Raw genomic sequence first — 57671 nt, 5'->3', positions numbered from 1 at the left:
AGCCGCCGGTGGTCGGCACGAGGCCGCCGCCGTCGGCGGCCTCGGCGACGAGCTCGAAGGCAAGCGTCGAGATCAGCACCCCGGCACCGAACGCCATGATGGCCATGACGACCAGCCGGGGCACTTTCACGAACCACGCGATACCCGCGCCGACGAACAGAGCGCCGCCGCCGATCAGGCCACTGAGTGCTGCGAGCCAGACGTCCACGCGGTAAGCCTACGGATGCCGTGCGCGCCCGGCGCCGCATCCGTTCGCGTGTCAGCTCCCGCCGGAGAGGATGCCGATCAAGCCCGAGACGACGAGGTAGACACCGACTCCCGCGACGACGACCCAGATCGTGATGCGCGCGGGCGTGATCTTGTTCTTGTCATCGCCCGAACCGCCGCCGAAGAAGCTCATCCGCACAGGATATCCGGACGGGGGATCACCGGGTCAGGAGCGCCCGCCCGCCTCGGCGCTCGATGCCGCTCTCTGGGCGCGTTCTCGTGCCTCGCGGCGGGCGAACCACCGCGCGATCGGAACGTCGGTGGATGAGTGAGCGATGATCGAGAACGAGATCGCCACGACGATGATGTGGAACAGGTGCGCGGAGTCCGGATGACCCCCTCCAGAACCAGGAGTCCGTAGAGCACTGACGCGAATCCCTTGGGGCCGAACCAAGCGGCTGTGGCTCGTTCCTCCCAGGGCAGCTTGCTCCCGAGTAGGGCAGTCTCCACGGCCACCGGCCGGGCGACCACGAGGGTGAGTACCGCGAAGAGGTATCCCCAGCCGTTGACGTCGGCAAGCAGGGCCGGCGAGATCAGCGCGCCGAAGACGAACAGAGCGAGGAGCTTCACGAGTTCTGCCGCGTAGTCGCCGAACTCGATGAACGCGTCGCGGACCTCGGGCATCGCGGTGGCGATCGTGATGCCGGCGGAGAACGCCGCGAGGTAGAGGTTCGCGCCGGTGAGCGAGCTCACGCCGAAGATGATGCACGCGATCGCTACCGGGGTCAGCGCCGCATACAGCGGTGTCGCCCGCAGGAAGTGGATCCGAATCAGCAGATTAACCAGCAGCGGAACGGCGACACCGAGCGCGATTCCGCCGATGAGCTCCAGCGTGAGGGCCCCATAGTCGGTGTTCGTCCCGTCCACGATCGCGAGGAACACCAGCACCGCAGGCAGAGCGAGCCCGTCGTTGAGCCCAGACTCGACGCTCAGGAGGTGGCGGATCCGCCACGGGATCTCCTCCCGTCCGACGATCGCGGAGGACAGAACAGGATCTGTCGGTGCGAGGACGGCGGCGATGAGGAGAGCTTCGATCCACGGCACGCCCAGCAGCAGGAGTCCCAGGACGGCGGTGATGATGAAGGTGAGTGGCATCCCGAGCAGCAGCGCGCGCCCCGGCAGGCGCCACGCGGTGCGCAGGTCCCGCAACGCAATGCGTTGTCCGTCCGTGAACAGCACGATGAACAGGGCCAGCTGCGCGATCTGGCTGACGGCGGGATCCCCGGCCGCCAACGGGATGGCGCCGAGCATCCCCTCGCCGAGCAGAAACCCCGCGATCAGGAACAGCACGGCTGTCGAGAGCACCGTCCGGTGTGCGATCCCAGAGATGAGGATGGCAAGCAGCAGCACAACCCCGAACGCGATGACCATCCCTCTATCGTGGTGGCAGAACGCCGGTTCCGCCACGGTGACGGGCTGGTCGTAGGCTCGAACCATGACCGCGCACCTTCCGGCCCGCAGCCGCCTCGTCCACGACGCGATTCGCGCAGCGGGCATTCCCGGCGACATCGTCGTGCTCCCGGATGCCGCCTCCACCGCGGCGCTGGCCGCGCAGGCGTTGGGGATCGAGGTCGGGGCGATCGCCAACAGTCTCGTTTTCTGGTCCGATGGCGAACCGCTGCTCGTGATGACCAGCGGAGCGCACCGTGTCGACACCGCCGCGTTGGCCGGGCGACTGGGGCGAACCTCGATCACCCGCGCGACGCCGGAACAGGTGCGGCAAGCGACGGGTCAGGCGATCGGTGGCGTCGCCCCACCGGGCATCCGGCGCCGCTCGTGACGATCATCGATGAAGACCTCGCCGCCTTCCCGGAGATCTGGGCCGCGGCAGGAACTCCCCACACCGTCTTTCCCCTGACCTTTCCTCAACTGATCGATCTGACGGGCGGAACCGTCATCAGCGTCGTCTGATCCGCCCCGCCGGTCCCGGCGGACTCATCCGAAGATGGCGTGCGCGATCGTGTAGATGGTCAGGCCGGCCAGGGCTCCGACGATTGTGCCGTTCAACCGGATGTACTGCAGATCACGCCCGACCATGAGCTCGATCTTCTCCGTGGTTTCGGCAGGATCCCAGCGCTCGACGGTGTCGGTGATGAGCGACGCGATGTCGTGCCGGTAGCGGTCGACGAGGAAGACCGCCGCATCGGTGACCCACGAGTCCACCCGGCGCTGCAGCTCCGGATCTCGAGCCAGACGCGCCCCGACATCGCGGAGGGCGTCGTCGATTCGGGTTCGCAGGCCACTGCGCGGGTCGTTCAGTGCGACGAGGAGTCCTGACTTGGCGGTTCCCCAGGCCTGTGTGGCGAGTTCGCGCACGCGGGGACTGTCGAAGACGGCGAGCTTGGCATCCTCGAACCGGCCGATCGTCTGCGGGTCGTGCTGCATGCTCTCCGACAAGCGCGTGAGGTAGCCAGTGATCGCCGTGCGGGCCGGATGCTCCGGATTCTCGCGGACCGCTCGCACGAAGGTGACGGCCTCGGAGTAGACGGTCTCGTCCACAAGACGCGCCGCGATGCTCGGCACCCAGGAGGGGAGGCGCCCCGAAACGAGTCCCGTGAACGCATCCCGGTTGTGAGTAAGCCACTCGTCGATGTTCTCGGCGGCCAGGTCCACCGCTGTGCGGTGAGCGTCGGCATCGACGATGCGGCCGAGCCATTCGCCGATCGCGGGAGACCACTCCGGCACGATCAGGTGCTCGCGCGCGAGGGCGGTGATGACCTCCTGGGCATCGTCGTCGCTGAGTGCCCGAAGGATGCCGGACCCCATCGCCGCCGCTTCGGATCCGATGCGCTCGGCGTGATCGGGTTCGCTCAGCCATGCGCCCAGGCGCGAGGCGATCGAGGTCGACTCGAGCTTGGTGCGCACGACGTCCGAGGCGAGGAAATTCGTCTCGACGAACTCACCCAGCGACTGCCCGATCTCGTCCTTGCGGCGCGGAATGATCGCGGTGTGGGGGATCGGGATCCCCATCGGATGCCGAAACAGCGCGGTCACCGCGAACCAGTCCGCGAGCGCACCGACCATCCCACCTTCTGCCGCCGCGCGAAGGTATGCCAGCGCGGGCACCTGCTGTTGGCCGACGAAGCCGACGAGGAACAGGGCTGCCATCACGAGCAGAGCTCCCAGCGCAACCGACTTCATCTGGCGCAGCCCGCGCCGCCGTACCTGGTCGGCGGGGCTGAGCGACTGCGTCGGCGTGCGTGCCATGCCCACATCCTCACACGGCGCCGGGACGGGTGACCTCAGGTGGCCATCTGCTCCAGTGGGAATCGCAGCGTCGCGGCAACCGGAGAGCCCTCGACCATCTCGTCGTGGCGCGCGGCGCGAACCGTTCCTCCGGTGCGCAGAACTCGCGCAGCGATCTCGTCGACGAGCACCGTCGACTCCGCGCCCGGCGCGGTGGCCCGCTCGACGCGGCCGCGATCGTCGATCGTGCCCTCCGCGCTGGAGTCCATGTCGAAGAGCAACTCGTCGATGGCGGCGTTTGCCGCTGCAACCGCGACGTCGTCGAGACTGTCGGTCGCCAGTCCCTGGGCGCGGAGCGTTCCGAAACGCTCACGCCATGCTGCGAGGAGGCCCTCTTCATAGTCATCGAGGATGCTGCGCGCCTTCTCCTCGAGCGCCTCATCGTCCAGCGAATCCGGATGCGCGTCGATTCCGGACTCGAGCAGGGTCGGATGCGTGTTCACCGTGCGTAGGTGGGGTCGAGGTCCGTTGCCGCACAGAGGATGACGGGAACGTCGCGCGGAACGATTCGCGCGACCTCGTCCTGCACGACGCGGCAATACCGCTCTCGCTCCAACCTGTCGCCCGTCGCACCCTGCGGCCGCGGGAAGTCAGCCTGTCCGCCGTTGTCGGCTTCCGTGAGGATCAGCTGATGATCGCTCGGCAGCGGGAGGTCGTGTTCGGTGAGTCCGTGATCGGCGCCGAATTCGGTCAGCCGCGCGCCGCCGCGGGAGATCTGAACGATGAACGCGCGCCGCGGGAAGGTCACGGCCCGAAGAAGCGGCCCCGTGTCGAATCGGTCCGAGACCGTTGCTCGTGCGGTGAGCCGGTTGGCCAGGCGGAAGGCGTGGATGCGTTCGGGCGAGGCCAGAAGCACGACAGAGCGCGACTGGTGTGTCCAGAAATCGTCATCGTCGAGGACCGCCCGAAGTCGCGCGAGGGCTTGCTCGCGCTCGGGTCGGTCGATGCCGGCATCCTGTGCCTGCCGGTCGGCGTCGTCGATGAGGCCGCGGAGCTGGATGCGGATGCGCTCGTGGTCGGCCGGCACCGGAGAGGACGGGAGTGAGATCGTGATGCTCGGGATGCCGCGCATCTCGACGAGCTCGAGAAGGTGGTCGGTCTGGGGAATGTCTGCGGGCAACATGAGGGCGACGATACGTCGGGAGCGCGGAGCGCGCGACGCCCTTGCGTCACGACGCTGGACTCGCTAGAGCTCGGCTGCCGGCTGAGCCGTCAGCTCTCGACCGGACCCAGCCAGGCCGTTGCGACGGTCGAGTGAGCCGATTCCGGGTCGGACGGGTGGAACATCCCCGCCAGCACGTCGCGGTAGAGGCGGCTGAGCTCGCTGCCGGCGAAGTAGCTTGACCCGCCCGCGACGAGGATCGCATCATCCACGACGGCCTTGGCCATCGTGACCGCGCGATGCTTCACGCCCGACAGCAGCGAGAACCACCGCGGCCCGTGATCGACGAGGGTGTCGACGTCTCGACTGAGCGTCTCCAGCTGCGGTGGGAGGGCATCGTAGGCCAGGGCCATGTCGGCGATCCGCCAGCGGATGTCGGGGTCCTGACTGTAGGTGAGTCCGGTCTTCTTCGATCGTCGCGTGCCGACGGTGGCGACAGCGACATCCAGAGCGCGGCGGGCGATACCCGTGTACACGGATGCCAGCAGGATCTCGAAGACGCTGAAGATGCCGAACACGATCGGGTCGGGGTTCGGGCCCGGGGGGATGCGACGCACGACGCGATCGGCGGCGGCAACCGCGCCGCGCAGGTGCGTCGTTCGCGACTGTGTCGCCCGCATGCCGAGCGTGTTCCAGTCATCGCGGGTGGCGATCCGTCCCGCGTTTTCCTCGGAGCGCGGCACGAACGCATACACCATCCGCGGCCCGTCGGGTGAGGTGGTGTCCAGCCCGTGCAGCCCGAGTTGCGTCCAGACGGGCGCGAGGGAGGTGAAGATCTTCGTGCCGGTGAAGGCATACGAGCCGTCGGCGCGGGGCGCAGCATCCGTGTCGCTGCCGAACAGCACGAGATCGTTGCCCGCTTCGCTGATGCCGAAGGCGAAGATCTCGCCTGCCACGGCTCCCTCGAGCACGAAGCGCAGGTCATCGACTCCCCGGTCGGCGAGCGCCTTCGCCACGCCGGTCCAGACCAGGTGCATGTTGATCGCGAGCGCCGTCGCCGGTGCTGCGGTGGCCAGTCGCTGCTGCAACAGCGACACCTCCGCAAGTCCCAGGCCCGCCCCTCCGAGCTCGGTCGGGGCGAACAGCGCGAGATAACCGGCATCCGTCAGGTCTGCAAGGTCGTCGTGCGGGAACGTGTTGTCGCTGTCGTGCTGCGCCGCGCGCTCCCGGAACCGGTCGAGAAGAGTGTCGGGCAGCACGGATGCCGGGTCGAAGGGGGTCGCGTTGGTCGTCATGCCAGGGCCTCCCACAGCTGACGCATCGTCTCGTCGGGGGCGTCGCGGTGCGGTGAATGCCCGGCCCCCTCGACAACGGACATCGTGATGGACGGGCGCGTCAGCAGCTGCTCCACGATGTCGCCGCGGAACAGCGCGTACACCGCAGGATCGCCGGCAATGACATGGATGGGCACGTCGAGCGACAACGCTGGAAGCCGCACGTCCCATTCCTGATTCTGCTCACTGGTCTGTTCGACCGCCCAGCGGCTGACCTCATGGATGCTCCGCACCTTGAGCTCGATATCCAGCGGATGCCACGACGGATGCTCGGCGCGTACCGCGGCTGCTGTCGGGTCGTCGAACTGTCGCTGCTGGCTCTCGCGCACCCCCTCTCGGTCCTCCTCGTCGAGCTGGATCGCGGGATCGATGAGGACGAGTCGGCGAGTCCAGTCGGGGGCGGATGCCGCGGCGACGACTGCTGTCGTGCCGCCCAGCGAGTGACCGATCACGAGATCCCACGGCGCCTCGTCCCGAGGGTGGCAGGCCGCGAGATCGGTAGCGTACGCGCCGATCGTGTAGTCGAGGGTTCGCGGTGCGCTCCCATGCCCGCGGAGGTCGACAGCCTGGGCGAACCACCCGTGGCCGCTCAGCTCGACGCCGAAGCGCCACATGAGGGCGCCGGTGGATCCGAGGCCGTGCACGAGGAGTGCGCGCCGGGGTGATGACGGGTCACCCCAGCCCTGGCGAGGCAGGTCGACGGGAGTGGTCATGGTCTCGGCATCCTTTCAGCGGGTGCGCGGTCCGTACGTGCCCACGGGAATGTTCGTGCCATCCGGCGCCCGCAGCCCCACGCCGACTGTTCGAGCCAGCGCGATGTTCAGCAGCCACCCCATGCCGCACCAGAACAGCGGCAGCCCGATCTCCCGCATCGCCCAGAGGTAAGCCATCGACCCGCCGAGGAAGAAGAGGAGCGCCGGAATCCACGCCTGATGCAGCCCGTTGTAGAACGCGACGCGCTCGGGACGCATGATGCCCCGTTCGCCACCGAAAGCGCCGATGAGCGAGACCTCCGGCAAGAGCGCGAACACGATGATGATTCCTGCGGTGACCCAGCCGTGGCCGATGCTCTCGAAGACGGTGACGATCAGCAGGGCGATCGCGACGAGGGTCCAGGCAAGCCGCGTGTACGTCACAGACTCATCGTAGGCCGACCCGATGCGGGCGACGCGGGCTCAGGTGATCGTCGGGACCGGCTCGGTATCGGGGATGGGGCTCGGATCCCGATGACGAAGGTCGGGGAAGCCGCGGACGAACACGATGGCCACGGCTGCGCCGAAGACGGCGAACAGCGCGGCGGCCAGATACGCACCCTGCGGCCCCACACCGTCGACGAGGAAGCCCGCCACAGCGGATCCGGCGGCGGCGCCGATGAGCTGACCCGTGCCGATCCATCCGTAGGCCTCGGCGGTCTCGCTGAACTTCACGCTTGCCGAGGTCATGGCGAAGATCACCGCGAGCGCGGGCGCGACGCCGAGGCCCGCGAGGACGAGAGTTCCGCCCAGCCACCAGACGTTCAGCGAAACCATCGTCAGGCTTAGTCCGACCGCAACGATCAGCATCCGTCGGGCCATCGCCCACGGCCCGATGGGGATGTGTCCGAACGAGAGTCCGCCGACAAGGCTGCCGATCGCGAAGACGGCAAGCACGAGCCCCGCCTCGATGCCGTCATGTCCGAAGGTCGCGACCACACCCACCTCGACAGCGGCGCACGCTCCGATGACGAGGAAGCCCACGATGGTCGCCAGCAGCACGGCCGGCTTGCCGAGAACCTTTCCGAAGCTGCGCCGACTGCGTGGGATTCGTACCCGGCCAACTTCGGGGAGAGGATGAACCAGGCTCCGCCACCCAGCAGCACGACGACGATGAGCGCGAGAGCCTGCACCGTACCGATCTGTGTCGCGACGAAGGTGATGAGGACGGGCGCGACGACCCAGATGATCTCCTGCAGCGAGGCATCCAGGGAGTACAGCGGCGTCACTTGACGCGAGTTCACCATCTTGGGGTAGATGGTGCGAACCGCCGATTGCACCGGCGGTGTGGACAGACCAGCGATGAGCCCCAGCACCATATAGGCCGGGAGGGGGAGGCTGAAGGCGGCGATGCCCGCGATCGCGGCGGCGCAGATGACCAGCGTGACGGTCAGCACGCGCCGCATGCCCCACAGACCCATCCATCTGCTGGTGATCGGACCCGCGACCGCCTGCCCGACCGAGGTCGCCGCCAGCACCAGTCCTGCAGACCCGTAGGAGCCGGTGACCTGCTCGATGTGCAGCAGGATCGCGAGGCTTGTCATTCCGTTCGGGAACCGTGCCGTCAACTGTGCAGCGATGATGCGCGCGACCCCCGGAGTGCGCAGCAGTTCTCCATAACCCGCCACCCTCCTACGGTAGTCGTGGCGGGGCTGGTTCAGCGATATCGGCGCGGGCACGGAGCCTGTCGCGGAGAGTCCGCCGTCGCGGCATCCGGTCGACGCGCCGCGACACGCCGCGACACGCCGGAGGCGCTATCCACAGGCGAATTCGATGTCGGTGGATCGCCGTAGCCTCGCGCTGTGGAGAGATGACGGATGCGGGGCCACGGAGCCGCATGATTTCAGGCTTCTCCCAGCTTTTGCGAGGTGCTCGATCTGTGGATGAAACGGTGGACAAATCGCGTTGTATCTGAGGAGAGCGGTGGAAAACTACACGAATGTAACTACTACCCCTTGTGGTGCTATCTGATGTCGGCACCCATATGTAGTATTGGACTCCCGGCGGGGGAGCTGCCGGTCGGACGAAGAATTTTGAGGGGACAACGGATCTAACATGGCGATCACGGTTTACACCAAGCCGGCATGCGTGCAGTGCACCGCTACCTACCGCGCGCTGGACTCCAAGGGCATCGACTACAACGTTCTCGACCTGTCGCAGGACCCGGCGGCCCTCGAGCAGGTCAAGGCCCTGGGGTACCTGCAGGCCCCCGTCGTCATCACTGACGAGGACCACTGGTCGGGCTTCCGTCCCGACAAGATCGACGAGCTCGCTTCGCGTCTCGCCTGAGCCATGAGCACGGCGATCGCGACAGAGACGCCGTTGCTCGTGTACTTCTCGAGCGTTTCGCAGAACACGGCGCGCTTCATCGAGAAGTTGGGACTGCGCGCTCAGTCCATCCCCCTCTTCGCGTCCGAGCCGATGCTCGTTGTCGATGAGCCCTTCGTCCTCGTCACCCCCACCTACGGGGGAGGGCAGGGCCGGGGTGAGGAACGAGGCGCGGTCCCCAAGCAAGTCATCCGGTTCCTCAACGTCGAGCAGAACCGATCCCTGATCCGCGGCGTTATCGCCGCGGGAAACACCAACTTCGGCGACGCGTTCTGCGCCGCCGGAGACATCATCAGCCGCAAGTGTCACGTGCCGCACTTGTACAGGCTCGAACTGTTCGGCACGTCAGAAGACGTCACCCGCGTGAGTGAAGGATTGGAACGATGGTGGAAGCTGCAGTGACAGAGACGGCATTCAAGAGTGAGCCCCGGTTCGAGGGCCTCGACTATCACGCGCTCAATGCGATGCTGAACCTCTACGGGCCGGACGGGAAGATCCAGTTCGACGCTGACAAGCGTGCCGCCCGCGAGTACTTCCTGCAGCACGTCAACCAGAACACGGTCTTCTTCCACTCGCTCAAGGAGAAGCTGGACTACCTGGTCGACAAGCAGTACTACGAGCCCGCGGTGTTGGAGCAGTACTCGTTCGAGTTCATCTCCTCGCTGCACGACCACGCGTTCGAGAAGAAGTTCCGTTTTGAGACGTTCCTCGGCGCGTTCAAGTACTACACGAGCTACACGCTCAAGACTTTCGACGGGAAGCGCTACCTGGAGCGCTTCGAGGACCGTGTTGTGATGACCGCCCTCGGCCTCGCCGACGGTGATGAGGCCCTCGCGACGCAGCTCGTCGACGAGATCATCTCGGGTCGCTTCCAGCCGGCGACCCCGACGTTCTTGAACACCGGCAAGGCTCAGCGCGGTGAACTCGTGTCGTGCTTCCTGCTGCGCATCGAAGACAACATGGAGTCGATCGCCCGCGGCATCAACTCTGCGCTGCAGTTGAGCAAGCGCGGCGGCGGCGTCGCCCTGCTGCTCTCGAACATCCGCGAGTCGGGTGCCCCGATCAAGCAGATCGAGAACCAGTCCAGCGGCATCATCCCCGTCATGAAGCTGCTCGAAGACAGCTTCAGCTACGCCAACCAGCTGGGCGCGCGCCAGGGCGCCGGTGCTGTGTACCTCAGCGCGCACCACCCTGACATCCTGCGGTTCCTCGACACCAAGCGTGAGAACGCCGACGAGAAGATCCGCATCAAGACGCTCTCGCTCGGGGTCGTCGTTCCCGACATCACGTTCGAGCTGGCCAAGAACGGCGAGGACATGTACCTCTTCTCGCCCTATGACGTCGAGCGCGTCTATGGCGTTCCGTTCGGCGACATCTCGGTGACTGACAAGTACCGCGAGATGGTTGATGATCCGCGCATCAAGAAGACGAAGATCAATGCGCGCGAGTTCTTCCAGACCCTCGCCGAGATCCAGTTCGAGTCCGGCTACCCGTACATCATGTTCGAAGACACCGTGAACCGGGCCAACCCCATCAAGGGCCGGATCAACATGTCGAACCTCTGCTCGGAGATCTTGCAGGTCAACACCCCCACGACCTACAACGAGGACCTCTCATACGCCGAGATCGGCAAGGACATCTCGTGCAACCTCGGCTCGATGAACATCGCCCTGGCGATGGACGGCGGCGACCTCGGTCGCACGGTCGACACCGCCATCCGTGCTCTCACCGCGGTCAGCAACCAGAGCCACATCTCGTCGGTGCGTTCGATCGAGGATGGCAACGACCGTTCGCACGCGATCGGTCTCGGCCAGATGAACTTGCACGGCTACCTCGCTCGCGAGCACGTCCACTACGGCTCGGAAGAGGGCCTGGACTTCACGAACATCTACTTCTACACGGTGCTCTTCCACGCGCTGCGGGCGTCGAACAAGCTCGCCATCGAGCGGGGGACGGCGTTCGAAGGATTCGCCGACTCGACTTACGCATCGGGCGAGTTCTTCGACAAGTACACCGAGCAGGAGTGGGTTCCGCAGACCGAGCGGGTGCGTGAGCTGTTCGCTGGCCACCAGATCCCCACGCAGGACGACTGGCGCGAGCTGAAGGCGTCAGTGCAGGCCCACGGCATCTACAACCAGAATCTGCAGGCCGTGCCCCCGACCGGCTCGATCTCGTACATCAACAACTCGACGAGCTCGATCCACCCGATCGCCTCGAAGATCGAGATCCGCAAGGAGGGCAAGCTCGGCCGGGTCTACTACCCCGCGCCGTTCATGACCAACGAGAACCTGGAGTACTACCAGGATGCCTACGAGATCGGCTACGAGAAGGTCATCGACACCTACGCTGCGGCGACGCAGCACGTCGACCAGGGCCTCTCGCTGACGCTCTTCTTCAAAGACACCGCGACCACGCGCGACATCAACCGGGCACAGATCTACGCCTGGAAGAAGGGCATCAAGACCATCTATTACATCCGTCTGCGTCAGATGGCCCTCGAGGGCACCGACATGACGGAGTGCGTCAGCTGCATGCTCTGAGCTGCGCCGATTCGAATCCGCGAGAAAGACGACAATGACCGAGAAGCTCAAGCTGATCGACCACGTGCAGGCGATCAACTGGAACCGCATCCAGGACGACAAGGACCTTGAGGTCTGGAACCGTCTCGTCAACAACTTCTGGCTGCCCGAGAAGGTGCCGCTGTCCAACGATGTGCAGTCGTGGAACACGCTCACCCCCGACGAGCAGACCCTCACGATGAGGGTGTTCACAGGCCTCACGCTCCTGGACACGATCCAGGGCACAGTTGGCGCTGTGTCGCTGATCCCCGACGCGATCACGCCGCACGAAGAGGCCGTGTACACGAACATCGCGTTTATGGAGTCGGTGCACGCGAAGAGCTATTCGTCGATCTTCTCGACGCTGTGCTCGACGAAGGAGATCGACGAGGCGTTCCGCTGGTCGGTTGAGAACGAGAACCTGCAGCGCAAGGCGCAGATCGTCATGGAGTACTACCGCGGCGATGAGCCCCTCAAGCGCAAGGTTGCTTCGACCCTGCTGGAGTCGTTCCTCTTCTACTCGGGCTTCTACCTGCCCATGCACTGGTCCAGCCGCGCGAAGCTCACCAACACTGCCGACCTCATCCGCCTCATCATCCGTGACGAGGCAGTGCACGGCTACTACATCGGCTACAAGTTCCAGAAGGGACTCGAACGGGTCGACGAGGCCAAGCGCCAGGACATCAAGGACTACACGTTCTCGCTGCTGTACGAGCTCTACGACAACGAGGTGCAGTACACCCAGGACCTCTACGACGGCGTCGGTCTGACCGAGGACGTCAAGAAGTTTCTGCACTACAACGCCAACAAGGCGCTGATGAACCTCGGCTACGAGGCGATGTTCCCCGAGTCGGTGACGAACGTTAACCCCGCCATCTTGTCGGCCCTCTCGCCGAACGCCGACGAGAACCACGACTTCTTCTCGGGGTCGGGCTCGTCGTACGTCATCGGCAAGGCCGTCGCGACCGAGGACGAGGACTGGGACTTCTAGGTCCGGTGTTGCGGGCCGGGTGCCGCAATCAGCGGCGCGTCGAGGCCGTGACCGTGAACTTCGGGGTGCGCGCGACCTGACGGGTGGGGCCGACGAGCTTCTCGAGCGACGGACGGTACCGTAGCGCGGAATTCCAGACGGACCACAGTTCGCCGCCGGGGCGCAGCACGCGCGCAGCGTCTGCGAACAGGTGGCGCGCGATCGTCTCGTCGATGGCCGAGCCACGGTGAAACGGCGGGTTCAGGGCGATGAACGATGCGCTCGCGTCCGGCAGCTGCGACAGCGCGTCATCGCGAACCACCGTCATCCGGTCGGCGATCCCGTTCGCTGCCGCAGTCGCGCGAGCCGAAGCAACAGCGGCCGATGAATCGTCCGACGCGTAGACCCGCAGCTCCGGATGCCTGAGCGCGAGGGCCGCTCCGACGATCCCGTTCCCGCATGCCAGGTCGATCGCCTGATCGTCCGCCTCCCCAGGAATCGTCTCGGGCAGGTTCTCCAGCAGCAGGCGGGTTCCGATGTCGAGCGTCGCGCCCGCGAACACACCGCCGAAGGCGCGGACCTCGACATCCGTGTCGCCGACACGCAGCTGTGCCGCAGACGGTTCGGGATCCCGACCGCCGCGAGGGCCGCGCGCGACGAGCACTCGGGACTTCTGCCGGGCGTGCGAGACATCCACCGTGGCGAAGTGCTCACGCAGCACATCGTTCATGCCGAGGCTCATGTGTTTGATCCGCCCGCCAGCGAAGACCACGACGTCGGGATCAGCGTGCGCGGCGATCACCCCCGCGATGTCGCGGAGAGCCTCGAGGGAACGCGGAAGACGCAGCAGCACAACCCGCGCACCGCGCACTGCCTCTGCATCGAGAGCGAGGGAGGAGACGGATGCGTCGAGGCCCGACGACCGTGCATTGGCTGCGAGGGCGTGCTCGCCGCCGAGGGAGTCCTGGTGAACACGGACGGCGCCGTCGGCGGCATCGCTCGCGCAGGCAAGAGCCAGGGCCCGAAGGTGTCACCGATCACGACGATGTCCCGTCGCGCCATGCCTCTGCGCGCCTCCGCTGACTCGTCGAGAAGCAGCCGATCCGCTGCATCGTGGGCGCGGTGGTCAGGGCCGGCAGTGTCGGGGAAGGGCTGAAGAGCGTCGAGGTCCAGGGTCACTGGACCCACGCTAGCCCTGTGCGAGTGCCGCCTTCGTGTACGCGACGACAGCGTTCGCGTGGCCGTGGCCCATCCCGTGCTCTGTCTTGAGGACATCAACCACAGCCATGTGGGTCGCTCCCGCATCCAGCTTCTCGACGGCGATGTCGATCCAGTCCTGCACAGGGCGACCGTATGACTTCTCGATACTCGGAAAGTACGACGCCGGACCCTTCGGCTTGTCGATGCCAGAGAGGTCGGGAGCGAGGACGCGCGAGGTCATGGCATGAGAGTAGCGCCGACGCTCGACACCGTCGCCAGTGCCCGTGCCAGAGTGGATCCGTTGGCGACAGCACGGGAGGACAACGGATGCCGGTACAGGACGACTACCGCCGCAAACTCATGTCGGCGGCGGACGCCGCGGCATCCGTGCCCTCGGGCGTCCAGGTGCTGGTGGCCATGGGGCTCGGCGCGCCGCCGGCGGTTCTCGCAGCCCTGGCCGACCGCATCCGGACCGACGACCTCGCCGGGCTCGACCTGTATTACGGCATGGGCGGCGACGCGATCGGCGACAGCATCCTGCGGCCGGGCGTCATCGAGAAGGTCCGCGCGCACACCTTCTTCGTCGCCGGACGCGATCACCACATCATCGCCGATCCGGCCCGGGCCGACCGGGAGACCCTCGATTTCATCCCGGTCAACTTCTCGAATCTGCCGCGGGTGATCCGCGAACACCTCGACATCGACACCTTTCTCGTGCAGGTCAGCCCGATGGACGCGAGCGGCCACTTCTCCTTCGGCGTCGTCAACGACTACGCGAGCGTCGCAGCCCGGGCCTGCCGCCGCCTGATTGTCGAGGTGAATCCCCTCATGCCCCGGGTGTTCGGCGAGTCCCTGCTCCACATCGACGAAGTGGACGCGGTCGTCGAGCACGCCTCGCCGCTCCCCGAGGTCGCCGAGGCGCCCCCGACGGATGCCGACCTCGCCATCGCGGCGCACGTCGCGGCGCACATTCCTAACGGTGCAACCCTGCAGATCGGCGCCGGCAGGGTTCCTGCCGCGGTCGCTGTAGCCCTCGGAGATCACCGCGATCTCGGCATCCACTCGGCGCTCTTCTCATCCGTGTTCGTGCCGCTCATCGAGGCCGGCGTCATCACGGGGCGACGCAAGAGCCTGCATCCGCGGCGGCATGTGTGGACGTCCGCGGTCGGGGATGCCCACACCTACGCCTTCATGAACGACAACCCGTCGATGGTGAGTTTCCCTGCCGACTACGTCAACGATCCGCAGGTGATTGCCCGTAATGACGACATGATCTCGGTGAACGCGGCCATCCAGGTCGACCTCTACGGGCAGGTCAACGCAGAGATGATCGGCGGCGTGCAGTACTCCGGGTCGGGGGACAGTTCGACTTCGTGACGGGGGCTGCCAAATCGCGAGGCGGCAAGTCGTTCGTGGTGCTGCCGGCCACCGCGAAGGGTGGGGCTATCTCGACGATCGTGCCGCGGGTCGACATCGTCACCGACGAGCGCATGGATGTCGAGCACGTCGTGACCGAGCACGGCATGGTGAATCTGCGGGGACTGTCGACGCAGGAACGCGCGCTGGCCCTGATCTCACTCGCCGATGACGGGCACAAGGAAGCCTTGGTCGAGGCTGCCAGGCAGCAGCGGCTGATCGCCTAGGCGCCCGCCGGCTTTCGAGTCCTACCGGTGATGGCGATGCCCGGAACCCGATGCGACCGGGTGCGGGCCGGTCGTCGTCGGGACGGGGAGGGAGAAGAAGGAGTGAATCTCCTCCAGGATGTCGGTGAGGCGCTCGACGGCCGACTGCAAGTTGTCGATCGCACGCAGGGTCGGGTCGTCGGGATAGCTCTGCTGGGCCTCGTGGAGCTCCGCGAGGGCCCTGCTGAGGTCCTTCCGGATGTCGTACAGCGAGGTGTCCATTTTTCGATCATGACACGGCATACGCCGGATTGCGTAGGGACCTTTTTCCCGGTCGTCGCGGCTTGACTTCTTTATGCACGACGATCTCTCCCGTGAGTTCGAAAGGTCGCGAGATACCATGAAGGATCAGGCGTCCGGCAGAAGGAGTTCCCGTGGCAGCTCAGCAACGACGGTTCAGCCCGGTCATCGCGCTGCTGACCATGTCGAGCATCTGGGAGGCGCAGCTCGGGGCTGTTCTGAAAGACCTCGGGCTCACGACCCGCAAGTATGCGCTGCTCGGCCACATCTACGGAATGCCGGGGATTTCCTTCAGTGAACTCGCCCGGCGATCGCAGATCACGGTGCAGACGGCGCACACGGCAGTGCGCACGCTTGTCGATGAGGGGTTCGTGCACGATTCGACGGCTCACGCCGGGTCGGCATCCGAGTTGCGGGTCACGGAGAAGGGTGACTGGGCTCTTGCCGAGGCGGAGAAGCGAGTTCGTGCCCTGGACCGTGAGCTATCGAAGGGCGCGCCCGAGCTCTCGCAGGCGCTGCGGGGCTTGCACGAAGAACCCATCGAGGTCCACCCGGCCGCGGGTCGGCGCACGGCATGACACTGCTCCGCTGGTTGCTGGCCGCTCTGCTGGTTACCGCGGGGGTGTCGCACCTGACCTGGGGCAGGCGTGGCTACCGCATCGTGGTGCCGGAGTGGGCGACACGGATGCTGCGCACCGACAAGGATGCGATCGTCGTCGGCTCGGGAGCGGTGGAGATCATGCTCGGCGCTGGCTTGGTGGCGCTGCCCCGCGAACGGGCACGCCTCGGCGCTGCGGTGGCGGCATTCTTCATCGCGGTGTTCCCGGGCAACGTCCATCAATGGCGGACGAGGCGGTCAGCGCCGCTGCTCGACACGGACACGCGACGCTTCGCGCGGCTCCTGCTGCAGCCGCTTCTGGTCGTCTGGGCGCTCGCCGTCGCGATCTCGCCCGAACGCTGACCGAGGCGCGAGCGTCGGCATTCGTCAACGTCGTTGACAATCCCCGGTGCGCGGGATTGGCTGGGCGCATGCGAACAGTACTGAGGTGGATGCTGGGCGGCGCGATGATCTTCGCGGGGGTGACGCACCTCACGGTCGCTCGCAAGGAGTTCCAGGCGCAGGTGCCGCCGTGGGCTGCAGAGCTCTCACCGCTCGACGAGGATGCGATCGTCGTCGCCTCGGGTGTGGTCGAGGTGATGCTCGGCACGGCGCTTGTCGCCCTGCCCAAGGAGCGGCGCCGCGTCGGCGCGATCCTGGCGGCATTCTTCATCGCGATCTTCCCCGGCAACGTCTCGCAGTACGTCGAGAAGCGCGACGGTTTCGGCCTCGACACCGACACGAAACGCCTCGTTCGGCTGTTCTTCCAGCCCGTGCTCGTCGCGTGGGCCTGGTGGTCGACGCGACGCTGACGGGGCAGATCCCTCCGGCCGGGTCCCGCGAGGGCTCAATGTCGGAACCCCCTCGTAGTGTCGGGGTATGGACGAGGTCGGCATCACAAACCCGGGCGAGCACGCCCGTGACGTGGATGGCGCGATCTGGGCTGATCCGCACGACGCCGGTGTCTACGAGGGGGATGTCTGCGACTTCGACGACGAAGTCGGTTGGGTGCCACCGCAGCCCGACGCCGTGGCGCTCGTGCTCGAAGTCGCGACGATGGAGGCTGTGTTCGCTGCTCAGCGGCTCGCTCGCATCGACCAGCTTCGTCTGGAGGCGCTCGACGACGTCACGCGGTACGGCGGCGGTTCGCGGGAGCTGATCGAGCGGTCGGTGCGCCTGGAGCTTGCCGCAGCACTCCGGATCACCGAGAACCAGGCAGGCATGCTGATGTACCGGGCCCAGGCTCTCGTGCATCGGTACCCGACGGTCTGGGATTCGCTGGCCCGCGCGGGAATGACCGAGCGGCACGCCACGATCATCGTGGATGAGTTCGCTCCTCTCGAACCAGACGTTGCGGCACGGCTCGTCGAGAATGCGCGCGACCTCGCCGAGTCCCTCGCGGTCGGTCCGTTCCGGCGGGCACTGCGACGCCTCATCGACCGGGAACTGGCGCCTTCACTGTCGGTGCGTCACGAGCACGCCGTCCGGCGCCGCCGGATCTTCGTCGAGCCGGATGTTGACGGGATGTCCTGGCTGCACGCACTGGTTCCCACGGTCGAAGCGCACGCGATCCACGGACGGATGACAGCGAAGGGCAAGGCATTGCTCGCGGCGCGGGGCGGCGACGGCAACGGCTCTCAGCCCGATGACCGCACATTGGACGAGATCCGTGCCGACATCCTGTGCGATCTCCTGCTCGACGGCATCGTTCCTGCTCACCCGGAGGATGTGCGCGGCATTCGCCCCACGGTTGTCGTGACGATCCCTGCGCTTGCGCTGCTCGGTGCGGATGGGGACGGCGCCCACGACCCCGCGGTCGTGGAGGGCGTCGGTCCCATTCCGATCGAGACAGCGCGAGAACTCGCCGGCGCGGCGTCGTCCTGGATTCGGGTACTGACCCACCCCGAAACCGGGGTCGTTCTTTCGGTCGGCAGAACCCGGTACCGACCACCGCCAGACATGGTGGCGCTGACGAAATGGCGCGCCGACAGATGTATGGCGCCGGGGTGCGGAGTCCCCGCCTCCCGATGTCAGATCGACCACTCGCTCGCCTGGGAACACGGTGGTGAGACCTCGGTTGTGAATACTGCCCCGCTCTGTCAGGGGCACCATACGGTCAAGCACCATGGCGGGTGGCGGGTCATCCAGACCGGAGACGGGTCGCTGCTGTGGATCTCACCGAGCGGTCGTCAGTACATCGTTGCTCCGGAGCGCCGACTTCCCGTGTTCCGGGTGGACTCGGCCGCCGCCTGAGCCCAGATCGCTCTGGCTGGGCCGCTACTCGCCGGGGTAGCGCACACCGAGCTGGGCGCGCAGCTCATCGAGGTCATGCATGATGGCGACCGATTCGTCTAGCGGGAGCAGGTCGCTGTCGGTCTTGCCCTCGGCGAGCAATCGCTCGGCGGCGAGAGCCTGATACTGCATGCCGCGTCCCTCGACCTCGCTCTGATACTCCTCGATCACGGTCCCGTCCGCGGCGACGACCCGGAACGAGGTCGGGGTGTACCAGACCCGATCGATATCGATGCGTGCGTCGGTGCCCAGCACGTGAGCGGTATTGGGTCCGACGGCCCGCGAGGTCGATATCGACGTCGAAACCGCGCCGCCCTCGTGCGTGAAGATCGTCGCAACCTCTGCGTCAGCGCCCGTGTCACCCAGGCGGCCCCGGGCTGTCACCGTCACCGGCGCGCCGAGCACGTCCCACGCGAACGAGACGGGATAGATCCCGAGGTCCAGGAGCGACCCGCCGCCGAGCTCGAGGGCGTTCAGGCGGTGCCCCGGATCCGACGAGATTCGTTGCGTATGGTCGGCGAACACGGTGCGGATCTCACCCAGGGTGCCCGCGGCGATGATCTCGCGGATCCGCACCATATGCGGGAGGTATCGGGTCCACATCGCTTCCATCGCCAGCAGCCCGCGCGATCGGGCAACCTCGCGCACGCGCTCGGCCTCGGCCCCGGTGAGGGTGAACGGCTTCTCGATCAGCACGTGCTTGCCCGCTTCCAGGGCGAGCACGGCGTTGTCGGCGTGCATCGGATGCGGCGTGGCGATGTAGACGATATCGACGTCGGGGTCGGCGACGAGCTCCTCGTAGGAGCCGTGGGCGTGGGGGATGTCGAACTGCGCAGCGAACGCCTCCGAGGCCTCCGGGCGGCGGGACCCGACAGCCGACACCGACAGACCAGCCGTCCGCAGGTCGCTCGTGAAGGCGTGCGCGATGCCTCCGGTCGCCAGAATTCCCCAACGCAGTGCAGTCATACCTCGAGCGTAGTCAGGATGCCGTCTGCCCGGCGCCGCGAGTAGCCTCGAAGAATGACCACCGCGCTGGACCGTTTCCGGGAACTCCTGTCCATCCCCACCGTCTCGTACGCCGATGAGTCGCGCATGGATGCCGCAGTGTTCGACGAGTTCCACCGCGCACTGGAACGTCTGTACCCCCAGACCCACGAGCGTCTCGAGCGCGAGGTGATCGCCCGACACTCCCTGCTCTACCGCTGGCCGGGTGCCACCTCCGAGGACCCGCTCGTGCTCATGGCCCACATGGATGTCGTCCCCGTCGTCGACGAGGAGTGGGAGCATCCGCCGTTCGGAGCCGAAATCGTCGGCGAGGGCGAGGAGGCCGAACTCCATGCGCGCGGTGCGATCGACGACAAGGGATCTCTCGTCGCGATTCTCGAAGCCGTGGAAACGCTGGTCGCGGACGGCCACACGCCGGCGCGCGACATCTATCTCTCGTTCGGTCATAACGAAGAGACGGCGGGAGATGGTGCCCGCGGGATCGTTGCCCACCTGACGGAGCGGGGCATCCATCCGGGACTGGTTCTCGACGAGGGAGGCGCCGTCGTCGAGGGAATCATCCCGGGCGTCACCATCCCGACGGCGATGATCGGTGTCGCCGAGCGCGGCGTCATGACCCTCGTGATGACCGTCCGTGAGCAGGGCGGGCACGCATCGACGCCACCCGCCATGCCGGCTACCGCACGCCTGGCTCGGGCGATCGACCGGCTGCGGCGCAAGCCCTTTCCGACCCGGCTCGCTCCCCCGTGCGCGCAATGCTCGCAACGCTCTCGCCGCACGCCCCCGAGCCACTTCGGACCCTGTTCCGCCGCGGCGAGATCACGGGACCGATTCTGGCCGGCGCCTTCACGCTGGGCGGACCCGAGACCAACGCGATGGTACGCACCACCGCGGTCGTGACCGAACTCAGTGGTGCTCCCGGCGAGAACGTCCTGGCCACGAGCGCAAAGGCCTCTGTCAACATCCGTCTGCTCACAGGAGACACGATCGAGAGCGCGACGGCGCACGTGCGCCGCGCGGTGTCCGACGACAATGTCGAGATCGAGATCCGTCACGCGTCGAACCCGTCGCCGGTCTCGCCGTGGCGGGGAGAGCCGTGGCGGCGAATCGCCGGCGCTGTCGTCTCGACGCTCGGTACGGATGTCGTCCCGACGCCGTATGTACAGCTCGGTGCAAGTGATAGCCGGTGGTTCACGGCGATCAGCGAGCACGTCTATCGGTTCACGCCGTTCCACCTCACGCGGGCAGAGCGTGACACGCTGCACTCCCACAACGAGCGCATCCGGGTCGAGGTATGGCTGCGGGGCATCGGGTTCTACCGCGCGCTCATCGAAGCCTCCTAGCCCAGCGCCTGGGCGAGGTCGCTTAGCCCAGCGCCTGGGCGAGGTCGGCGATGAGGTCGGCCTCGTCCTCGAGGCCGATCGACAGCCGGATCGTCCGCGGCGAGATGTCGGCGTCGCGCAGCTGATCCGCGGTCAGGTGCAGGTGCGTCATGGATGCCGGGTGGTTGACCATGCTGCGGGCATCGCCGATATTCGCGACGAGGCGGATGACGCGCAGGGCATCGATGACTCGCTCGACGCGGCGATCATCGGCATCCGCATCGCCGGTGCTGACGAGATCGAACGAGAACACCGATGACGCCCCGCGCGGCAGGTAGCGCTGGGCCGTCGCATGCCACGGGCTCGAGGGCAGCCCCGGATGCCACACCCGCTCCACGGCGGGGTGCTGCTCGAGGAAGCGCGCGACCGCGAGTGCGCTCGCGCAATGACGTTGCATCCGCAGGTCGAGAGTCTCCAGACCCTGCAGCAGCTGGAAGGAGGACCACGCCGGCAGCGTCGTCCCGAAGTCGTGCACGAACCGGGTCTTGATGTACACCACAAGAGCCAGGCCCTGCTCACCGAACCGGTCCCACAGCACGAGGTCGCCGAAACGGCGGTAGGGCGTCGTGAACTGCGGCCACCGCTCGGGGTCGGCGCCGAAGTCGAACGATCCGATGTCGACCACGACGCCGCCGAGCGCGACGCCGTGCCCCCGATGTACTTCGTGGCGGAGTGGATGACGATATCGGCTCCGTGCTCGCCGGGGCGCACCAGGTAGGGCGAGGCGACGGTGTTGTCGACGACCAGCGGCACGCCCGCGGCATGGGCGATATCGGCGACAGCACGGATGTCGAGCACCGTCGCGAGCGGGTTGGTGATCGTCTCGGCGAAGAAGGCCCGCGTGCGAGGCCGAACCGCGTCGCGCCAGGCTGCCGTGTCGTCCTGGTCGACGTAGGTGACCTCGATCCCGAGGCTGCCCAGGGAATCCGACAGGAGATCGACGGTGCCGCCATAGAGCTGGCGGGCCGCAACCACGTGGTCACCCGCCGACGCCAGGGAGAGGATCGCCGCCGCTGCGGCTGCTTGCCCCGAGGCCACCGCGACGGCGGCTCGCCCGCCTTCGAGGGCAGCGATGCGCTGCTCGAACACCGCCTGGGTCGGGTTCGCGTTGCGGCTGTAGACATTACCGAGGCTGCGCAGCGCGAACACGTCGCGCGCCTGCGCGAGGGAGGGGAACTCGTACCCGTTGGACTGGTAGATCGGCACGACAGCGGTGTTCTGCGCGATACCCGGCTCGTACCCCGCCTGCACCTGTGCGGTCGCGAAGGACGCGGCGGGGTCAGGCGCGGGAGTGGTCACCTTCTCATGGTGACATGCACCCGTGCTTGCGCTCGCGCTCTGTGTCGCTGTGTGACAGTGCCCTTCGATCGCGCCCTTCGATCGCGGCCTTTGATCGCGGCCTTTGATCGCGGCCTTCGATCGCGCCGAGGCCGACGCTGCCGATACCGCGCGAGAACCGCCCGCCGGGCTCAGGCGCCGGAGAGGGCCTTCGTCAACCGTTGCAGCGATACCGGCTCGGCTGTGCCGAGGCTCTGCGCGAACAGGCTCACCCGGTACTCCTCGAGCAGCCAGCGACCGTGCACGAGGGTGGGGGGAGCATCCGCTGCCGGAGGAATCGTCCCGCCGGCGTCGCGGTAGATCGCGGCCGCGCGCTCATACTCGGTCAGGCGCTGGCGATCCCGACCCGGGTTCTCGGCCAAGGCGCCGGTTCGGGCGACAAGGGCAGCAAGATATCGCGGGTAGTGGGCGAGCCGGCTGATCCCGACAGCCGATACGAAGCCGGGATAGATCAGCCCCGACAGCTGCCCTCGAATGTCGGTAAGTGCCGCGAGAAGGGTCATGGCGTTGAGCTCCCGCAGCCCCTTCTCGACCTCGCGCGCGGCGGTGAGGATGCGCGCGCACAGCGAGACCGCCGAGAACAGGGCGTCGGTGACCTCGGCTGAGAACGCATCGCGCGCCGCCTCGAACTGGGCTCGCGTCCGGATCGGCTCGGAGAACCGGCCGATGACGGCGTCAGCCACCGCGACCCGGCAATCTTCCACGAGTGCGCGCGCCGACGGGTACGGGGATGCTGCCAGCGCGAGCTTCTCGGGGGCAGTGAGGTGGTCGAGCACATACGTGGCGGGGGAGGGCACCGCCAGCAGCAGCAGGCGACGAAGGCCGCCGACCGTGGCTCGCGCGGCATCCTCCGGGGTCGCATCGATCCGCAGCGCCACGCTCTCTCCCTCGTCAACGAGGGCGGGGTAGCCGCGCACGACACCGCCGGCCACGCGCGTATCGACGACGGAGGGAAGGTCGGAGATCGTCCAGTCGGTGAGCCCCGATACCTCGGTGACGGCCGCCGCGTCGGCATCCGGCCGCGGCGATCGCTGCGCAGGCGCCGGAGGTCGCTTCGGGGCGGAGAGTGAGGATGCCACGGCGCCGCGCGCGGCTCCGGCGAGCTCCTGCTGCAACCCGGCGAGATCGCGTCCGGATCCGAGCGTGCGTCCGCGCTGGTCGACGACCCGGAACGAGATCCCCAGGTGTGCGGGAACGCGCTCAAGGTCGAAGTCGCTCGCGGTGACGGGCTGATGAGCCACGCGCTGCACTCGCGCCGCGAGCGCCGCCCGAAGCGTCATCGGCGGGAGGCCGTTGTGATCCTCGGGACCCTCGCCCACCAGGTCCGCCGAGAATCGCGCCGCCCAGTCGGCGGCGGGTACGACGTGGCGACGGATGGGCTTGGGCAGCGCCCGGATGAGTGCGGCGATCAGATCGTCGCGCAGGCCCGGCACCTGCCAGTCGAATCCGGTGTCGCGAAGCCCCGCGAGCAGTGCCACCGGCACGACCGCGTTGACCCCATCGTCGGGCGCACCCGGCTCGAAGCGGTAGCTCAGCGAGAGCACCTGATCGCCCTGCGTCCACCGCGAGGGATACTCGTCGCTGCGGGCGTTCGCGGCACCCTCGGCAAGGTCGGACTCGCCCATGTCGAGCAGGCGCGGCGTGCGAGCGGACGCATCGCGCCACCATGACTCGAACGAGCGCACATCGAACACGTCCCGCGGGATCCGTGCGTCGTAGAACGCGAACACCGCCTCGTCGCCGGCGAGAATGTCGCGGCGGCGCTCCCGTTCCTCGAGCTTCTCCAGGCGGCGCCGTAGATCCGCGTTGCGCCGGTCGAACGCCGTGAGGCGCTTGTCGAGGTTCGCGGCATCCCATTCGCCGGCCACGAGCGCATGGCGAAGGAAGAGCTCCCGCGCGAGGGGCCGATCGAAACGAGCGAGCTGAACCCGCCGCTTTGGAATGATCTCCACCCCGAACAGGGTCACCTTCTCGTACGCGGATGCCGCACCGGCCGACCGCGACCAGTGCGGCTCTCCCAGCTGGCGGTGGGCGAGGTCGCCGGCCAGCTCCTCGGCCCACGCCGGATCGATCGCCGCGACAGTTCGGGCGAACAGCCGCGAGGTTTCCACGAGTTCAGCGGCCATCACGGCATCCGGACCCTTCTTGCGCAGGCCGGATCCGGGGAAGATCGCAAAGCGCGCTCCCCGGGCTCCTCGGTACTCCGCCACGGGGCGGCGCGCCTTGCCGGCGCCGGCTCCCCGGGCTCCCGAGGCTGCCGTGCGGTCATCCCGGATGCCGATCTGCGAGAGCAGTCCCGACAGGATGGCGCGGTGCACGGCATCCGGGTCGGCATCGACGCGGGACTTCGCGCGTGTCGCGCCCAGAAGGTCGGCGAGCTGACGGTGCACATCCACCCATTCGCGCACCCGGACGTAGTTCAGGAACTCGGCGCGGCACAGGCGCCGGAACGCGCTCGAGCCGAGCTCGGACTGCTTCTCCTGCAGGTAGTTCCACAGACCGAGGAGTGACAGGAAGTCGCTCGTGGGGTCGGTGAAGCGGGCGTGGAGGCGATCTGCCTGCTCACGCTGCTCTTCGGGGCGTTCGCGAACATCCTGGATCGACAGTCCCGCCACGATCGCCAGGACGCTGGGCAGCACGTCCCGTTGGCGCGCCTCGACGAGCATCCGCGCCAACCGGGGGTCGATCGGCAGGCGCGCGAGCTCGCGGCCGACCTTCGTCAGCCGACCTGCCGCGACCGCGCCGAGCTCGAGGAGGAGGTCCATCGCGGCCTTGACGCCGCGCGAGTCCGGGGGAGTGAGGAACGGGAAGGCAGCGACATCTCCCATCCCGAGAGCCATCATCTGCAGCAGGACGGCGGCCAGGTTGGTGCGCAGGACCTCGGGTTCGGTGAACTCGGGGCGCCCGGCGAAGTCGTCCTCGGCGTAGAGCCGGATCGCGATTCCCGGTGCCGTTCGCCCGGCGCGGCCCGAGCGCTGCTGCGCTGACGCTTGCGAGATCGCCTCGATCGGCAGGCGTTGAATCTTCGACCTCGCCGAGTAGCGCGAGATGCGTGCCGTCCCGGTGTCGATCACATACCGGATACCGGGAACGGTCAGGCTCGTCTCCGCGACATTCGTAGCGAGGATGACGCGCCGGCGCACTCCGGCGCGCATCGACGGTTCGAAGACCCGGTGCTGTTCGGCTGCGCTCAGGCGACCGTAGAGGGGGAGCACCTCGGTGGGCGCTGCATCGTTCGCGTACATGCCGCGGACGGCATCCATTGCGTCGCGGATCTCGGACTCGCCGGGCAGGAACACGAGAACATCGCCTCGCTCCTCGCGATCCAGCTCGCGCAGCGCGGCGACGAGGCCGTCGATGTCGTCTTCGGCGTTCTCATCGTGGGGTCGGTAGCGGACCTCGACGGGGTAGGTTCGCCCCGAGACCTCGACGACGGGAGCCGCCGCGTCCGGATCCTTGGGTCGCGGGGAGAAGTGCCGGGCAAAGCTCTCGGGATCGATCGTCGCCGAGGTCACGATGACCTTCAGGTCCGGGCGCTTCGGAAGGATGCGGCGCAGATACCCGAGCAGGAAGTCGATGTTCAGCGACCGCTCGTGCGCCTCGTCGATGATGATCGTGTCGTAGCGACGCAGCAGACGATCCCGGTGGATCTCGTTGAGCAGGATGCCGTCGGTCATCAGCGTGATCCGGGTGTCGTCGCTCACGGCATCCGTGAACCGCACCCGGTAGCCCACGGCCCCGCCCAGCGGCACCTGGAGTTCCTGCGCGATCCGCTCGGCGATCGAGCGCGCCGCGATGCGCCGCGGCTGGGTGTGGGCGATGCGGCCGCGGCCGAGCTCGAGACAGATCTTCGGGAGCTGCGTCGTCTTACCCGACCCCGTCGCACCCGCCACGATCACGACCTGGTTGTTCTCGATGGCGCGCGCGATCTCGTCCCGGGCGGCGCTGACGGGCAGCTCCGGCGGGTAGACGATGACGGGCTCTGGCGCGGGCATAGCCTTCGATCGTAACCGCTACGGGCGCCCCTCACGCGTGCTGCGGCCGCGCTGGCTGCGACCGCGCCGCAGGGAGCGCAGCGAGAGCGCCGCCCGCAGCTGATCGCGCCACGAACCGGCTCCGACGAGCCGCTCGCGCTCGCGGTCGACCAGACCCCAGAACGCGGTTGCCTCGTCATCGCGCGGCGCCTCGTCGGCGAAACTCGCGTGGTCGGCCAGGGACGCGAGCCGGCGAGCATCCGGAGTCGCGCCGGCCGCCTCGACGAACTCGGCGCGCGTGTGGGTCGCGGGCAGCGGTGCGCCGTGATCGATGGTCGCGTCCACCCACTCGTCCCAGCCCCCGAGATCCGGTCCGCGGGAACCGGGGCGTGCCGTCGACGACGGCGTCGCCAGGCCTTGGCGGCGACGATGAGCGCGAGCGGTCCGAGGAGGATACCCAGAATGAGCAGGATGCTGCCCACAATCCGCGCCGCCAGGATCAGGCCCGACAGGTCAGCCGCGGTCTCCTCGTCGTCGGAGCTGCGCGGGTCCGCGTCGGCCGGGTCGGCGTCGGGAGGCTGGACGACCTCGGCTCGTTCGCTCTCGACATCCGTCGCGTTCTCGGGATCCCGCCGCTCGTCGACGACGGCGTCCATCGGGATCTCGTGCTGCGGAGTGACATCGACCGGGATCCAGGTGCCCGAGACATCCTGCACCTCGACCCACGCGGTGATGTTGCGGCCGCGGCAGAAGCCGTCGTCGCACGGAGGGATGCCTTCGGCTGAGCCGTCCACGGCCTGCAGTCGGGCGCCGACAACGATCCGGGACGGGAATCCGAGCTGGTCGGCGATCAGGGCCGCAGCGACAGCGAACTGCTCGTCATCGCCTGCTGCGGCGACCAGCTCGGCGTCCGTCGCGTCGGGAAACTGGGTCTGGCGGTCCACGAGCGCCGTGAAGAGAGCATCGATGCGGTCGGTGGAGTGTCCGGCGCGGCTGGGCGCGAAGGTGTAGTCCCCGAGGTCCGCGACCCACGCGGCATCCGGGGCTGGCGTTTCGAGGGCGTGGCTGAGGTATCCGCGGTTCCGGAGCCGGTCGATGAGGTCGTCCAAGCCCGCGCCGGCGCCCCCGGCATCCTGGAGTCGGATCCACTGCGTGAGGCTGGCGGGAACGACGGCCTCGTCCACGGTCGGCGCCGAGCGGGGTGGCGTTGCCGCCGAGAGATCCATCGCCGGCGGGGTCGTCGCGAGGAGCGTGTACGCGGTTCCGGCGCCGTACACGGGGCTGATCTCGATACCCGACCCCGCGGGGGCGTCGTAGAAGAAGCCGTCGGCCAGCGCGGCTCGATCGGGACCGTCGAAGGCGATCGCTGACACCGCCCCCACGGTCGGAACCCAGATCCCGGCGTCCTCACCGATGACGACGTCGGCCCGCACCCCGTCACCGGCGCCCGGCAGACGCGCCGACGGAAGCCGCGTGTATGCCGTTGATGAATCACTCGTCCCCGCGCCGGGGTCGGTGACCCGGGCCATCTGCCCGTCGTAGACGCTCAGGGTCGCCAGCCGCACGCGGTCGACCCCCGCCGTCGTGATCTCGAAGAGCACCTCGTCGGCGAGGTCGTCGCCGAACATCGCACGATAGGTCGACAGGGGGCTCGTCTCCAGGGCGAGGCGGATGACCGGCTCGGTCGCCGTGCGCGGAACCGTGCGGGGATGAAGGGCCGTCAGCATCGGTGTGACGCTGACGGCGGCGATGACGGCGACAGCCAGCATGGCGGCGCCGATCCCCGCCCGGCCGATCGCCGCGCGGGGAGCAGAGCGCTGGCGAATGCCACCTGCCTCGCGCAGGGCCAGGCGCCGCACGGTCACCGAGCGCCACAGCATCCACAGCAGCGTCGTCAGGCACGCGGCGATGCCGATCAGGGCCTCCCGGAGGCCTGCGATCGGCAGCGCGGCCAGGATGCTGGGAGTCGCGGTCGTCGCGCCGAAGACGATCGCGAATACCGCCGGTGCAAGCGACACCGGCGCCGCGATACCCCACCACCGCGATCTGCTCGCGCCGACTGTCAGGGCGGTCCCTGGTGCGGCCACCAGGACGAGAAAGGCCGGGGCGAGCGTCGCCTGGTAGGTCCCCAACGGCAATTCCAGGGTCAGCAGGTTGTTGGGTCCTGTGACCGGCGCGCTGATCACGCCGATGAGGGCGGCGGGAAGCTGGCTCGGGTCGGTGAGGACGGCGGGTACGGCGAGGGGAACGCCGGCGACGACGAAGACAGCCGCGAACGCGATCGCCGTGCGCCACCACGCCCAGGCACGCACCAGCGACACCGTGCCGACACCGACCGAGAGGGCGATCGCTGCCGCCGCCATCACGACGAACCACGGGTCCTCGTAGATCGGCCACATGCCGATCGCGCCGATGACGGCGGCGACCACCATGAACGCTGCCGTACCCAGGATCATCACAGGCCTCACGATTGCGCTCCGCGCAGCAGGATCTGGCGCAGATCGTCGAGCACACCGATCGAGATCACGGTTGCGTCCCCCAGGCGCCGCAGACGCGGCTCGCCTTCGAGATCGCAGATCACCGCCGCGACCCCGACGTGAGAGGGGAATGCCAGCGCCGCTCGCTGCAACCCGGCCGCCGTCATCGTCGAGCCGCCCACGAGGAAGGCGAGGGAGACGTCGCTGTGGGCCTCGACAGCCAGCGCCGAGACCTCGGAGAGCGGGTTCACGGCGTCATGGCTCGTCACCCCTGCGAGGGCATCCATCAGGATGCGTTCGGTCATCGTGGGGAGTTCCCGGATCGAGCGCACGCGGGTTCGCGCGAACTCGGGGATCTCTTCACCGACGACGACCTGAACGTCCCGGCCGTCGCGTACGCCGCGGACCCCGAGGGACGCGGCGACGCTGACCGCGAGTTCGAATTCGTCTTCGTCGCGGTAGCTGTCACGATCCGTGTCGATCGCGATCACCATCCGTGATCGACGGGTCTGCTCGTACTGACGGACCATGAGCGTTCCGGTCTTGGCGGTCGATTTCCAGTGCACGTGCCGCTGCGCATCGCCGGGGACGTACTCGCGAATCGCGTGAAACGAAATGTCCGAGTCGACCAGCACGGGGAGGGGCGGCCGTCGAGGTCGCGGATGAAGCCCGCCGAGGTGGGCGGAATGGCGGTCGTGCGCGGGTGGATGTGGAGCGTTCGAATCTGCGCCCAGGTCGCCTCTCTGCGCAGCAGTCCCAGCGGATCGCCGCGCACCGAGCTGATCGGACCGATCGGGACCACGCCACGGCGGGGAGCGGGGATCTCGACAGCTTCGGTGTGAGCGGTTCCGCGCCGAAGCAGCGGGACCGGAATGTCGATGATTCCCGTCCCGACCGGAATGTCGATGGTTCCCGGCAGCGCCACCGGGGACGCATCCGTGCGCACCGTGATCTGCGCGTGGGCGCTGGACCCGGCCACGACCCGGTCGTGCGCGAGGTCGAAATCGACCTCGTACGGTCGCGCCCGGAGGAGGAACGGGAGGGCCAGAAGCAGCAGAACCCACGCGAGGATGCCCGCCGCGATCAGCTCGGCGATCCCGAAGCGGATGCCGACGCCGAACCCCACGGTCGCGACGGCGAGCGCGAGCCAGCCCCCGGGTCGCACGACCCCGCGCACCCAGCGCCACGCCGCGACGAATCGTGCGCTGACGCGGTGCCAGACCCCGACCCCGCGCATGGCGATGACCGTCGTGCCATGGGTCTGCGTCATCCGCGTTCGGCTGCTCGCCTGCGTCGCGGTCACCTCGCGGGTAAGGGGAGTGGGTGTCATGGCGCCTCGCGCTGGGTCGGCGGCGCGACATCCAGCAGGACCTGACCGATCACCGCCCGCGCGGTGACTCCGTCGAACTCGGCCTCCGGATCCAGCACGAGCCGGTGGGAGAGGACGGCCTCGGCGAGAGCCTTCACGTCGTCCGGCGTCACAAATCCGCGGCCGTGCGCGATAGCCCAGGTCTTGGCGGCGCGCGTGATGGCGATCGCGCCGCGCACACTGACGCCGAGTCGTACCTCCACCGCCGCACGGGTGGCCTCGACGACCCGGGCGATGTAGTCGAGGACGACCGGACTGACGTAGACATCGCGAGCCAGCGCCGACATCCCGCGGATGCCGTCCAGCGACACCACGGGCGAGAGCTCGACGCGCTCGGTGGCGGTGCCCTCGAGGATGCGCAGGGTCGCTGCGTGATCGGGATAGCCCAGCGTCGCCTTGATGAGGAAGCGATCGAGCTGCGCCTCGGGGAGCCGGTAGGTTCCTGCCTGCTCGATGGGGTTCTGGGTCGCGACCACGAGGAAGGGCTGACCGACCGGGCGGGTCACGCCGTCGATCGTGACGTGTCCCTCCTCCATCACCTCCAGCAGCGCGGACTGGGTCTTGGGACTGGCCCGGTTGATCTCGTCGGCCAGCACGATGTTGGCGAAGACGGGTCCGCGATGGAACTCGAACTCGCCGCGCTTCTGGTCGTAGACGGTGATGCCTGTCACATCGCCCGGCAGGAGGTCGGGGGTGAACTGGATGCGAGAACTCACACCGTCGACGCTCTGACCCAGTGCCCGAGCCAGCGAGGTCTTCCCCGTGCCCGGGTAGTCCTCCAGCAGCAGATGACCCTGCGCGATCATCGCCGTGAAGGCGAGCTCGATGACGTGACGCTTGCCGAGCACGACGTTCTCGACGTTCTCGACAAGAACGCGGAACGTGTCGTGGAACCGGGTCACCTGGTCGGCTGTGACGGTCATGGAGTCCTCTCGCAGGTCACGGTTGGCAGATCACGGTTTGCAAATCACGGTGTCGGGGCGGGGCACACCAGGCCCGTATGGGTATACGCGTCCAGACCGCTCAGGCGACCCGAGAACGACACCGTGATCTCCCACGCCGTCTCGGTCCCGCCCGCCGTCGGTGAGGCAGTTGTTGTCACGCTGTAGTCACCCGGTGCGGCATCCACCATCGTCGCGGATGGTTCGCCGTCGGCGTCGCAGGTGGTGGGAAAGACGACCTGTGTCGTGTATGCGGCGCCCGAGGGGGTGATCGTCGTCGCATCGTCAGAACACACGTCCCCGACGCACCACCAGGCCTCGATCGGTCCGGGATCATCGCCGATGCGGAAGAGGCTGGCGAAGTCGGTGGTGCGCGACGGACCGTAGCGCGCCTGGTAGCGAGGGTGATCCAGCACCGGTCCGCTCACCTGCGACCACGTCGCGGTCTGTCCCGACACCGTCGGCGCGGGGGCGATCGTGTAGGTGGTCGTGCCCGACGGCGCCGGGATGGGTTCGGTCGGCTGAGCCGTCACGGGGCCGGCAGCGGCAACCCCGAATGAGGTGGATCCGATCCGGTACTCCGCACACGCCCGGGCCGAGGTGTCTTCCCAGACGGTGCCCGCGATGACCTCGTCGACCTCGCCGCTGGTGACGTTCCCGACGAACTCGACGGTGCAGGTGGTGCCCGTGGCGATCCCCACCCACAGCTGCGTCCCGACCCCGTTTGCGGCAACGGTCGCCACCGCGCGGACCTCGCCGCTGCCGTCATCGCTCGGTTCCAAGCGAAGTTGCACGAGGGGCGCGCCGACCCCGTACGCGACGACGGATGCCGATGTCCCCTCGGTCGTGCCTGACGCGATGGGCGGATAGTCAAAACGGGAGAGCGGTGTCACCGTCAGCGTCGTTTGCCGGTTGGCTCCCACCGCGAACTCCGGGAAGACCACCTCGCCCCCTCCCGACGGGACGGAGAGCGTCTCCGAGGCCCCCGTGACAGGACTGCTCACGCGAACCGAGCCGGTCGTCGCATCGAAACCACCCACCGTGACCGCGGCGACGTTGCCGCTGCCGTCGGAGGTCGGAACGGGCTGCGCCGAGACCGCCGTCGGCGCGGTGGGCGCCAGATACGGCCAGGCGGTGACAGCACTGGTCGATGTTCGGGACTCTCCGACGCTGTTGACAGCCCAGGCTTGGTAGCGGATCTTCGTCCCCGCCTCCGCCGTGATCGGCGGGCACAGTCCGTCGGCCCCGCAGGTGATGTCCTGCCCGCCGCCGCTGACGCGGAAGGATTCGACGGCGGGGTAGGACCCGCCGGCTCCGGTGACACGGAGGGTCACGGTCGTCGCGTCGAATGCGGTCCATTCGATCGTCGGGGGATCAGCAGGAAGACCCCTGAGATCCAACACCACGGTTCCCGTGCGCTCGCCGCTCGAGAGCCGCCCCTGCGCGTCGGCGACCTCGAACGTGCCCGTGCAATCCGACGCACCCGGTGCATCCGCCGCCCACGTCGCTCTGACCGTCGACGCGGTTGCCACCGCGAACGTGACGTCCGAGCAGTTCGCGGGGCTCGTGACCGCAGCCAGTCGCAGCGGTGTGCCCGGCAGCGGGTTCACTTCGCCGGCGATACCGATCACCGGGATCTCGCACGAGGTGCTGCCTCCGGCCTGGGAGCATTGCTGTGTCACGGTACCGGCCTTGGGCAGCGTCGACGGTGCCGGTCCGACGACGAGCGTCAGCGTCGCCGCTTCGGCATCCGGATGGCTCACCAGGCGCACGAGCACGGCCTCGGTACGGCCAGGATTCGCGTTGTCGGCCCCCGTGACCTCCAGGCGCGAGCCGGTGAGTGAGACCTGGAACTGGTCGCCCGCGGCCTCGACGGCGTACTCGAGGGACCCCCAGTCGGGAGCTCCCGTCCACGTCGTCAGTTGCCGCAGGTCGTAGCTCTCCGTCTGCCCGGGACTGAGCGTGCGCGATGCGGCCGAGAGGATGGGCTGCGGTGCCTCTGCCTCGATCAGGAACCGGATCGTCAGAACTGTCCAGTCCTCACCGCCCACCAGGCGGGCCTGGATTGAACAGGTGTCGGACCACGGTGCTCCGGCGCCCGCTGTGTAGCGCAGGGTCGTTGCCGCCGTCAGCTCGCACGTCGCGCCCGCCCGAGCGCCGCCGGCCGAGGCGAGCGGAGAGATCTCGAGGTCCGTGCCCCGGGGAATCGCGATGATCTCGGCGAGGTCGACGTCGACGGCGTCGTTCTCTCCCACGGTGACGGCGCCGGTGCCGGTGCGAAGGGTCGGGCGCAGATCCGACTCTCCGGGCACCCGGAGGAATCCGTAGGAGGTGACGGGGGAGCCGTCCGTTGCCGTGCCGGTGACACTGAAGGGGATCACCATCGCGTCGGCCTGCGCAGTTCCAGCGATGCGGCGGCCCGAGACCGTCGCGTTCGGAGTGTCGCGCCACAGCGCGAGCTCCAGCGAATCGGGGTCTCCGCCTGCCCACGTGACCTTGCCGGTGAGCACGTCGATGCCCTCATCGAAACCGTCGATGGTCTCGGCGGTCAACACCGTGTCGCGCACCTCCGGATAGTCGGGGACCGGATTGCGGACGATCTTGAGAACGATGAGACCCATCGCGGTGTCGCCGGCGGGGTTGCTGACCGTATAGACGAACGAGAACGTGCCGAGCACATCACCCGCGCGCACCGTGACGGTCCCCGCCTCGAGGTCGACGTCCGCCAACAGGGCATCCAGATCGTCGTACTCGGTTGTTCCCGGCTGCGCGTTCGGTCGAACCTCCACGAGACTCAGCTCAGCCCCCGACGGGTCCACGTCATTGTCCAGGGGGTGATCGTGGTTTCGCGGCCCGGGGACTGCGCGCCCTCGAGCTGGACGTAGTCCGAGAAGGTCACCGGTCGCGGGTCGGACTGGGCATCGCGCACCCCGACGAGAGCGAGTGCGGTGGCCGTTGCCCCACGGCCGTCGCGGACCCGGTAGGTGAACGAGGCCTGCCCGCTCCAGGCCGGTGGGGCGGTATAGATGAGGTTCGTGCCGTCGGCCGAGACACTCGCGGTGCCGGCCGGGGCGCCGTCGCTTCCCACGGGTTGGTCGATGACCGCATCGAGCGAGACGCTGTCACCATCGGGATCGATTCCGAACGGGTCGAAACCGATGGTGGTCGACCGGCCGCTGAGCGCGCGCCCCTCGAGGGTGACCGGCGACGGGGCGGTGTTGGTGTCATCGCCGAGGACCGTGATGGTGACCCGCGCGCTGTCGGTGAGTTCCGGGTAGCCCACCCGATACGCGGTGTACGCGACGCTGTAGGTACCCGGGCTGTCGGGCGCGAGGTAGCGCAGGGTGCGGCTGGTCGCGAACGCGAGCCCCGCGTCAGTCTCGTTGACCACCCGCGACGGATCGATCGCCAGCAGCCCCCGGTCGGAGCTGAGTCATTCGCCAGCACCGGGATGTCGACCTGTCCCCCCACCCGCACCGTTGCGGTGTCGGCAACCGCGATCGGCGGGTCGGCAGCCGCTGCGGGCAGCAGGATCACCGTGAGCTGGCCGGTGATCGCCGCTGACGGGTCGTCGGTGCCATCGGAGATCGTGTAGCGGACGACGCCGATCTCGCCGGGTACGCCATCAGCTGTCGTCCCGCTGGCCCGGATCGTGGACTGGGCGACCGGGTCGACACTGAGCGAAGCGCCCTCGGCAGCCTGCGGGCGCACATCGCTGAGCAGCAGGACGAGGTTCGCGGGGTTGGAAACAGCACTCAGGACATCGACCGTGGTGTCCTCGTTCGGTCTCACGAACGCGACCAGGGGAGGCGCCGACAACTCGGCGTCCTCCCGCGCGAGGGCCGTCACCCGCACGGTCGCGGTCTGCTCGGTGTCACCGTCACGAACCGTGTATTGCAGCACCGTCGAACCCGGTGCCTGCGCCGTGTAGGCGAACGAGAGGGCGCTGGCGTTGACGGCGATGCCGGAATCGTCGTCGCCGGCGGTGACGGCCGACAGCGTCGGCGACCCGGATCCGCCGCGCACGCGGTCGTGGAGGTCGACCGTGACTGCCCGACCGACGATCGCTGTCACGGCGAACGAATCAGCCTCCAGCCTCGGGGCCGGCGCGACACTGACGGTGAGAGCTCGGCTGGTCTGGGCGCCCTTACTGTCGGAGACCGTGACGGTCAGGGATGCCGTCACCGCGACCTCGGCGTTCGCGTCCGGATGCTGGTACGTCAGGACTCCCGCGGGATCGACCGTGACCGTGCCGGGCCCGGCATCGACAGTCGCGTCCGCCACGTACAGCGCGTCCCCGTCCGGGTCGACGAACGCATCGAGGATCGGGAACCGGACCGTGCCGCCGGGCGCCGTCATCGGCTCGGGCCAGCCCGCCAGGCACCGCTCGGTACCGCACCACTGCGGAGCGGAGTTCTCGGTCTCGGGAACGACCGTCAGGGTCACTGTCGCGGGTTCGGAGGTCAGGCCGTCCACGGCGGTGCCGTCGGTCACGCGGTACTGGAAGCTTGTGCTTCCCGACGCGTCCTCGGGAACATCCACGGTCAGCACCTGGTCGGCATCCGTGGTCACCGGCGCTCCGAAGGCTGACGCCGACACGGATGCCGGGACCACGCTCAGCACGTCATCGTTCGGATCGTGGTCGTTCAGAAGCACCGGGAGGGTGATGGCTCGCCCTGCTCGGACGCCGAACGCGTCATTCTCGGCGACCGGTGGCTTCGGCTCAAGAACCTCGGGCGCAACGGCGTCATCGGACTCGGCGGCGGCAACCTGGTCGTCGATCTGCCACGACTGCGACGACGGGACGAGGTCGCCTGCGGGCACGGTCCAGACCCATCCGGACTGGGTCTCATTCAGAATGAGTCGGCGGCCGTTGCCGAAGAATTCGGGGAGAGGATCCGATCCCAGATCCGTGCCGGCGTAGTCCAGCGGGGTGTCGCCCGACGCTTCCGACCACAGTGTGCCGCCGGTGGGAGCGAGCCACGCCGCGAAAACCTCGTCGCCGAGCGTGTGCGGTGCAGCGGGTACCCCGCGCACCTCGAAGCCGCCCGTCACCTGGCGCTGGGCGCCGTCGGAGAGTGCGACGGCCACGAGCCCCTGCGAGTCGGCGATGAAGACCTCGTCGTCGTCGTCGCCGGATGCTGCCAGTCGCGCATCGGGGAGCAGCGATGTCTCGAGCGGCGCGGCACGGCCCTGAATCCACAGTCGCCCGCTATCGGCATCCAGCATCACCCAGGTCTGCCCCACCAGCGTCAGCGAAGCCCCATCGCCCGGGGGATCGGGAACCTCGTCGACGCCGAGGACCCGCCCCGTGGCCAGCTCCGCGCGCAAGATCTGCCCGGTGTCTGCTGAGAACGCGGCGAGGATGCCGGCGGGACCGAGGGTGATCGTGTCCGCGGCGAACTGCTCATCGTCATCACCGGTGTCCAGGCGCGCGGCGCCCGGGCGCGACAGCTGACCGACGAAGATCTCGCCGGCCTCGGTGAGGTAGGCAACCGACGCGCCGCTGGTGACGACCGAGCGGGTTCCCGGGGAGTCGTGGCGAAGGCCTCGACACCACCAGCGTCCAGGTCGGGGGAGTGGCGGGGTCGATGCCGGCGACTCTGGTGGCCGAGGCGGCGAACGCCCACACCGCATCCGGCGTCTGCGCGAGCGTGGTCGGCTGGGCGATCTGTTTGACCGTGTCGAGCTCGAGGAGTTCGGCGTTCACCCGCGCATAGTGCCCGCCGCCCGCGCGCTGCAGGGCCCAGATCGTGCCGTCGTCGAGGGGGGTCTGCTGCGCGTCGTATCCGGGCCAGACGGCGGCAAGACCCACCACCAGGGCAGCCGCGAGGCCCGCCGCACCGCCGAGGACCCAGCGCGGCGTCGCCCTGCGTCGTGTGCCTCTCGAGCGGGCCATGTCAGATCACGCTCACGATCACGGCTGCGGCAACGCCCGTGACGACGATCGCGCCGCCGATGATCGCTGACCACAGCAATGCGGGCCGGCGACGGGTCATGGTCTCGGGGAGATCGTCGCTCGGCGCCCGGCCGGTTGCCTCCCGGTCGCGGGTGCGCTTGCGGCGGGGAGATTCGTGAGGCACCCGCGGGCGCACGAACGCGGGAACCGCATCGGGCTCGCGGTCGGGCAGCGGCACCGCATCGGCGAGCTCGAGCGGGGTGACGGGCATACCGCCGTCGTACTGCACGAGCTGCAGGGCGTGGGCGAACTCCGCGGCGGACGAGAAGCGGTCGACGGGGTTCTTCGCGAGCGCGCGACGCAGCACGTCCTCCAGGCCCGGCGGCAGGTCGGAGCGCTCGATCGGGGTGTAGGCGGCGCGACGGATGCGGGACTTCAGGTGATCCCGGGTGTTATCGCTGTGCGACGGGCGCTCGAAGGGGCTTCGCCCGGCCAGGAGCGAATAGACCGTCGCACCCAGGCTCCAGACCTCGGCCGGGACCGAACCACTCGTGCGCTCGTCGATGATTTCCGGGGCGCTCCAGGGGACGCTCATTGCGAAGACCTCGACGCCTTCCCGCGCTGACACGGATGCCGCGATCCCGAAGTCCGACAGCACGGGCATGCCGTATGCCGTCAGCAGGATGTTGGACGGCTTGATGTCGCGGTGAAGCAGCCCCGCCCGGTGGGCGGACTCGAGAGCCGACGCGACTTTCACCCCCGTGCGAAGCACCTCGTCCACGGGAATCGTCTCGCGCCGGTAGCGCGAGGCGAAGGAGGCGGGACAGTACTCCATGACGATATAGGGACGCCCGTCCGGCGAGACGCTGGCCTGGTAGATCGTGAGGATCGACGGATGCGCCGACAGATGCGCCATCGCGTCGGCCTCTGCGGCGAACATCCGCAGCAGCGCCTCGTCCACGATGTCTTCCAGCAGGACCTTGACGGCCACGGCGCGACGCGGCATGTCCTGTTCATAGAGGAAGACGTCGGCGAAGCCTCCGGCCCCCAGCGGCCGCACGTAACTGAAACCGGCCAGCGTGGGCGCAGCCGCGGGAAGCCGGCTAGGCACCGAGCCCCCGCACACCCCTGTGCCCCTCGCGGGCGCGAGGAGCCGATCGATCCACGCGACGCGCCCCCGATTCATGCGATAAGCCTAATTCGAGCCCCTGAGCCGGTGCTGTAGGCATCCACCTAGGCTGGGATCATGACGATTCCTTCGGTAGCACTGCTTGATGACAACCGCATTCCTCAACTGGGTTACGGCGTGTTCAAGGTGCCTGCCGACGACACGCGACGCGCCGTGCTCGAAGCTCTCGAGCTCGGCTATCGACACATCGACACCGCCGCCATCTACGGAAACGAAGAAGGCGTCGGCGCCGCGATCGCCGAGAGCGGCATTGCTCGCGATGACCTGTTCATCACGACCAAACTCTGGAACGACCGCCACGACGGTGACCAGCCGCGTGCCGCGCTCGGCGAGAGCCTCGACAAGCTGGGACTCGACGCCGTTGACCTGTACCTCGTGCACTGGCCGACTCCCGCGCGCGACAACTATGTGCACGCCTGGGAGCGGCTGATCGAGTTGCGCGAGGCGGGCCTGACGCGCAGCATCGGGGTCTCGAACTTCCTGGTGCCCCACCTCGAGCGGATCATCGCCGAGACCGGCGTGAGCCCCGTCGTCGATCAGATCGAGCTTCACCCCGCGTACCAGCAGCGCGAGGTTGTCGACTGGGCACAGGCCCGCGGCATCCGCATCGAGGCGTGGGGTCCCCTCGGACAGGGCAAGTACGACCTGTTCGCGGCGCCCGCTGTCACCGCTGCTGCCGCAGCGCACGGCAAGACCCCCGCGCAGGTCGTGTTGCGCTGGCACCTCGACAAGGGGAACATCGTGTTCCCGAAGTCGGTGCGCGCAGAGCGGCTTGCTGAGAACATCGACGTCGTGGACTTCGCCTTGACGGATGCCGAGATCGCTGCGATCGACGCCCTCGACCCCGGCGATGGTTCGGGCCGCGTCTCGGCGCACCCCGACGAGGTCAACTGAACCCGCAGGCTCGGCGCGTCAGATCCAGGTCGGCGACCAGTTGTGCAGTCGCCAGAACTCGTAGGGCACGCTCGTTGCCGTGATGATCGGGTACCAGAACGCCGCGAGCAGCACCGCGACGACGAGGAAGACGATGACCACTCGCTGGCCCGTCACCCGCCGTGCGGGACTGGCCCCGGCCGGATGCGCGAGATCTCGCAGCGCCAGTCCCAGTGCCAGCAGCAGGAACGGCAGCATCACGACCGTATAGAACTGGAACACCGTGCGCTCGGGGTAGAGGAGCCACGGCACCCACGTGACGGCGATCCCGGTCAGCACGAATCCCGAGGCGAGGTCGCGGCGTCGGACGAACCGGATGACGAGGTAGACGCTCGCTGCCACGGCCGCGTACCAGACGAGCGGGTTCGGCATGGAGTAGATGTTCTGGACGCAGCCCGAGGCCGCGGTGCAGCCAGCCTCCCCGAGCGCGTCGCTGTGGTAGAACATCGAGGTCGGACGCGCCAGCAGCGGCCACTGCCACGCGGGACTGGCATAGCTGTGGCTTGCTGACAGGCCCACGTGGAAGTTGTACATCGACTGGTGGTACGCCCACAGATTCTGCAGCGACAGCGGCACCCAGGACCACAGTCCGGTCGCCGGTGATCCGTCGACCGTGTGCCTGTCGTAGCCGCCGTCGGTGACCAGCCACCCCGTCCACGACGCCAGATACACCAGCAGTGCCGGCGGCACGAGCAGCAGGAACGTCACCGGTCCCTGACGCACCGCGGCATCGGCGGGCCAATACTCCACACCGCGCTGTCGCCGCTCCAGCGCATCGACGATGACGAGATAGATCCCGATCCCGGCAAGCACGTACAGGCCCGACCACTTCACGGCGGTTGCCGCGCCTGCCGCGAGGCCCGCCGCCACGACCCACGGTCGCGCCCAGAAGACCGGCCCCCAGTGGGATTCCGGCCCCCAGCGCCCAACGGCCAACCGACGTGGCCATTCCCGTTCTCGAAGCCATCGCCGATCCAGCAGGACGAACCAGAACGCCATGAGCGTGAAGAACATCACGAAGGTGTCAAGCAGTGCGACACGACTCATGGCGATCGCGAGGCCGTCGATCGCCATGAGTCCCGATACCGCCGTCGCGACACCGATCGAGCGGGTGAGCGTGAGAGCGACGAGATAGAGCAGCAGCACGGCGAGGGTGCCGAACAGCGCGGTGGCGAAGCGCCATCCGACCGAAGAATCGGCGCCGAACAGCGCCATCCCGACGCCGATGAGGAACTTCCCCAGCGGCGGATGCACGACGTAGCTGCCCTGGTCGAGGAAGATGTCGGTCTCACCGGCGGCGAAGCGCGCGTCGGCCTCGTCGGGCCACTTCGCCGCGAAACCCAGGTTCCACTGCGTCCAGGCATCCTTCACGTAGTAGGTCTCGTCGAAGACGAGTTCGTGCGGATGGCCGAGGTTCCACAAGCGCAGGATGCCGGCGCCGGCTGTCACGATCGCGGGCACCGCCACCTGCAGTCGGGGCGAGAGGGCGACCCGGGCGCTGATGCGGTCATAGACCGTCGGACGCCCGGGGCTCTCGACGGTGGTGGTCACGGACACAGCCTATTCGGGCGTGGCTGCGGGCTCGGCCGGGCTGGAGGGCTGATGCGGCGGCCGCGGGGGATCATCCGTCACACCGAGCAGGAACCCGACGATCTGCAGTGACGTGCCCTCGAGAACCGGACCGTTGCCGAACGCCCAGTCGGCATCTGTTGCTCGGATCGTGTGCCCGGCAACCACCGCTCGACGCTCGAAGGGGCCGGCGCCTTGGGCATACAGCGCGACGGCGCCGGCGGTCATCGGGTCGACATCCAGTTCCGCGCCGAGCGTGTCCGCCGTCTGCAGGGCTGCCGCGAGCGCTCGTGACAGAACGCGGATGCTGCGTCGCTGTTCGAGCAGGGCTGCACGGAAGCCCTCGACGGTTCCCCCGGATCGGCGCCACAGCCCCGCGAGCCCGGCATCTGTGGCGAACGCGACCCACACCGACTCCGCCCGGGAGAGCGCCGCCAGGCTCCCGACGAGGGTGTCGAGTTCGCGTCGCCGGTCGCTCGAGACCTCGCCCTCGTCCTGGCGGGCCCGGCCACTGAGCGGAAGAAATCGCAGGAAGTCTGCCACCGAGACAGCGTATCGGCCGCGTTCGCCGGCCGTCGGGAGCGCCTTCATGCACCCGCGGCAATGTGACAAATGTGACAGAGACCGCGAGGAGAAGGCAGCGTGGTCACGATGCAATGTGACAGTCACATGCAGCATGCCGCTATCATGATCGAGCGGGCGCGGAAAACCCGCACACACTGATGTGACCGTGCTCACGGGGAGGCATTCGATGAGCGAGGGCACCGGCGGACGTCCGCCGAGCATCCGAGACGTCGCCCGGTTGGCTGGTGTCTCCCACCAGACGGTCTCTCGCGTCCTCAACGATCATCCGAGCATCCGGCCCGAGACGCGGGCCCGTGTGCTGCAGGTCATGAGCGACCTGCGGTACACCCCGAACCGCGCGGCACGAATGCTGGTCACGAGCCGGTCGCAGACGATCGGCATCCTCGCAGCCTCATCCACCCAGTACGGGCCGGCCTCGAGTATCGCGGCGATCGAGGCCGCAGCACGCGAGCGCGGATACTGGGTATCCACCGCCAACATCGACGCCGCCGATCCCGACTCCATCACGGACGGCATCGCGCACCTGAGTGCCCAGTCGATCGAGGGGCTCGTGGTGATCGCCCCGCAGATGCGCGTGTTCCGGGCCCTCGCCTCGCAGCGGATCGACGTTCCCTACGTGACCTTGCAGTCGGCAGTCCTCGGTCCTGAGCACACGCTCTCGGTCGACCAGATCGCGGGTGCGCGGATGGCGACGCGCCACCTCATCGAGCTCGGACACCGCCAGATCTATCACATCGCCGGGCCGCAGGACTGGATCGAAGCCGAGGCCCGTATGCGCGGCTTCCTGGACGAGATGGATGCTCACGACCTGCCGATGACCGCACCGATCCTGGGCGACTGGACGGCCGAATTCGGGTACCACGCGGGACGCGAGCTGCTGCGGGTGCGTGACTTCACGGCGGTCTTCGCCTCGAACGACCAAATGGCCCTGGGGCTGCTCCACGCGGTCCGCGACGAGGGGCTCTCGGTGCCGCGCGATATCAGCATCGTGGGCTTCGACGACATTCCCGAGGCCGCACACTTCTGGCCGCCGCTGACCACCGTGAGGCAGGATTTCGCCGAGCTCGGACGCCGATGCGTAGCGCTGCTCCTGGATGACGCGGGCGGGAAATCCGCGGGTGAGTCGATCGGCACGATCGCGCCGACGTTCATTCCTCGCGCATCCTCGGGGGCTCTCGGGCGGGTCTGACTGTCGCGAACCCGCGCAGAATCGCCCCGCCGGGTGCCGTTACCAATCCGAGACTTTTCGCCGCTTGACACGCGGGACAGCGACCGGTCTATAGTTTCGCAATGTGACCGGTCACATGGACTGTCACACCGATCGAGATTGATCGGAACGAAGGAGTTCAGCCATGCCGCCCAAGGATGTTGCGGGCACGACCGAGGGGTACGCCGCCGGTGTGAAAGCCGAAGTGGCGATCGCACGGACCCGTGCCGATGTCGCCCACCGGCAGGCTGAGCTCGAGCAGCACGGGCTGGTCGCCTGCCCGCGCGGCAATGTCTCCGCACGCATCGTCGCGGCTGACCTGTTCGTGATCGCACCGGCCGGCGTCTTCCTCGAGAAGATCTCGCCCGAGCGCATGGTCCTGTGCGATCTCGAGGGAATCGCCCTGCCCGACGTCCTCGGCAGCGAGCGGCTCCCCTCGGCGGATGCCGCCGTCCACTCACGCATCTATCGCGACGTTCCCTCCGCGCAGGCGATCGTCCACACCGACTCGCCGTACGCGATGGCGTGGGCGGCGCGCGCCGCGACGCTGCCGTGCCTCACGGTTGCTGCGGCCGAAGAGTTCGGGGGCCCCGTTGCGGTGACGGTCACGGACCTGGCCGAGCCGCGGGCCCTTGCCGATGCCGTTGTCAGCGCCCTCGCGTCCGCACCGTCCGTTGCCCTCGTCCGCGGCGTGGGAGTCTTCGCGGTCGGCGCGGACCTGCGCGAGGCGATCCGGATCGCCTCCTGCCTCGAAGTCGCGGCGCGCCACGCGTTCCTCGTCTCCCAGTCGGGCCCGCTCGATGCCCTCGCGCTGGACGACAACGTCGCCGCGGTGCTCCACGAGCGCGCTCGCCGTCATGCCACCTCGACCCCGGACGCGACAGCGCCCGGGTCAGGTCTCACCCACAACTGAACACGCACAACTGAAAACACACACCAAGACAACGATGTCCTTCAGAAAGGAAATCACTGTGAAGAGCACGAAGATTCTGCTCGCTGGCGCGGCCACCCTCGCCGCCGGCGCCCTGCTGCTTTCCGGATGCTCCGGCTCCGGTGGCGGCGGTTCAACCGATGGCGGCGGAGACGGCGGCCTTGTCGGCGTCGCGATGCCCACCAAGAGCTCCGAGCGCTGGATCCAGGACGGCGACGCGGTCAAGTCCGAGCTCGAGGGGCAGGGATTCACCGTCGACCTGCAGTACGCCGAGGACGACATCCCCACTCAGGTCTCGCAGATCGAGAACATGATCACCAAGGGCGCCGAGGCGCTGATCATCGCCTCGATCGATGGCACGACGCTCACGAGCGTGCTGCAGGAGGCCGCGGATGCCGGCATCCCGGTCATCGCGTACGACCGCCTCATCCGCGACACCGAGAACGTCGACTACTACGCGTCGTTCGACAACTACCAGGTCGGTGTCCAGCAGGCCACTTCGATCCTCAACGGGCTGGGTCTGACCGAGCTGGACGGCACCCCGATCGAGGGCGCACCCGCCGGTCCGTTCAACATCGAGCTGTTCGCGGGTTCGCCGGATGACAACAACGCGTACTTCTTCTGGAACGGCGCGATCGACACCCTGCAGGACTACTTCGACGACGGCACGCTGGTCGTGAAGTCGGGCCAGACCGAGTTCGAGCAGGCAGCGACCCTCCGGTGGGACGGCGAGACCGCTCAGAGCCGCATGGAAGACATCCTGACGGCGTACTACTCCGATGGCTCGCAGGTCAACGCCGTGCTCTCGCCCTACGACGGGATCTCGCGTGGCATCATCTCGGCGCTCACGGACGCCGGGTACTCGGTCGGTCCCGAGTGGCCGATCATCTCGGGCCAGGATGCCGAGCTCGACTCGGTCAAGGCCATCAACCGCGGTGAGCAGTACTCGACCATCTTCAAGGACACGCGTCTGCTCGCGCAGGTCGCCGTCGACATGGCGGTCGCGCTGCTCAACGGTGAGACCCCCGAGGTCAACAACACCACGGACTACGACAACGGCGTGAAGGTCGTCCCGTCGTACCTGCTGGAGTCGGCGATCGTCGTCAAGGACAACATCACCGAGGTCCTCGTGGACAGCGGGTACTGGACCGAAGACGAGATCAACGGCTAAGAAGATCGAAGATCGTGTCGGGCGGCGCCTCGCGCCGCCCGACACGAGGCCGAATGCGGACAAGGAGTCACGATGGCGGACAACATCCTCGAGATGCGCAACATCACCAAGACCTTCCCCGGGGTCAAGGCCCTGTCGGGCGTCACGCTCGAGGTCGAGCGTGGGGAGATCCACGCGATCTGCGGTGAGAACGGTGCAGGTAAGTCGACGCTCATGAAGGTGCTGTCGGGCGTCTATCCGCACGGCTCGTATGACGGCACCATCGTCTTCGACGGCGAAGAGGTCGCGTTCCGCAGCCTCAGCGACAGCGAGGCCAAGGGCATCGTCATCATCCACCAGGAACTGGCGCTGAGCCCCCACCTCTCTATCGCCGAGAACATCTTCCTCAACAACGAACAGCGCGGCACGCTCGGCCTCATCGACTGGAACCGCACGAATCACGCGGCTGCGCAACTGCTCGAACGGGTCGGGCTGCGAGACAACCCCATGACGCCGATCAAGCGGATCGGCGTGGGAAAGCAGCAACTCGTCGAGATCGCCAAGGCGCTCTCCAAAGAGGTGAAGCTGCTGATCCTCGATGAGCCGACGGCGGCCCTCAACGACGAGGACTCCGATCATCTGCTCGAGCTGATTCTCCAGCTCAAAGAGCAGGGCATCACGTCGATCATCATCAGCCACAAGCTCAACGAGATCAAGAAGATCTCGGACACCGTCACCGTCATCCGCGACGGCAAGACGATCGAGACAATTTCGCGCGACGACGTCACCGAAGACCGGATCATCAAAGACATGGTCGGCCGAGACCTCGAGCACCGGTACCCCGATCACGACCCACAGATCGGTGAGGAACTGCTGCGCGTCGAGCACTGGACCGCCCATCACCCGCAGGACCCGTCGCGCGTCGTCGTCGACGATGTGTCGCTGACGGTGCGTGCCGGCGAGATCGTCGGGATCGCGGGGCTCATGGGTGCGGGACGCACCGAGTTCGCGATGAGCCTGTTCGGCCACAGCTACGGCAGCAGAATCACCGGCAAGGTCTTCATGCGCGGTCGCGAGATCAAGACCCGCACGGTCGCCGAAGCCATCCAGAACGGACTGGCCTACGCCACCGAAGACCGCAAGACGTACGGCCTGAACCTCATCGAGGACATCAAGCGCAACATCTCGATGGCGTCGTTGACCAAGCTCGAACGTCTCGGCCTGGTCAACGACAACAAGGAGTATCAGGTCGCCAATGAGTACCGGCGAGACCTCAACATCAAGGCTCCGAACGTTCTCGTCAAAACGGGCAAGCTCTCGGGCGGCAACCAGCAGAAGGTCGTGCTGTCGAAGTGGATCTACTCCGATCCCGACGTGCTGATCCTCGATGAGCCCACCCGCGGCATCGACGTCGGCGCCAAGTACGAGATCTACACGATCATCAACAAGCTCGCCGCCGCGGGGAAGGGCATCATCGTCATCTCTTCTGAGCTGCCCGAACTGTTGGGGATCTCCGACCGCGTGTACGCGATCTCGGAGGGACGCATCACCGGAGAGCTGCCCGTCGAAGACGCGACGCCCGAGTCGGTCCTCAAGCTCATGACCATGGAAAAGGCCCGCTGACGGGCCGCGCAGGAGAACACACCATGTCCAACGACACCCAGACCACGGAATCCACGGCAGCGGGCGCGCTCGTCAACCCGCCCGACAACAGATTCACCCGCTGGTTCAGCAACATCCTGGCCGACCTCGGTAAGAACGGCATCTTCATCGCCCTCATCGCGGTGGTCGTGTTCTTCACGATCACGACGGACGGCATCCTGCTGCGGCCCCAGAACATCTCGAACCTGATCGTTCAGAACGGCTACATCCTCGTCCTCGCGATCGGCATGGTGATGGTCATCATCGCCGGCCACATCGACCTCTCGGTCGGATCGGTCGCCGCCTTCGTCGGCGCCGTCTCGGGCGTCCTCGCGGTCCAATGGGGCCTGCCCTGGTGGCTTGCCATCCTGCTGTCGCTGCTGATCGGCGCGCTCGTCGGCGCGTGGCAAGGGTTCTGGGTGGCGTTCGTCGGGATCCCCGCGTTCATCGTCACGCTCGCCGGCATGCTCATCTTCCGCGGACTCGCCCTCGTGGTCCTCGGAAACGCGAACATCGGATCGTTCCCCGAGGAGTACCGCGCACTCGGCAACGGCTTTGTCACCGGCGTCTTCGGGGAGGGCACTCCCGATCTGTTCACGCTGCTGGTCGGTGCTGCCGCGATCGTGCTGCTCGTGCTCAATCAGGTGCGGTCGCGCACCGCGCGCGTCAAGTACGGCCAGGAGGTCGATCCGATCGTCTGGTTCGTCGTCAAGCTCCTCCTGGTCTCGGCCGCGATCGTCTTCTTCATGTTCTCGCTGGCCTCCTACAAGGGCATCCCGGTGACCCTCATCATCCTGGCCGTGCTCGTCCTCTTCTACGGCACGATCATGAACCGGTCGGTCTTCGGGCGCCACGTCTACGCGATCGGTGGCAATCGTCACGCCGCGGAGCTGTCGGGCATCAAGACGCGGCGCGTGGACTTCCTGCTCTTCGTCAACATGGGCTTCCTCGCAGCGCTTGCCGGACTGATCTTCACGGCGCGCCTGAACCTCGCAGGCCCGAAGGCCGGTGACGGATTCGAACTCGAAGCGATCTCCGCGGCCTTCATCGGTGGCGCGGCAGTCCAGGGTGGTGTGGGCACGATCGGCGGCGCCATCATCGGTGGCCTCATCATCGGCGTGCTTAACAACGGTATGTCGATCATGGGTATCGGCATCGAGTGGCAGCAGGCCGTGAAGGGTCTCGTGCTGCTGTTGGCCGTCGCCTTCGACGTCTACAACAAGCGGCGCTCCGGCAACAGCTGAGTTCCTCGGATGGGCACGGCCCCAGCCTCAGGCGTCCGGCCTAGGCTGGGGCCGTGATCATCCTTGCCGCCACGCCGATCGGGAACCTCGGCGACGCAACTCGGCGTCTTGTCGAGGCGCTGGAGAGCGCTCAGGTGATCGCCTCAGAAGACACCCGCACGACCCAGCGGTTGCTCGTAGCGCTCGGCATCCAGAACCGGCCCCGCCTGATCGCACTCCACGACCACAACGAGAAGGCGCGCGCCGCCGAGCTTGTCGAGCTGGCGCGCGAGACCGATGTGCTCCTCCTCTCGGATGCGGGGATGCCGACCATCAGTGATCCCGGATTCGGGGTCGTCGCCACCGCGGCTGCGGCGGGAGTCGGGGTGACCGTGCTTCCGGGGCCGAGCGCCGTTGTGTCGGCCCTGGCGGTGTCGGGTCTTCCCACGGATCGCTTCACGTTCGAGGGCTTTCTGCCACGCAAGGGCGCCGAGCAGCGCCGGGCACTCGCGGCGCTGGCGGCCGAGCCGCGCACCATGGTCTTTTTCGAAGCCCCGAGCCGCCTGGCAGCGACCCTCGCGCACATGGCCGGGGCCTTCGGGGCCGACCGCGCAGCCGCCGTATGCCGCGAGCTCACGAAGCTCCACGAAGAGGTGCGACGCGGCACCCTCGCCGAGCTCGCGGCCTGGGCGGAGGAGGGCGTGCGCGGCGAGATCGTCGTCGTCGTCTCGGGATCCAGCGGCCCGCGGCTCTCGTTCGAGGACGCTGTGGCGTACGTCGCGGATCTTCTTGCGCAGGGCAAGAGGCTCAAGGATGCCAGCGCCGAGGTGGCCGCGGCATCCGGTCATTCCGCCCGTGAACTCTATAACGCGGTCCTCGCCCGGCCCGGTGAGGCGGGTTGATCCGGCGCTCGTTGTCACACGCGGGGTGCGGGGCATCCGCCCGAACTAGACTTCTCGGGTGAGTTCCGGCAGTTCCTTCTACATCACGACGCCGATCTATTACCCGAGCGATGTCCCGCACATCGGCCACGGGTATACGACGGTCGCCGTGGACACGCTTGCCCGCTGGCACCGTCAGTCCGGTGACGACACCTGGATGCTGACGGGAACCGACGAGCACGGCCAGAAGATGCTGCGGGCTGCTGCGGCCAACGGTGCGACCCCGCAGGAGTGGGTCGATCGGCTCGTGGGGGAGTCGTGGTTTCCGCTGCTGCGCACCCTGGATGTCGCCAACGACGACTTCATCCGCACCACGCAGGCTCGTCACGAGGAGCGCGTGACGCAGTTCGTGCAGGCGATCTACGACAACGGCTACATCTACGCCGGCGAGTTCGAGGCGCTCTATTGTGTCGGCTGTGAGGAGTTCAAGACCGAGGCCGAGATCCAGGATGGCACTGGCGCGTTCGAGGGGCTCAAGGTCTGCGCGATCCACTCCAAGCCGCTGGAGCTGCTGCAGGAGAAGAACTACTTCTTCAAGCTCAGCGAGTTCCAGGACCGGCTGCTGGAGCTCTACAAGACGGTGCCCGATTTCGTGCGTCCCGAGTCGGCGCGCAACGAGGTCGCCTCCTTCGTGCGTAGCGGCCTGAAGGACCTCTCGATCTCGCGGTCGACCTTCGACTGGGGCATCAAGGTGCCCTGGGACCCCTCGCACGTCATCTACGTGTGGGTCGACGCGCTGCTGAACTATGCGACGGCCGTCGGCTACGGCTCCGACCCCGAGCAGTTCGCGAGGCGGTGGCCGGCCTACCACGTCGTCGGAAAAGACATCCTGCGCTTCCACGCCGTCATCTGGCCCGCGATGCTCATGGCCGCCGGCGTCGAGGTGCCCCGCGGGGTGTTTGCGCACGGCTGGTTGCTCGTGGGCGGCGAGAAGATGTCGAAGTCCAAGCTCACCGGTATCGCGCCGACCGAGATCACCGATGTCTTCGGTTCGGATGCGTACCGCTTCTATTTCCTCTCGGCTATCGCGTTCGGTCAGGACGGGTCGTTCTCGTGGGAGGACCTGTCGGCCCGCTACCAGGCGGAGCTCGCGAACGGTTTCGGAAACCTCGCATCGCGCACGATCGCGATGATCGAGCGCTACTTCGAGGGCATTGTGCCGCCGCCGGCGCAGTACACGGATGCCGATCTCGCGATCCAGCGTGTCGTCGCCGAGGCTGCGACCAACGCGGATGCCGCCATCGAGCGTTTCCGGATCGATGAGGCGATCACCGCGATCTGGACGATCGTGGACGAGCTCAACGGCTACATCACCGAGAACGAGCCGTGGGCTCTCGCGAAGGACGACGCCAAGCGCACCCGCCTGGAGACCGTGCTGTACACCGCCGCGGAGGGGCTGCGGGCGCTCGCCCAGTTGCTCTCACCGGTGATGCCGGTCGCGACGGAGAAGCTGTGGATCGCGCTCGGCGCCGCCGAGACGCTCGGGCGCCTGCAGGACCAGCCGCTGCGCGAGGCCGGCGTGTGGGGCCTGCTGAAGCCGGGGACCTCGGTCAACGGTCTGGCGCCGCTGTTCCCCCGCGTGGAGCAGTAAGCCTGATGCGGGCGAAACGACATGGCTGAGGACCCGAGCGCCTACGTGCGGGAGCGATCCGCGTCCGGGCGGCGCGATCTCACCTACCCCGACCGGCCCGAACCCCTCGAGGTCCCGGTCTACGACAACCACTGCCACCTTGAGATCGTCGACGGCGAGGACCCGTTGACCCTCGACGAGCAGCTCGCCCGCGCGGCAGCCGTCGGGATCGCCGGTGTCGTGCAGGCATCCGGCGATGTCGAGTCCTCGCGCTGGGCGGTGTGGGCGGCGGAGAACCATCCGCAGGTTCTCGCGGCTGTCGCGATCCACCCGAATGAGACCCCGGTCTACGAGGCATCCGGGGGCCTGGACGAGGCGATCGCGGTCATCGACGAGCTGGCTGCGCATCCGCGCGTGCGAGCGATCGGCGAGACCGGGCTCGATTTCTTCCGCACGGATGCCGACGGCCAGCCTGCCCAGTACCGGTCGTTCGAAGCGCACATCGCCCTGGCCAAGAAACACGGGATCGCGATGCAGATCCATGACCGCGACGCGCACGACGAGGTCCTTCGCGTGCTCGAGCGTGAGGGTGCACCCGAGAAGACCGTGTTCCACTGCTTCTCGGGGATGCCGAGATGGCGCGCATCGCCGCCGACCGCGGCTACTACCTCTCCTTTGCCGGCAACGTCACCTTCAAGAACGCGCAGAACCTGCGGGATGCGCTCGCCGTGACGCCTCGGGAGCGCATCCTGGTCGAAACCGACGCTCCCTTCCTCACGCCGGTTCCGCACCGCGGTCGTCCGAACGCTCCGTACCTGGTGCCCATCACCGTGCGGTTCATGGCCGCGGAGCTGGAGATGCCCGTGGCCGAGCTGGCGGCTCAGATCGCCGCCAACACCGTCGAGGTCTACGGCGCCTTCGCCTGAGCTCGGGTCGCCACCGGGGCGAGGGTCGTGGATCCACCGACCAGACCCCAGGGCAGCACGATCGGCGAGTGCGGGTCCTCCCCACCGTCCAGTGCAGCCAGGAGCGGGGGCAGCAGGAGGGCCGGGGCGGCCTCAGGGTGCACGCAGACATGGGTGACACCCAGTCGCGCGTTCATCGCACAGTCGTGGAGGCAGAGCGCGACGAGCTGGAGGTCTCGGGGGAGCACGATCTTGTGCGCGGACAGCTCCACGAAAAGAGCCGGACCCTCCTGGGCATAGGAGAAGACAGCGTCGGCGCCCTGACGAAGGAGTTCACGGACGCTTCCGGTCAATTCGCGACGGTCAGGCTCGACGTGCACGACCGCGGGATCCTGGTCGTGTTCGGCGCACCACGCCCGGTAGATGTGTTCACCGATCTCGAGGCGTCGGGCGCCCGGACCTTCCGTCAGCAGTCCGATGCGGCCGGCCCCGCCCGCGGCGAGAAGGTCGAGGGCCGCGCGGGTGGCCTCTTCGTACCCCGTGCGAATCCAGATGCCGGTGTTCGCGGGCAGCGGGAGGTCGTTCGTGATGAGCGGGATGCGCGAGGAGGCAGCGAGCTCGACGATCGCGTCGCTCTCGCGTGCGTCCGGCGCGTAGACGGCGTCGACGCGGGCGCTTCGGAGCAGCTCCGGGTGCGAGGAGGGAAGCACCGTGACGGTGAAGCCATGAGTTGCGGCGGCTTCGCAGAGCGCGGAGAGCTGTCGCATCGCGTACTGTGCCTGGGCAGCCTCGCGCTCCGCTGCCGGCGGCGCCCCGGCGACGTAGCCGATCGACATCGTGCGCCCCCGTCGGAGAGCTGCCGCGTACCGGTCAGGCGCGTAGCCGAGCTCGGTGGCGACATCGAGGATGCGCTGACGCGTCTCGGCGCGCAGCGTGCCGCGATCGTTCAGGGCTTGGCTGACCGCCGCGGTGGACACTCCCGCTCGCGCGGCGACGTCTTTGAGGGTGGGGCGCAGGGGTGCCACGGATGCGGAGACGTCGTCGCTGTGCCGAGGCATGTCGTTCCCGGAGGGTCAGGCGCAGTCTGCGGTAGGTGGTCGGGTGTCGGTAGCGGGGGAGGACGGCGCCGCGGCCGCGGCATCCGAGGAGGGGAAGACCGTGTCGATCGCGCGGCTCCACCGGTCTCCTTCGCCGGATGCTGCCAGCGTATGACCGCGTGCCACGAGGTGATGCATGATCACGCCGGCAAAATGGCGCAGGGCTCGCTCGGACTCGGGTGCCGGCGCACCGTTCCGGGTCGGAAGGCGCGTGATCTCGGCATCCAGAAGCTGCTGCACCCAGCCACGCGCCGCGAGCACCGCGGGGGCGACATCGTGCACGCGCCGCACGCTCGCGTGGCGGGTAGCGGCAGCGCTCACGAGCGCCCGCGCATCGGCGAGGGAGGCGATCTCGTCGATCGGGGCATGGATGCGGATGGTGTCGAGGTCGAGGAGCTCAACACCGGTGAGATTCTGCACATCGGGGGCGACGTTGCGCGGCATCCCGAGGTCGATGATCAGGACGTGTTCGTTGGCTGCGGCGCTGCGTTCCCGCGCGGCCGAGAGGCGGGCGGCATCGAGGGCTTCCCGCGTCGTGCACGTGACGATGACGTCGGCTTGTGCGAGGTCACCGTCCGCAGCTGTGGGATCCACCGCGACCAGCCCGTGGCGTGCGGCGAACGTCGCGCCGCGGCCTGAACCCGAGAGAACGCGGACGTCGCCCGCGCCGCGCACGCGGAGGGCAGCGAGGGCGGCGGCGGCGTAGCGCCCCGTTCCCACGAGGAGGACGCGGGCTGCGGCCCAGTCGGTGATGCGCGAGGAGGCGAGTTCGAGCGCGAGGCGCACGAGCGATCTGCCGGATTCGCCGAGCTGCGTCGAGTTCTTCACGGCGCGCGAGGTCTCGCTTGCGCGGTCGAAGAGGTGCTCCAGCGAGCGGGTGGTCATGCCGGACGACCGGGCATCGTCGTAGGCGCGGCGTACCTGCCCGGCGATCTCGTCTTCGCCGACGACAACCGACTCGAGCCCCGAGGCCACCGCGAACAGATGGTGGGCGACGCGGTTGCCCACCGTGACGTCGATGGAATCGTGCAGCTCGCGGAAGCCGATCCCCGAGGTGCGGGCGATCTCGGAGAGTGCGGCATCGACCGCGGACTCGGGCGAGACATCGTCCTGAACGTCGACGTCGAGGTAGGCCTCGAAGCGATTGCAGGTGGCCAGCACGACGGCGCCACCGATCGATTCGTGCGCCAGCGGCACGCCCTCGCGGAGGTCTTCGCCGACGGACGAGAGTCGCTCGAGGGCGTCGAAGGGTGTCGCCCGATGATTCGCCGAAAGGCAGACCAGCACCGGCATTCCCCTTTCGTTCGCGCGTCTCGGTCGTCGTGCCCAGCCGAGTGCCCGGCAGCGTGACCAGCAGTTAGTATATCGATTAACTCCGGCGCGGATCCGCGCCCGCCATCGACGACCAGCCGTGCTTTCTGCCGGTGAGGGACCTATGCAGCTCAGTGATCAGCATCCGCTCGTTGCGCACGCGACCCGGAGCTCCCGTCTCCTTCGCGCGAGCCTCGGCGACCGGCCGGATGTCACCCCCGTCTGGTTCATGCGGCAAGCCGGCCGCTCGCTGCCCGAGTACCGCGCGCTGCGGCAGGGGCAGTCCATGCTCGACGCGTGCCTGGATCCCGCCCTCGTGAGCGAGATCACGCTCCAGCCGGTGCGCCGGCACGGGGTGGATGCCGCGATCTTCTTCAGCGACATCGTCGTGCCCCTCGTGCTCGCGGGAGTCGACGTCCAGATCGTTCCCGGGCGGGGCCCGGTGTTCACCGACCCGGTGCGCACCGCCGCGCAGGTCGCGCAGCTCACCGCCATCGATCCCGAGCGCATCCGCGAGCGGTCAGAGCCCATCGCGGATGCCGTTGCCCGCACGACGGAGATGCTCGCGCAGGAGAGCGCCTCGTGGGGCGAGCCGATCCCGCTCATCGGGTTCGCCGGCGCGCCGTTCACCCTCGCCGCCTACCTCGTCGAAGGCGGGCCGTCCAAGGACCACCTGCGCGCTCGCCGCCTTATTCACGAGGATCCGGCCGCATGGGCGGACCTCACCGCGTGGCTCGCCCAGATCAGTGGCGTCTTCCTCCAGGTGCAGGTGGCAGCCGGGGCGAGCAGCGTGCAGTTGTTCGACTCCTGGGCCGGATCTCTTGCTCCCTCGGTCTATCGGGCGGCGGCGCTCCCCGCCTCTCGCGCGACCCTCGACCACGTGCGCGCCGTCCGCCCGCCCGCGGGATCGGGCCTCGCCCACATTCCGCTCGCGCACTTCGGCGTGGGAACCGGTGACCTGCTCGCCGACATCGCGACCCTCGATCTTGACATCGTGGGCATCGATCACCGCGTCGCGCTCGATGACGCCCTGACGCGCCTGGATGCCGACGTCACCGTGCAGGGCAACCTCGACCCCGCGCTGCTGTTCGCCCCGCCCGCGGTCCTGGACGAGGCCACCGACCGCATTCTGGAAGAGGGGCGCGCCGCGCGGGCGCACATTTTCAACCTGGGTCACGGGGTCCCTCCCGAGACCGACCCCGACGTGCTCACCCGACTCGTGCGCCGCGTGCACGAGCGCACGGATGCCGCATGAGCAACCCCCACGCCGAGGCTGCCGCCGACGTCGACCTCTGCATCGTCGGCGGCGGCATCGCCGGGCTCGTGGTGGCCGTCGAGGCGAGCGCGGCGGGGCTTCGCACCGTCGTCCTCGAGCGGTCCGCGCGGGTCGGCGGGATGCTCGCGCCCGCGGCCGTCGGGGACGGCATCCTCGTCGACGCGGGTGCGGAGTCCTTTGCGACCCGCACCGACGCGGTTCCCGCGCTCATCGCACAGTTGTCGCTGCCGGTGGAGATCGTCGAACCCGATCCGACCGGCGCCTGGCTGGTCGTGTCCGATGAGGGAGGCGCCGTGCGTCGCGCTCCGCTGCCGAGTCGGAGCATCCTCGGCATCCCCGCCGACCCCGCTGCCGAGGATGTTCGAGCACTCGTCCCCGGGGCGACAGAGAAAATCCTCCCCGTGCCCGCGTCCGAACCCTCCTTCCACGCGCTCGTCGCCGACCGTCTCGGCGCACCGCTGGCGGCCACCATCGTGGACACCGTGTGCCGGGGCGTGTACTCGACGCCGGCCGACAGGCTGCAGTTGTCCCGCATTCACCCGCAGCTGTGGGCGAGGTTCCAGCAGAGCGGTTCACTCACCGCCGCCGTGGCCGATCTCGTCACCACCGGTGCGCGGCCGGGCAGCGCCGTCGCCGGTATCCGCGGCGGTCTGTGGCGCCTCGCCGACGCGCTCGCGGCCCGCGCCCGCGCGCAGGGGGTGATGATCGAGACGGAGACGACCGTCGCCCAGATCGACAGCGCCGACTCCGGCGTCACGGTGCGCACCATGCACGGAACCGTGCGCGCCGGTGCCTTGGTGCTGGCGACAGGTCGCGCAGAGATCGATCGCCTGACCGGCGACGGGCAGAGCGCGCCGCAGGCTCCCGTGCATCTCGCAATCGCCCGCCTCCACGCTCCCGCGCTGGATCGGCATCCGGTCGGCACCGGTGCTCTCGTCGCCGACGCGGTGCCGGGGCAGACGAAGGCCATGACCCACGCAAACGCGAAGTGGGAGTGGCTCGATGAGGCGCTCCCGCCCCATGAGCATCTCGTGAGGGTGTCGGCACGCGACGCCGAGACCGCACGCTTCGACGAAGAGAGCGTCGCCGCGGACGCGAGCCGGATCACGGGCGTGTCTCTTGCGCCGGGGTCGATCCGTGAACTTCGCGTGGGTCGCTGGGATGCGGCATCCGCCTCCGGCGCAGAGCCGCCGGCACCACGCCCCGGCGTGCACCTGACTGGCGCTGCCGTCGCCGGGACGGGACTTGCCGCCGTCATCCCGCACGCCCGCGCCGTCGCCGCCGATGTGATCGCCGCGCACGCCCTTGCCCCCGCCCACTGACGTCCACCGAACCGTGACACCGACCAATCCGACAGGAGGAACCGTGACCGCATCCGAACCCGTGACCGCCCCCGCCGCGGCACCCGCATCCGACTCCCACTCCGCCGACGAGGCTTCGCAGATCGGATTGGGCTACACGCTGTTCGCGGTGTTGTCGGTGCCGCGCCTGCAGCGCAGCGACGTGTCCGATCTCGCCGCGGCCATCGAGACGCTCCCCGGCAGCGGTGTGACCCTCCGCGGCCTCTATGACGTGACCGGCATGCGCGCGGACGCCGACCTGATGGTGTGGCTGCACGGCGAAGACCCCGCGGCGGTGCAAGCGGCGCTGCGCCGGCTGCGCCGGACAGAGCCGCTCTGGGACGCCCACCTGGTGTGGAGTGCGATGGGTGTGCACCGCGAGGCGGAGTTCAACAAGCGCCACGTGCCCGGGTACCTGCGCGGTGAGAGCCCGCGCGCGTGGCTGTGCCTGTATCCGTTCGTGCGCAGCTACGAGTGGTACCTGCTGCCGGAGGAGGAGCGCTCCGCGATGCTCGCCGAGCACGGCCGTAAGGGCAGCGTGTTCCGCGATGTCGTCGCCAACACGGTCTCGACCTTCGCGCTCAGCGACTACGAGTGGCTGCTGCCGCTCGAGAGCGACAACCTCCTGAGCCTTGTGGACCTGATGCGCGATCTTCGCGCCACCGACGCCCGCCGTCACGTGCGCGAAGAGGTGCCGTTCTACACGGGCCGCCGCGTCGAGGTCGAGGAGCTGCTGGAGGTGCTCTCATGACTGAGCAGACCTTCCGACCTAAGCCCCCGCACGCGGCCGGGGCCTACTGCGCGCCGGGCGCGGCGGTGTGCGGGGCAACGCCCGCCGCGGCCAGCGGACCCGCCCACGTCGAGGAGCCCGTCCCCTACGACGCGCTGCTGCTCCTGGGCTTCGGGGGCCCGGAGGGACAAGAGGACGTCATCCCGTTCCTTCGCAACGTGACCGCCGGGCGCGGGATCCCCGATGAGCGGCTCGAGGAGGTCGCCCACCACTACCGCCACTTCGGCGGTGTCTCGCCCATCAACGCGCAGAACCGGGCGCTCGTCGCGGCTCTCGAAGCCGAGCTCGCCGATCGCGGCATCGACCTGCCCGTGTACGGGGGAAATCGCAACTGGATGCCGTACGTTGCCGACGCGGTAACGCAGCTGCACGCCGACGGACATCGCCGCATCCTGGCCCTTGCCACCAGTGCCTACAGCTCGTACTCCTCGTGCCGGCAATACCGCGAAGACCTCGCCGACGCGCTCGAGGCGACGGGCCTCGGGGAAGAGCTGCAGATCGACAAGATCGGCCAGTTCTTCGACCACCCCGGGTTCGTGGATTCCTTCGTCGACGGGATCCGTGACGGACTGGGACACCTGCGCGCGCAGGGGATCGAGGACCCCGCCGAGATCGAGATCCTCTTCTCCACCCACTCGATTCCCGCTGCGGATGCCGAGCGCTCTGGCCCTCGCGACCGCGACTTCGGTCACGGCGGCGCGTACGCTGCCCAGCACCTGGCCGTCGCCGAGCAGATCGTGCGGCGCCTGGGCATCGACACGTCGTGGCAGCTGGTGTATCAGAGCCGGTCGGGACCGCCGTCGATGCCGTGGCTTGAGCCTGACGTGAACGATGCGATCCGGACGCTCCCCGAGAAGGGGCGACGCGGGGTGCTCATCGTGCCGCTCGGGTTCGTGAGCGACCACATGGAGGTCATGTGGGACCTCGACACCGAAGCTGTCGAGACCGCGCAGGAGGTCGGTCTCGTTCCGGTGCGCACCGCGACGCCCGGCATCTCGCCCCTGTATGTGGCGGGGCTGGTAGACCTGGTCCGCGAGCGTCTCGAAGGGACTCCCGCGA

General features: G+C 68.1%; 45 protein-coding genes and 8 pseudogenes (2 of these 53 running past the window's edge). 25 read left to right on the top strand and 28 right to left on the bottom strand.

Translation table 11 applies throughout. From position 1 onward, the window contains the following. The 3 genes in view from IT882_RS11345 to IT882_RS11335 are tightly spaced (at most 51 nt apart) and all read right to left on the bottom strand, a layout consistent with a single transcriptional unit that may run on beyond the window. On the bottom strand, positions 1-208 hold the 5' end (the start) of the coding sequence (locus IT882_RS11345; protein ID WP_195691945.1) for a ZIP family metal transporter. The gene continues 551 nt to the left of window position 1, outside the view; the window shows 208 of its 759 coding nt (coding positions 1-208); its start codon is at positions 206-208; its stop codon lies beyond the left edge, outside the window. 51 nt (positions 209-259) lie between these two features. Continuing rightward, entirely contained in the window at positions 260-400 is a 141-nt protein-coding gene (locus IT882_RS11340; RefSeq protein WP_195691944.1) for a hypothetical protein, read from the bottom strand. Further along, positions 397-1704 (bottom strand): cation:proton antiporter, encoded by a 1308-nt coding sequence (locus IT882_RS11335; protein ID WP_229382084.1) that lies wholly within the window; start codon positions 1702-1704, stop codon positions 397-399. Before IT882_RS11335 ends, IT882_RS11340 begins: the two co-directional genes overlap by 4 nt. Here IT882_RS11335 and IT882_RS11330 point away from each other — a divergent pair. Continuing rightward, positions 1703-2178 (top strand): annotated as a pseudogene (locus IT882_RS11330) (YbaK/EbsC family protein). The gene IT882_RS11335 and the pseudogene IT882_RS11330 overlap by 2 nt on opposite strands. Positions 2179-2202: 24 nt before the next feature. Here IT882_RS11330 and IT882_RS11325 read toward each other — a convergent pair. The 7 genes and pseudogenes from IT882_RS11325 to IT882_RS11295 form a co-directional block, all read right to left on the bottom strand. Continuing rightward, on the bottom strand, positions 2203-3474 hold the full coding sequence (locus IT882_RS11325; RefSeq protein WP_195691943.1) for a DUF445 domain-containing protein: 1272 nt from the start codon (positions 3472-3474) through the stop codon (positions 2203-2205). Between the two features lie 35 nt (positions 3475-3509). After that, complete coding sequence (locus tag IT882_RS11320; protein ID WP_229382398.1) at positions 3510-3923, bottom strand: hypothetical protein; 414 nt, start codon at positions 3921-3923, stop codon at positions 3510-3512. Next, positions 3912-4585 (bottom strand): annotated as a pseudogene (locus tag IT882_RS11315) (hypothetical protein); the annotation flags it as partial. The gene IT882_RS11320 and the pseudogene IT882_RS11315, both read right to left, overlap by 12 nt. Before the next feature lie 140 nt (positions 4586-4725). Beyond that, positions 4726-5910, bottom strand: coding sequence for an acyl-CoA dehydrogenase family protein (locus IT882_RS11310; protein WP_195691940.1), 1185 nt, complete (start codon positions 5908-5910; stop codon positions 4726-4728). Further along, positions 5907-6662, bottom strand: coding sequence for an alpha/beta fold hydrolase (locus IT882_RS11305; RefSeq protein WP_195691939.1), 756 nt, complete (start codon positions 6660-6662; stop codon positions 5907-5909). Before IT882_RS11305 ends, IT882_RS11310 begins: the two co-directional genes overlap by 4 nt. Before the next feature lie 15 nt (positions 6663-6677). Beyond that, positions 6678-7085 carry a hypothetical protein gene (locus IT882_RS11300; RefSeq protein ID WP_195691938.1) on the bottom strand — a complete coding sequence of 136 codons (408 nt, stop codon included), beginning with the start codon at positions 7083-7085 and terminating at the stop codon, positions 6678-6680. 39 nt (positions 7086-7124) lie between these two features. Continuing rightward, positions 7125-8329 (bottom strand): annotated as a pseudogene (locus IT882_RS11295) (MFS transporter). A gap of 427 nt (positions 8330-8756) precedes the next feature. Here IT882_RS11295 and nrdH point away from each other — a divergent pair. From nrdH to nrdF, 4 genes are read left to right on the top strand one after another with little or no spacing between them, the layout of a single operon-like run. Next, complete coding sequence (nrdH, locus tag IT882_RS11290) at positions 8757-8990, top strand: glutaredoxin-like protein NrdH (RefSeq protein WP_195691937.1); 234 nt, start codon at positions 8757-8759, stop codon at positions 8988-8990. A 3-nt stretch (positions 8991-8993) separates the two neighbouring features. Continuing rightward, the gene (gene nrdI / locus IT882_RS11285) at positions 8994-9431 is read left to right on the top strand and encodes a class Ib ribonucleoside-diphosphate reductase assembly flavoprotein NrdI (protein ID WP_195691936.1); all 438 of its coding nucleotides are present in this window, start codon (positions 8994-8996) and stop codon (positions 9429-9431) included. Further along, positions 9413-11569, top strand: a complete 2157-nt coding sequence (gene nrdE / locus IT882_RS11280; protein WP_195691935.1) for a class 1b ribonucleoside-diphosphate reductase subunit alpha — start codon at positions 9413-9415, stop codon at positions 11567-11569. Before nrdI ends, nrdE begins: the two co-directional genes overlap by 19 nt. 34 nt (positions 11570-11603) lie before the next feature. Then, positions 11604-12578, top strand: a complete 975-nt coding sequence (gene nrdF, locus IT882_RS11275; protein ID WP_195691934.1) for a class 1b ribonucleoside-diphosphate reductase subunit beta — start codon at positions 11604-11606, stop codon at positions 12576-12578. 28 nt (positions 12579-12606) lie between these two features. On the opposite strand, the pseudogene IT882_RS11270 reads toward nrdF, so the two are convergent. Further along, positions 12607-13736: pseudogene (locus IT882_RS11270) on the bottom strand (class I SAM-dependent methyltransferase). Between the two features lie 10 nt (positions 13737-13746). Continuing rightward, on the bottom strand, positions 13747-13998 hold the full coding sequence (locus IT882_RS11265) for a DUF4287 domain-containing protein (protein ID WP_195691933.1): 252 nt from the start codon (positions 13996-13998) through the stop codon (positions 13747-13749). Between IT882_RS11265 and IT882_RS11260 the strand changes: the two are divergent. After that, positions 13911-15400 (top strand): annotated as a pseudogene (locus tag IT882_RS11260) (acetyl-CoA hydrolase/transferase family protein). The gene IT882_RS11265 and the pseudogene IT882_RS11260 overlap by 88 nt on opposite strands. 21 nt (positions 15401-15421) lie before the next feature. Here the strand turns inward: IT882_RS11260 and IT882_RS11255 are convergent. Continuing rightward, positions 15422-15661 carry a hypothetical protein gene (locus IT882_RS11255; protein WP_195691932.1) on the bottom strand — a complete coding sequence of 80 codons (240 nt, stop codon included), beginning with the start codon at positions 15659-15661 and terminating at the stop codon, positions 15422-15424. A gap of 152 nt (positions 15662-15813) precedes the next feature. Between IT882_RS11255 and IT882_RS11250 the strand changes: the two genes are divergently transcribed. From IT882_RS11250 to IT882_RS11235, 4 genes are all read left to right on the top strand, one after another. Continuing rightward, positions 15814-16257 (top strand): MarR family winged helix-turn-helix transcriptional regulator, encoded by a 444-nt coding sequence (locus IT882_RS11250; RefSeq protein ID WP_229382081.1) that lies wholly within the window; start codon positions 15814-15816, stop codon positions 16255-16257. Beyond that, positions 16254-16640, top strand: coding sequence for a hypothetical protein (locus tag IT882_RS11245; RefSeq protein ID WP_195691931.1), 387 nt, complete (start codon positions 16254-16256; stop codon positions 16638-16640). Before IT882_RS11250 ends, IT882_RS11245 begins: the two co-directional genes overlap by 4 nt. A gap of 68 nt (positions 16641-16708) precedes the next feature. Further along, entirely contained in the window at positions 16709-17089 is a 381-nt protein-coding gene (locus IT882_RS11240) for a hypothetical protein (RefSeq protein WP_195691930.1), read from the top strand. A gap of 67 nt (positions 17090-17156) precedes the next feature. Next, positions 17157-18530 (top strand): HNH endonuclease signature motif containing protein, encoded by a 1374-nt coding sequence (locus tag IT882_RS11235; RefSeq protein ID WP_229382080.1) that lies wholly within the window; start codon positions 17157-17159, stop codon positions 18528-18530. A 24-nt stretch (positions 18531-18554) separates the two neighbouring features. Here the strand turns inward: IT882_RS11235 and IT882_RS11230 are convergent, their stop codons facing one another. Continuing rightward, on the bottom strand, positions 18555-19535 hold the full coding sequence (locus IT882_RS11230) for a Gfo/Idh/MocA family protein (protein WP_195691929.1): 981 nt from the start codon (positions 19533-19535) through the stop codon (positions 18555-18557). Between the two features lie 54 nt (positions 19536-19589). On the opposite strand from IT882_RS11230, the gene IT882_RS17115 reads away from it, so the two are divergent. Both IT882_RS17115 and IT882_RS16570 read left to right on the top strand, forming a co-directional pair. After that, complete coding sequence (locus IT882_RS17115; RefSeq protein ID WP_324253876.1) at positions 19590-20474, top strand: M20/M25/M40 family metallo-hydrolase; 885 nt, start codon at positions 19590-19592, stop codon at positions 20472-20474. Then, positions 20450-20917 (top strand): M20/M25/M40 family metallo-hydrolase, encoded by a 468-nt coding sequence (locus IT882_RS16570; protein ID WP_324253875.1) that lies wholly within the window; start codon positions 20450-20452, stop codon positions 20915-20917. The genes IT882_RS17115 and IT882_RS16570 overlap by 25 nt, the downstream gene beginning before the upstream one ends. Positions 20918-20939: 22 nt before the next feature. Here the strand turns inward: IT882_RS16570 and IT882_RS11220 are convergent. The 10 genes and pseudogenes from IT882_RS11220 to IT882_RS11185 form a co-directional block, all read right to left on the bottom strand. Then, a pseudogene (locus IT882_RS11220) lies at positions 20940-22162 on the bottom strand (O-acetylhomoserine aminocarboxypropyltransferase/cysteine synthase family protein). A gap of 263 nt (positions 22163-22425) precedes the next feature. After that, positions 22426-26289 (bottom strand): ATP-dependent RNA helicase HrpA, encoded by a 3864-nt coding sequence (gene hrpA, locus IT882_RS11215; protein ID WP_195691928.1) that lies wholly within the window; start codon positions 26287-26289, stop codon positions 22426-22428. Next, the gene (locus IT882_RS11210; RefSeq protein WP_195691927.1) at positions 26190-28736 is read right to left on the bottom strand and encodes a transglutaminase-like domain-containing protein; all 2547 of its coding nucleotides are present in this window, start codon (positions 28734-28736) and stop codon (positions 26190-26192) included. Before IT882_RS11210 ends, hrpA begins: the two co-directional genes overlap by 100 nt. Beyond that, positions 28733-29311, bottom strand: a complete 579-nt coding sequence (locus IT882_RS11205; RefSeq protein WP_229382078.1) for a DUF58 domain-containing protein — start codon at positions 29309-29311, stop codon at positions 28733-28735. Before IT882_RS11205 ends, IT882_RS11210 begins: the two co-directional genes overlap by 4 nt. Further along, positions 29233-30075: a hypothetical protein gene (locus IT882_RS16565; protein WP_229382077.1), complete on the bottom strand. Its 843-nt coding sequence runs from the start codon at positions 30073-30075 to the stop codon at positions 29233-29235. The genes IT882_RS11205 and IT882_RS16565 overlap by 79 nt, the downstream gene beginning before the upstream one ends. After that, positions 30072-31037 (bottom strand): AAA family ATPase, encoded by a 966-nt coding sequence (locus tag IT882_RS11200; RefSeq protein ID WP_195691925.1) that lies wholly within the window; start codon positions 31035-31037, stop codon positions 30072-30074. The genes IT882_RS16565 and IT882_RS11200 overlap by 4 nt, the downstream gene beginning before the upstream one ends. 44 nt (positions 31038-31081) lie before the next feature. Beyond that, positions 31082-33844, bottom strand: coding sequence for a hypothetical protein (locus tag IT882_RS11195; RefSeq protein WP_195691924.1), 2763 nt, complete (start codon positions 33842-33844; stop codon positions 31082-31084). A gap of 5 nt (positions 33845-33849) precedes the next feature. Then, on the bottom strand, positions 33850-34338 hold the full coding sequence (locus IT882_RS17395) for an Ig-like domain-containing protein (RefSeq protein WP_418887795.1): 489 nt from the start codon (positions 34336-34338) through the stop codon (positions 33850-33852). An 839-nt stretch (positions 34339-35177) separates the two neighbouring features. Continuing rightward, a pseudogene (locus tag IT882_RS17390) lies at positions 35178-36284 on the bottom strand (Ig-like domain-containing protein); the annotation flags it as partial. A gap of 671 nt (positions 36285-36955) precedes the next feature. Next, positions 36956-38140 carry a serine/threonine-protein kinase gene (locus tag IT882_RS11185; RefSeq protein ID WP_195691922.1) on the bottom strand — a complete coding sequence of 395 codons (1185 nt, stop codon included), beginning with the start codon at positions 38138-38140 and terminating at the stop codon, positions 36956-36958. A 60-nt stretch (positions 38141-38200) separates the two neighbouring features. Between IT882_RS11185 and IT882_RS11180 the strand changes: the two genes are divergently transcribed. Beyond that, positions 38201-39037, top strand: coding sequence for an aldo/keto reductase (locus IT882_RS11180; protein WP_195691921.1), 837 nt, complete (start codon positions 38201-38203; stop codon positions 39035-39037). A gap of 18 nt (positions 39038-39055) precedes the next feature. On the opposite strand, the gene IT882_RS11175 is transcribed toward IT882_RS11180, so the two are convergent. Next, positions 39056-40627, bottom strand: a complete 1572-nt coding sequence (locus tag IT882_RS11175; protein WP_229382076.1) for a dolichyl-phosphate-mannose--protein mannosyltransferase — start codon at positions 40625-40627, stop codon at positions 39056-39058. Positions 40628-40636: 9 nt separating this feature from the next. Next, positions 40637-41188 carry a hypothetical protein gene (locus IT882_RS11170; RefSeq protein WP_195691919.1) on the bottom strand — a complete coding sequence of 184 codons (552 nt, stop codon included), beginning with the start codon at positions 41186-41188 and terminating at the stop codon, positions 40637-40639. A gap of 208 nt (positions 41189-41396) precedes the next feature. Between IT882_RS11170 and IT882_RS11165 the strand changes: the two genes are divergently transcribed. From IT882_RS11165 to IT882_RS11130, 8 genes and pseudogenes are all read left to right on the top strand, one after another. Further along, on the top strand, positions 41397-42419 hold the full coding sequence (locus tag IT882_RS11165; RefSeq protein ID WP_195691918.1) for a LacI family DNA-binding transcriptional regulator: 1023 nt from the start codon (positions 41397-41399) through the stop codon (positions 42417-42419). Positions 42420-42582: 163 nt separating this feature from the next. Beyond that, positions 42583-43350: a class II aldolase/adducin family protein gene (locus IT882_RS11160; RefSeq protein WP_195691917.1), complete on the top strand. Its 768-nt coding sequence runs from the start codon at positions 42583-42585 to the stop codon at positions 43348-43350. Between the two features lie 58 nt (positions 43351-43408). After that, positions 43409-44539 (top strand): multiple monosaccharide ABC transporter substrate-binding protein, encoded by a 1131-nt coding sequence (gene chvE / locus IT882_RS11155; protein WP_418887751.1) that lies wholly within the window; start codon positions 43409-43411, stop codon positions 44537-44539. Positions 44540-44611: 72 nt separating this feature from the next. Continuing rightward, on the top strand, positions 44612-46141 hold the full coding sequence (gene mmsA, locus IT882_RS11150) for a multiple monosaccharide ABC transporter ATP-binding protein (protein ID WP_195691915.1): 1530 nt from the start codon (positions 44612-44614) through the stop codon (positions 46139-46141). 23 nt (positions 46142-46164) lie between these two features. Beyond that, positions 46165-47403 carry a multiple monosaccharide ABC transporter permease gene (gene mmsB, locus IT882_RS11145; protein WP_195691914.1) on the top strand — a complete coding sequence of 413 codons (1239 nt, stop codon included), beginning with the start codon at positions 46165-46167 and terminating at the stop codon, positions 47401-47403. Positions 47404-47456: 53 nt separating this feature from the next. Beyond that, positions 47457-48284 (top strand): 16S rRNA (cytidine(1402)-2'-O)-methyltransferase, encoded by an 828-nt coding sequence (gene rsmI, locus IT882_RS11140; RefSeq protein WP_195691913.1) that lies wholly within the window; start codon positions 47457-47459, stop codon positions 48282-48284. Between the two features lie 58 nt (positions 48285-48342). After that, positions 48343-49914, top strand: coding sequence for a methionine--tRNA ligase (gene metG / locus IT882_RS11135; RefSeq protein ID WP_195691912.1), 1572 nt, complete (start codon positions 48343-48345; stop codon positions 49912-49914). 21 nt (positions 49915-49935) lie between these two features. Beyond that, a pseudogene (locus tag IT882_RS11130) lies at positions 49936-50819 on the top strand (TatD family hydrolase). Here the strand turns inward: IT882_RS11130 and IT882_RS11125 are convergent. Together IT882_RS11125 and IT882_RS11120 are read right to left on the bottom strand one after the other, a co-directional pair. Continuing rightward, positions 50801-51856, bottom strand: a complete 1056-nt coding sequence (locus IT882_RS11125; protein WP_195691911.1) for a LacI family DNA-binding transcriptional regulator — start codon at positions 51854-51856, stop codon at positions 50801-50803. The pseudogene IT882_RS11130 and the gene IT882_RS11125 overlap by 19 nt on opposite strands. Before the next feature lie 15 nt (positions 51857-51871). Beyond that, positions 51872-53188, bottom strand: a complete 1317-nt coding sequence (locus IT882_RS11120; RefSeq protein WP_418887750.1) for a glutamyl-tRNA reductase — start codon at positions 53186-53188, stop codon at positions 51872-51874. Positions 53189-53330: 142 nt separating this feature from the next. On the opposite strand from IT882_RS11120, the gene hemE reads away from it, so the two are divergent. The 4 genes in view from hemE to IT882_RS11100 are tightly spaced (at most 43 nt apart) and all read left to right on the top strand, a layout consistent with a single transcriptional unit that may run on beyond the window. Then, positions 53331-54461 carry a uroporphyrinogen decarboxylase gene (hemE, locus tag IT882_RS11115; protein ID WP_195691909.1) on the top strand — a complete coding sequence of 377 codons (1131 nt, stop codon included), beginning with the start codon at positions 53331-53333 and terminating at the stop codon, positions 54459-54461. Further along, positions 54458-55804: a protoporphyrinogen/coproporphyrinogen oxidase gene (locus IT882_RS11110; protein ID WP_195691908.1), complete on the top strand. Its 1347-nt coding sequence runs from the start codon at positions 54458-54460 to the stop codon at positions 55802-55804. Before hemE ends, IT882_RS11110 begins: the two co-directional genes overlap by 4 nt. Positions 55805-55847: 43 nt before the next feature. Beyond that, positions 55848-56573, top strand: coding sequence for a hydrogen peroxide-dependent heme synthase (gene hemQ / locus IT882_RS11105; protein WP_418887749.1), 726 nt, complete (start codon positions 55848-55850; stop codon positions 56571-56573). Beyond that, positions 56570-57671, top strand: the 5' portion of a protein-coding gene (locus tag IT882_RS11100; protein WP_195691907.1) for a ferrochelatase. It continues 113 nt past the right edge of the window; only the first 1102 of its 1215 coding nucleotides appear in the window; it begins with the start codon at positions 56570-56572; the stop codon falls past the right edge of the window. Before hemQ ends, IT882_RS11100 begins: the two co-directional genes overlap by 4 nt.

Origin of the sequence: Microbacterium schleiferi (genome assembly GCF_015565955.1) — a bacterium.
In the GTDB taxonomy this organism is placed as follows: Bacteria; Actinomycetota; Actinomycetes; order Actinomycetales; family Microbacteriaceae; genus Microbacterium; species Microbacterium schleiferi_A.
Note: the sequence above shows the minus strand (reverse complement) of the source record. Positions and strands in the feature narration are given on the sequence as shown.

Bases quoted from the DNA above. Each gene is read 5' to 3' on its own strand.
- IT882_RS11340 (WP_195691944.1), bottom strand. From the start codon at position 400: ATGAGCTTCTTCGGCGGCGGTTCGGGCGATGACAAGAACAAGATCACG.
- IT882_RS11335 (WP_229382084.1), bottom strand. From the start codon at position 1,704: ATGGTTCGAGCCTACGACCAGCCCGTCACCGTGGCGGAACCGGCGTTC.
- IT882_RS11325 (WP_195691943.1), bottom strand. From the start codon at position 3,474: ATGGCACGCACGCCGACGCAGTCGCTCAGCCCCGCCGACCAGGTACGG.
- IT882_RS11310 (WP_195691940.1), bottom strand. From the start codon at position 5,910: ATGACGACCAACGCGACCCCCTTCGACCCGGCATCCGTGCTGCCCGAC.
- IT882_RS11305 (WP_195691939.1), bottom strand. From the start codon at position 6,662: ATGACCACTCCCGTCGACCTGCCTCGCCAGGGCTGGGGTGACCCGTCA.
- nrdH (WP_195691937.1), top strand. From the start codon at position 8,757: ATGGCGATCACGGTTTACACCAAGCCGGCATGCGTGCAGTGCACCGCT.
- nrdI (WP_195691936.1), top strand. From the start codon at position 8,994: ATGAGCACGGCGATCGCGACAGAGACGCCGTTGCTCGTGTACTTCTCG.
- nrdE (WP_195691935.1), top strand. From the start codon at position 9,413: ATGGTGGAAGCTGCAGTGACAGAGACGGCATTCAAGAGTGAGCCCCGG.
- nrdF (WP_195691934.1), top strand. From the start codon at position 11,604: ATGACCGAGAAGCTCAAGCTGATCGACCACGTGCAGGCGATCAACTGG.
- IT882_RS11265 (WP_195691933.1), bottom strand. From the start codon at position 13,998: ATGACCTCGCGCGTCCTCGCTCCCGACCTCTCTGGCATCGACAAGCCG.
- IT882_RS11255 (WP_195691932.1), bottom strand. From the start codon at position 15,661: ATGGACACCTCGCTGTACGACATCCGGAAGGACCTCAGCAGGGCCCTC.
- IT882_RS11245 (WP_195691931.1), top strand. From the start codon at position 16,254: ATGACACTGCTCCGCTGGTTGCTGGCCGCTCTGCTGGTTACCGCGGGG.
- IT882_RS11240 (WP_195691930.1), top strand. From the start codon at position 16,709: ATGCGAACAGTACTGAGGTGGATGCTGGGCGGCGCGATGATCTTCGCG.
- IT882_RS11235 (WP_229382080.1), top strand. From the start codon at position 17,157: ATGGACGAGGTCGGCATCACAAACCCGGGCGAGCACGCCCGTGACGTG.
- IT882_RS11230 (WP_195691929.1), bottom strand. From the start codon at position 19,535: ATGACTGCACTGCGTTGGGGAATTCTGGCGACCGGAGGCATCGCGCAC.
- IT882_RS17115 (WP_324253876.1), top strand. From the start codon at position 19,590: ATGACCACCGCGCTGGACCGTTTCCGGGAACTCCTGTCCATCCCCACC.
- IT882_RS16570 (WP_324253875.1), top strand. From the start codon at position 20,450: ATGGTACGCACCACCGCGGTCGTGACCGAACTCAGTGGTGCTCCCGGC.
- hrpA (WP_195691928.1), bottom strand. From the start codon at position 26,289: ATGCCCGCGCCAGAGCCCGTCATCGTCTACCCGCCGGAGCTGCCCGTC.
- IT882_RS16565 (WP_229382077.1), bottom strand. From the start codon at position 30,075: ATGACACCCACTCCCCTTACCCGCGAGGTGACCGCGACGCAGGCGAGC.
- IT882_RS11200 (WP_195691925.1), bottom strand. From the start codon at position 31,037: ATGACCGTCACAGCCGACCAGGTGACCCGGTTCCACGACACGTTCCGC.
- IT882_RS11185 (WP_195691922.1), bottom strand. From the start codon at position 38,140: ATGAATCGGGGGCGCGTCGCGTGGATCGATCGGCTCCTCGCGCCCGCG.
- IT882_RS11180 (WP_195691921.1), top strand. From the start codon at position 38,201: ATGACGATTCCTTCGGTAGCACTGCTTGATGACAACCGCATTCCTCAA.
- IT882_RS11165 (WP_195691918.1), top strand. From the start codon at position 41,397: ATGAGCGAGGGCACCGGCGGACGTCCGCCGAGCATCCGAGACGTCGCC.
- IT882_RS11160 (WP_195691917.1), top strand. From the start codon at position 42,583: ATGCCGCCCAAGGATGTTGCGGGCACGACCGAGGGGTACGCCGCCGGT.
- mmsA (WP_195691915.1), top strand. From the start codon at position 44,612: ATGGCGGACAACATCCTCGAGATGCGCAACATCACCAAGACCTTCCCC.
- mmsB (WP_195691914.1), top strand. From the start codon at position 46,165: ATGTCCAACGACACCCAGACCACGGAATCCACGGCAGCGGGCGCGCTC.
- IT882_RS11125 (WP_195691911.1), bottom strand. From the start codon at position 51,856: ATGCCTCGGCACAGCGACGACGTCTCCGCATCCGTGGCACCCCTGCGC.
- IT882_RS11120 (WP_418887750.1), bottom strand. From the start codon at position 53,188: ATGCCGGTGCTGGTCTGCCTTTCGGCGAATCATCGGGCGACACCCTTC.
- hemE (WP_195691909.1), top strand. From the start codon at position 53,331: ATGCAGCTCAGTGATCAGCATCCGCTCGTTGCGCACGCGACCCGGAGC.
- IT882_RS11110 (WP_195691908.1), top strand. From the start codon at position 54,458: ATGAGCAACCCCCACGCCGAGGCTGCCGCCGACGTCGACCTCTGCATC.